The 56783-nt window shown below is 69.6% G+C and carries 51 protein-coding genes and 1 other RNA gene (1 of these 52 running past the window's edge); 43 read left to right on the forward strand and 9 right to left on the reverse strand.

The features are described 5' to 3' along the window. Positions 1-192 precede the first annotated feature (192 nt). The 3 genes from EV670_RS13190 (at position 193) to EV670_RS13200 (ending at position 5167) form a co-directional block, all read left to right on the forward strand. Entirely contained in the window at positions 193-1791 is a 1599-nt protein-coding gene (locus EV670_RS13190) for a capsule assembly Wzi family protein (protein WP_130432881.1), read from the forward strand. A 67-nt stretch (positions 1792-1858) separates the two neighbouring features. After that, positions 1859-4183, forward strand: a complete 2325-nt coding sequence (locus EV670_RS13195) for a patatin-like phospholipase family protein (protein ID WP_242616963.1) — start codon at positions 1859-1861, stop codon at positions 4181-4183. Positions 4184-4294: 111 nt separating this feature from the next. Then, entirely contained in the window at positions 4295-5167 is an 873-nt protein-coding gene (locus EV670_RS13200; protein WP_130432883.1) for a thermonuclease family protein, read from the forward strand. On the opposite strand, the gene EV670_RS13205 is transcribed toward EV670_RS13200, so the two are convergent. Both EV670_RS13205 and yihA read right to left on the reverse strand, forming a co-directional pair. After that, positions 5164-6099 (reverse strand): alpha/beta fold hydrolase, encoded by a 936-nt coding sequence (locus EV670_RS13205; RefSeq protein ID WP_242616964.1) that lies wholly within the window; start codon positions 6097-6099, stop codon positions 5164-5166. The genes EV670_RS13200 and EV670_RS13205 overlap by 4 nt on opposite strands. 10 nt (positions 6100-6109) lie before the next feature. After that, a complete protein-coding gene (gene yihA / locus EV670_RS13210) occupies positions 6110-6856 on the reverse strand; it encodes a ribosome biogenesis GTP-binding protein YihA/YsxC (protein ID WP_130432885.1) in 747 nt (248 codons plus the stop codon). Between the two features lie 84 nt (positions 6857-6940). Here yihA and EV670_RS13215 point away from each other — a divergent pair, with 84 nt between their 5' ends. From EV670_RS13215 to EV670_RS13235, 5 genes are all read left to right on the forward strand, one after another. Then, a complete protein-coding gene (locus EV670_RS13215; RefSeq protein WP_130432887.1) occupies positions 6941-7561 on the forward strand; it encodes a c-type cytochrome in 621 nt (206 codons plus the stop codon). Between the two features lie 169 nt (positions 7562-7730). After that, on the forward strand, positions 7731-9950 hold the full coding sequence (locus EV670_RS13220; RefSeq protein WP_242616965.1) for a cytochrome c biogenesis protein ResB: 2220 nt from the start codon (positions 7731-7733) through the stop codon (positions 9948-9950). Continuing rightward, on the forward strand, positions 9947-11392 hold the full coding sequence (gene ccsB, locus EV670_RS13225) for a c-type cytochrome biogenesis protein CcsB (RefSeq protein WP_242616966.1): 1446 nt from the start codon (positions 9947-9949) through the stop codon (positions 11390-11392). The genes EV670_RS13220 and ccsB overlap by 4 nt, the downstream gene beginning before the upstream one ends. An 82-nt stretch (positions 11393-11474) precedes the next feature. Continuing rightward, positions 11475-12482 carry a protein-methionine-sulfoxide reductase catalytic subunit MsrP gene (gene msrP / locus EV670_RS13230; protein WP_130432889.1) on the forward strand — a complete coding sequence of 336 codons (1008 nt, stop codon included), beginning with the start codon at positions 11475-11477 and terminating at the stop codon, positions 12480-12482. 65 nt (positions 12483-12547) lie between these two features. Then, positions 12548-13183 (forward strand): protein-methionine-sulfoxide reductase heme-binding subunit MsrQ, encoded by a 636-nt coding sequence (locus tag EV670_RS13235; protein ID WP_130432891.1) that lies wholly within the window; start codon positions 12548-12550, stop codon positions 13181-13183. A 104-nt stretch (positions 13184-13287) separates the two neighbouring features. On the opposite strand, the gene EV670_RS13240 is transcribed toward EV670_RS13235, so the two are convergent. Further along, positions 13288-13695: an acyl-CoA thioesterase gene (locus EV670_RS13240; protein WP_130432893.1), complete on the reverse strand. Its 408-nt coding sequence runs from the start codon at positions 13693-13695 to the stop codon at positions 13288-13290. Positions 13696-13743: 48 nt separating this feature from the next. Here EV670_RS13240 and EV670_RS13245 point away from each other — a divergent pair, with 48 nt between their 5' ends. The 10 genes from EV670_RS13245 (at position 13744) to EV670_RS13295 (ending at position 23614) form a co-directional block, all read left to right on the forward strand. Then, complete coding sequence (locus tag EV670_RS13245) at positions 13744-15603, forward strand: ABCB family ABC transporter ATP-binding protein/permease (protein WP_130432895.1); 1860 nt, start codon at positions 13744-13746, stop codon at positions 15601-15603. Between the two features lie 311 nt (positions 15604-15914). After that, positions 15915-16475: a YaeQ family protein gene (locus tag EV670_RS13255; protein ID WP_130432897.1), complete on the forward strand. Its 561-nt coding sequence runs from the start codon at positions 15915-15917 to the stop codon at positions 16473-16475. 36 nt (positions 16476-16511) lie between these two features. Further along, the gene (locus EV670_RS13260) at positions 16512-17429 is read left to right on the forward strand and encodes a LysR substrate-binding domain-containing protein (protein ID WP_207225073.1); all 918 of its coding nucleotides are present in this window, start codon (positions 16512-16514) and stop codon (positions 17427-17429) included. A 128-nt stretch (positions 17430-17557) separates the two neighbouring features. Next, entirely contained in the window at positions 17558-18460 is a 903-nt protein-coding gene (locus tag EV670_RS13265; RefSeq protein WP_130433755.1) for an amino acid ABC transporter substrate-binding protein, read from the forward strand. Between the two features lie 101 nt (positions 18461-18561). After that, positions 18562-19308: an amino acid ABC transporter permease gene (locus tag EV670_RS13270; RefSeq protein WP_130432901.1), complete on the forward strand. Its 747-nt coding sequence runs from the start codon at positions 18562-18564 to the stop codon at positions 19306-19308. Continuing rightward, positions 19308-19973 (forward strand): amino acid ABC transporter permease, encoded by a 666-nt coding sequence (locus EV670_RS13275; RefSeq protein WP_130432903.1) that lies wholly within the window; start codon positions 19308-19310, stop codon positions 19971-19973. Before EV670_RS13270 ends, EV670_RS13275 begins: the two co-directional genes overlap by 1 nt. A gap of 22 nt (positions 19974-19995) precedes the next feature. After that, on the forward strand, positions 19996-20730 hold the full coding sequence (locus tag EV670_RS13280; protein WP_130433757.1) for an amino acid ABC transporter ATP-binding protein: 735 nt from the start codon (positions 19996-19998) through the stop codon (positions 20728-20730). A 245-nt stretch (positions 20731-20975) separates the two neighbouring features. Then, positions 20976-21707 carry a hypothetical protein gene (locus EV670_RS13285; protein WP_130432905.1) on the forward strand — a complete coding sequence of 244 codons (732 nt, stop codon included), beginning with the start codon at positions 20976-20978 and terminating at the stop codon, positions 21705-21707. Positions 21708-21734: 27 nt separating this feature from the next. Beyond that, positions 21735-22784 carry a dihydroorotase gene (gene pyrC, locus EV670_RS13290; RefSeq protein WP_130432907.1) on the forward strand — a complete coding sequence of 350 codons (1050 nt, stop codon included), beginning with the start codon at positions 21735-21737 and terminating at the stop codon, positions 22782-22784. Positions 22785-22810: 26 nt separating this feature from the next. Next, positions 22811-23614, forward strand: coding sequence for an NYN domain-containing protein (locus tag EV670_RS13295; protein WP_130432909.1), 804 nt, complete (start codon positions 22811-22813; stop codon positions 23612-23614). A 3-nt stretch (positions 23615-23617) separates the two neighbouring features. Here the strand turns inward: EV670_RS13295 and cysK are convergent, their stop codons facing one another. Continuing rightward, entirely contained in the window at positions 23618-24535 is a 918-nt protein-coding gene (gene cysK, locus EV670_RS13300) for a cysteine synthase A (RefSeq protein ID WP_130432911.1), read from the reverse strand. A gap of 34 nt (positions 24536-24569) precedes the next feature. On the opposite strand from cysK, the gene rnpB reads away from it, so the two are divergent. Both rnpB and EV670_RS13310 read left to right on the forward strand, forming a co-directional pair. After that, positions 24570-25017: RNase P RNA component class A (rnpB, locus tag EV670_RS13305), an RNA gene on the forward strand. Between the two features lie 51 nt (positions 25018-25068). Next, a complete protein-coding gene (locus EV670_RS13310) occupies positions 25069-26316 on the forward strand; it encodes a multidrug effflux MFS transporter (protein WP_130432913.1) in 1248 nt (415 codons plus the stop codon). Between the two features lie 18 nt (positions 26317-26334). On the opposite strand, the gene EV670_RS13315 is transcribed toward EV670_RS13310, so the two are convergent. Beyond that, positions 26335-27417, reverse strand: coding sequence for an AraC family transcriptional regulator (locus EV670_RS13315; RefSeq protein ID WP_242616967.1), 1083 nt, complete (start codon positions 27415-27417; stop codon positions 26335-26337). Positions 27418-27563: 146 nt separating this feature from the next. On the opposite strand from EV670_RS13315, the gene EV670_RS13320 reads away from it, so the two are divergent. From EV670_RS13320 to EV670_RS13370, 11 genes are all read left to right on the forward strand, one after another. Further along, positions 27564-29078: a coniferyl aldehyde dehydrogenase gene (locus tag EV670_RS13320; protein ID WP_130432915.1), complete on the forward strand. Its 1515-nt coding sequence runs from the start codon at positions 27564-27566 to the stop codon at positions 29076-29078. Positions 29079-29092: 14 nt separating this feature from the next. Then, positions 29093-30763, forward strand: coding sequence for a GMC family oxidoreductase (locus EV670_RS13325; protein ID WP_130432917.1), 1671 nt, complete (start codon positions 29093-29095; stop codon positions 30761-30763). Continuing rightward, entirely contained in the window at positions 30760-32739 is a 1980-nt protein-coding gene (locus EV670_RS13330) for an alkyl/aryl-sulfatase (RefSeq protein ID WP_130432919.1), read from the forward strand. The genes EV670_RS13325 and EV670_RS13330 overlap by 4 nt, the downstream gene beginning before the upstream one ends. 45 nt (positions 32740-32784) lie before the next feature. Next, the gene (locus tag EV670_RS13335; RefSeq protein ID WP_130432921.1) at positions 32785-34425 is read left to right on the forward strand and encodes an AMP-binding protein; all 1641 of its coding nucleotides are present in this window, start codon (positions 32785-32787) and stop codon (positions 34423-34425) included. A 16-nt stretch (positions 34426-34441) separates the two neighbouring features. After that, the gene (locus tag EV670_RS13340; protein ID WP_130432923.1) at positions 34442-34921 is read left to right on the forward strand and encodes a MaoC family dehydratase; all 480 of its coding nucleotides are present in this window, start codon (positions 34442-34444) and stop codon (positions 34919-34921) included. 23 nt (positions 34922-34944) lie between these two features. Further along, a complete protein-coding gene (locus EV670_RS13345) occupies positions 34945-35304 on the forward strand; it encodes a hypothetical protein (RefSeq protein ID WP_130432925.1) in 360 nt (119 codons plus the stop codon). 23 nt (positions 35305-35327) lie between these two features. Further along, positions 35328-37121 (forward strand): alpha/beta fold hydrolase, encoded by a 1794-nt coding sequence (locus EV670_RS13350; RefSeq protein ID WP_130432927.1) that lies wholly within the window; start codon positions 35328-35330, stop codon positions 37119-37121. 9 nt (positions 37122-37130) lie between these two features. Further along, the gene (gene phaZ, locus EV670_RS13355; RefSeq protein WP_130432929.1) at positions 37131-38054 is read left to right on the forward strand and encodes a poly(3-hydroxyalkanoate) depolymerase; all 924 of its coding nucleotides are present in this window, start codon (positions 37131-37133) and stop codon (positions 38052-38054) included. Further along, a complete protein-coding gene (locus EV670_RS13360) occupies positions 38054-39193 on the forward strand; it encodes an acyl-CoA dehydrogenase family protein (protein ID WP_130433761.1) in 1140 nt (379 codons plus the stop codon). Before phaZ ends, EV670_RS13360 begins: the two co-directional genes overlap by 1 nt. A gap of 93 nt (positions 39194-39286) precedes the next feature. Then, positions 39287-39598: a hypothetical protein gene (locus tag EV670_RS13365; RefSeq protein ID WP_130432931.1), complete on the forward strand. Its 312-nt coding sequence runs from the start codon at positions 39287-39289 to the stop codon at positions 39596-39598. A gap of 27 nt (positions 39599-39625) precedes the next feature. Next, on the forward strand, positions 39626-40651 hold the full coding sequence (locus EV670_RS13370; RefSeq protein ID WP_130432933.1) for a hypothetical protein: 1026 nt from the start codon (positions 39626-39628) through the stop codon (positions 40649-40651). A 7-nt stretch (positions 40652-40658) separates the two neighbouring features. Here the strand turns inward: EV670_RS13370 and EV670_RS13375 are convergent, their stop codons facing one another. Further along, positions 40659-41162 (reverse strand): Lrp/AsnC family transcriptional regulator, encoded by a 504-nt coding sequence (locus EV670_RS13375; protein ID WP_278044426.1) that lies wholly within the window; start codon positions 41160-41162, stop codon positions 40659-40661. A 213-nt stretch (positions 41163-41375) separates the two neighbouring features. Between EV670_RS13375 and EV670_RS13380 the strand changes: the two genes are divergently transcribed. Genes EV670_RS13380 through EV670_RS13390 form a run of 3 tightly spaced genes read left to right on the forward strand, consistent with a single transcriptional unit; the run spans position 41376 to position 45035 of the window. Continuing rightward, positions 41376-42470 (forward strand): saccharopine dehydrogenase family protein, encoded by a 1095-nt coding sequence (locus EV670_RS13380; protein WP_130432937.1) that lies wholly within the window; start codon positions 41376-41378, stop codon positions 42468-42470. A 34-nt stretch (positions 42471-42504) separates the two neighbouring features. After that, positions 42505-44013: an L-piperidine-6-carboxylate dehydrogenase gene (gene amaB / locus EV670_RS13385; RefSeq protein WP_130432939.1), complete on the forward strand. Its 1509-nt coding sequence runs from the start codon at positions 42505-42507 to the stop codon at positions 44011-44013. A gap of 8 nt (positions 44014-44021) precedes the next feature. Next, positions 44022-45035: a 2-oxoadipate dioxygenase/decarboxylase family protein gene (locus EV670_RS13390; RefSeq protein ID WP_130432941.1), complete on the forward strand. Its 1014-nt coding sequence runs from the start codon at positions 44022-44024 to the stop codon at positions 45033-45035. Between the two features lie 29 nt (positions 45036-45064). Here EV670_RS13390 and EV670_RS13395 read toward each other — a convergent pair whose 3' ends face one another. The 3 genes from EV670_RS13395 to EV670_RS13405 all read right to left on the reverse strand — a co-directional run bounded on the left by EV670_RS13395 (position 45065) and on the right by EV670_RS13405 (position 47544). Then, entirely contained in the window at positions 45065-45826 is a 762-nt protein-coding gene (locus tag EV670_RS13395) for a fumarylacetoacetate hydrolase family protein (protein ID WP_130432943.1), read from the reverse strand. A gap of 34 nt (positions 45827-45860) precedes the next feature. Next, positions 45861-46658, reverse strand: coding sequence for an EAL domain-containing protein (locus tag EV670_RS13400; protein ID WP_130432945.1), 798 nt, complete (start codon positions 46656-46658; stop codon positions 45861-45863). 142 nt (positions 46659-46800) lie between these two features. Beyond that, on the reverse strand, positions 46801-47544 hold the full coding sequence (locus EV670_RS13405; RefSeq protein WP_130432947.1) for a siderophore-interacting protein: 744 nt from the start codon (positions 47542-47544) through the stop codon (positions 46801-46803). A 63-nt stretch (positions 47545-47607) separates the two neighbouring features. Between EV670_RS13405 and EV670_RS13410 the strand changes: the two genes are divergently transcribed. From EV670_RS13410 to murD, 9 genes are all read left to right on the forward strand, one after another. Further along, positions 47608-48048 (forward strand): MarR family winged helix-turn-helix transcriptional regulator, encoded by a 441-nt coding sequence (locus tag EV670_RS13410; protein WP_242616968.1) that lies wholly within the window; start codon positions 47608-47610, stop codon positions 48046-48048. Positions 48049-48326: 278 nt separating this feature from the next. Next, positions 48327-48755 (forward strand): division/cell wall cluster transcriptional repressor MraZ, encoded by a 429-nt coding sequence (locus EV670_RS13415; protein ID WP_130432949.1) that lies wholly within the window; start codon positions 48327-48329, stop codon positions 48753-48755. 7 nt (positions 48756-48762) lie between these two features. Next, entirely contained in the window at positions 48763-49722 is a 960-nt protein-coding gene (gene rsmH / locus EV670_RS13420; protein ID WP_130432951.1) for a 16S rRNA (cytosine(1402)-N(4))-methyltransferase RsmH, read from the forward strand. Then, positions 49719-50066, forward strand: coding sequence for a cell division protein FtsL (gene ftsL, locus EV670_RS13425; RefSeq protein ID WP_130432953.1), 348 nt, complete (start codon positions 49719-49721; stop codon positions 50064-50066). Before rsmH ends, ftsL begins: the two co-directional genes overlap by 4 nt. Beyond that, positions 50063-51847 (forward strand): peptidoglycan D,D-transpeptidase FtsI family protein, encoded by a 1785-nt coding sequence (locus EV670_RS13430; RefSeq protein WP_130432955.1) that lies wholly within the window; start codon positions 50063-50065, stop codon positions 51845-51847. Before ftsL ends, EV670_RS13430 begins: the two co-directional genes overlap by 4 nt. Next, positions 51847-53346, forward strand: coding sequence for a UDP-N-acetylmuramoyl-L-alanyl-D-glutamate--2,6-diaminopimelate ligase (locus EV670_RS13435; RefSeq protein ID WP_130432957.1), 1500 nt, complete (start codon positions 51847-51849; stop codon positions 53344-53346). Before EV670_RS13430 ends, EV670_RS13435 begins: the two co-directional genes overlap by 1 nt. Next, complete coding sequence (locus tag EV670_RS13440) at positions 53343-54839, forward strand: UDP-N-acetylmuramoyl-tripeptide--D-alanyl-D-alanine ligase (RefSeq protein ID WP_242616969.1); 1497 nt, start codon at positions 53343-53345, stop codon at positions 54837-54839. Before EV670_RS13435 ends, EV670_RS13440 begins: the two co-directional genes overlap by 4 nt. Before the next feature lie 12 nt (positions 54840-54851). Then, positions 54852-56033: a phospho-N-acetylmuramoyl-pentapeptide-transferase gene (mraY, locus tag EV670_RS13445; RefSeq protein ID WP_130432959.1), complete on the forward strand. Its 1182-nt coding sequence runs from the start codon at positions 54852-54854 to the stop codon at positions 56031-56033. 10 nt (positions 56034-56043) lie between these two features. Beyond that, positions 56044-56783 carry the beginning of a UDP-N-acetylmuramoyl-L-alanine--D-glutamate ligase gene (gene murD / locus EV670_RS13450; protein ID WP_130432961.1) on the forward strand. Its footprint extends 1117 nt past the window's final position, so 740 of the gene's 1857 nt are visible here — the first part of the coding sequence; it begins with the start codon at positions 56044-56046; the stop codon falls past the right edge of the window.

The raw sequence follows: 56783 nt of genomic DNA on the forward strand, positions 1-56783 counted from the left end.
CGAGCTGCAAACTCATAGGCCTATCGGGTTTGGCGCACCGACCGCGAAACCTCCGCAGTTCACAACTCAACTGCGGTCTTCGGGAAGATACAAGGCCCCCGGCACGCGCCGTCGCGTGCCGGTTATAGGGGGTGTCGTCGCGCGAGAGCATCCAGCACGATGCGTCGCATAACGTCGACCTCAGGGTGATCCATGCCAGTGTCCAGCCGCGTGGACCGATCGAGCCGCAGGGCGCGCGTGCGCGTCGTGCCTTGCGGCGGCGGCCGAGCGCGGACCCCCGGCTTGGCGCTGGCCGCGATGCTGGGCCTCGGTGGCGTTGTACCGGTGGCCGCTGCCGACGAAGTGGCACGGACGCCGCTCGGACCGGTGTTGCTCGATGCCGGCGACACCGCGCTGCGCGACGACCTGGCCTGGCTGGTCGACCGCGGCCGCCTGCCTGACCTGACGCTCGGCACCTGGCCGATGCCGGCCTCGACGGTCGAGAAGGCCTTGGCCCGGCTCGAGTTGGCCACCGACGCACCGCTGGCCGCGGCCGATGCCGACGCGCTGGCGCGGGTCCGCATCGCGCTGGCGCGCCAACGCTCGCCGGTCGTGGTCGGCATCGGCATCAACACGGCGCGCCGGCCCGCCATCGACGCCGAGTCCCCGGTGCGCTCGCGTGCCGAGCCCGAACTCACGCTGCAGTCCGGCGACGCCGGCTGGGCGCTGCGCTTGAGCGCCCGCGGCGCGATCGATCCGATCGACCGCCGCGAGAGCAGCGAACTCACGATCGACGGCAGCTTCGCGGCGGTCGAAGTCGGCCCGGTGGTCGCGGCGCTGGCGGCGGTCGACCGCTGGTGGGGGCCGTCGCCGGCCGCCAGCCCGGTGCTCGGCAACGTGGCCCAGCCGGTGCCTGGCCTGCTGCTGCGCCGCGCCGGCGAGTCGGCGCCCACCTGGGCGCCGATGGCGTGGGTCGGACCCTGGACCTGGGAGCTGTCGGCCGGTCGCCCCTACGAGGCCGTGCCCGACGGCTCCAACACGCTCGGCCTGAGGCTGGCGGCGCGGCCGCTGAAGGGGCTCGAGCTCGGCATCTCGCGCTACGTCTACTGGGGCGGCGCGGGCCGGCCCAACAGTCCGGGCTCCTTGCTGCGCGCGCTCACCGGTCGCTCCAACATCGACGACCCGACCAGCCAGGGGCCCGATCCCAGCAACGAGATTGCTGGTTTCGACCTGCGCTACGCCTTCGCGCTGCCGAGCGCGACCCTGGTCGGTTGGGCTCACGGCGTTGGCGAGGACGAGGCGGGCGGGCTGCCGAGCAAGTACTTCGGCACCGTCGGTCTGCAGGTGGGCCATGTGATGGGTGGTCAACGCCTGCAGTGGTCGCTCGAGGGTACCGACACCCGCCTGCGCGGCGGCTTCGGCCTCAACTACAGCAGCGACGGCCCGGCCTACCGCCACGGCGCCTTCGCTTCGGGCCACTACCAGCGCGGGCTGCCGCTGGGTTCGCCGATGGGCGGCGGCGGGCAGGGCGCCTCGGTCGCGCTCGACTGGATCCGGCTCGACGATCCCGACGCGCTGCGGGCCCAGTTGCGCATCTGGAACGCCCAGCTCGCGCGCGACGGCGCGGAGGCCATCAACGCGGCCCACCCGGTGCCGGGCCACTGGCGCGGCGCGCAGTTGCGGCTGCAGGGCGAGCGCCCTTCGTTGCGCTGGCGCGGCGACCTGGTCTGGCAACGCGAGCAGGGGCGCGAGGACCTGCGGTCGTGGGGCGTCGTGCTGCGGCTCGAGTGGCGGCTGGGCGAGCCGCGCTGAGCCTTGCCACGAAAGCTGAGGCGGTGCTGCAACAGGGCGTTGGCGAGGGCGCCGCGACAATCGGCGCATGTCCCGTCCGTTCTTTCGCCAGGCGCTCTGGCTCGGCGCGGCGATTGCCGGCCTGATGCTGGCCGCCAGCGCTCCTGCACAGACACGCGTGCCGACCGTGCCGCCCGAGGCCGCCGCGTCGGCCGCGATTCAGCCCCCGGCGCCCGCTCCGACCACCTCGCGCCCGCGCATCGGTCTCGTGCTGTCGGGCGGCGGCGCGCGTGGCATGGCGCACGTCGGCGTGCTCAAGGTGCTCGAGCGCGAGCGGGTGCCGGTCGACGTGATCGCGGGCACCTCGATGGGCGCGATCATTGGCGGTCTCTACGCGAGCGGCATGAGTGCCGAGCAGATCGAGACCGAGCTCGGCAAGGTGGACTGGGATGCGCTGTTCACGAACCGGGTCGAACGTTCGGCGCTGTCGCAGCGGCGCAAGTCCGAAGACTTCGTCGTCGCCCCGGCGATCGAGGTCGGCATGCGCGACGGTGAAGTGCGACTGCCGACCAGCACCGTCTCGAGCCGTGGCCTGGAGTTGCTGCTGCGCCGCTACACGCTGCCGGTGCGATCGATCACCGACTTCGACAAGCTGCCAACGCCGTTTCGCGCGGTCGCCACCGACATGGAGAACGGCCAGGCGCTGATCCTCAAGCAGGGCGACCTGGCGCTGGCGATGCGCTCGAGCATGAGCGTGCCGGGTGTCTTTGCGCCGACCGAGATCGAAGGCCGCATCCTCGGTGACGGCGGCCTCGTCAACAACGTGCCGATCGACGTCGCACGCGCGATGGGCGCCGACATCGTGATCGTCGTCAACATCGGCACCCCACTCTCCGGGCGCGAGACGCTCGGCTCGATCGTCGGCGTGACGGTGCAGATGATCAGCATCCTCACCGAGCAGAACGTGCAGCGCAGCCTGGCGACGCTGGGCCCGAAGGACCTGCTGATCGCGCCCGAGCTGGGCGAGCTCACGGCGGGCGACTTCCCGCGCCTGCGCGACTTCGTCAAGCTCGGCGAATTGCAGGCCAATGCCCAGGTGGTCCAGCTGGCGGGGCTCGCGCTCGAGCCAGCCAGCTACGACCAGTGGTTGCTGGCGCGCAGCCGCACCGCGGATCCGACGCCCGAGCTGGGTTTCATTCGCTTTGCCGGCGCCGAGATCACGCATCCTCAACGCCTGGCGCCGCAGCTCGAGTCGAAGCCCGGCCAGGTCTTCGACGAGCCGGCCGCCGCGCGCGATGCGGTACGACTCGCGGCCGGCGGCGACTATTCGCGGGTCGATTTCCAGCTCGCCCGCGACGAGCTGGGCAACGATGGCCTGGTCTTCGTGCTCGACGAGAAGGACTGGGGGCCGAACTACTTCCGCATCGGCCTCGACCTCAGCACCGACTTCAGCGGCGTCAGCGAGTTCAACATCAAGCTCTCGCACGATCGCCACTGGCTCGACGAGCGCGGCACCGAGTGGCGCAACATCCTGCAGATCGGCACCTCGCCGTATTGGTTCACCGAGCTCTACCGGCCGCTGAACTGGAGCCCGCTGCCCGGCTGGGACTGGTTCGTCGCGCCGGCAATGCTCTTCGGGCGCGAACAGTACGTGCTCTACAGCGGCCCCGAAGGTCCCGAGTCCGGTCGTCTGCGGCGCACCGCGGGCCGCGTCGGCGTGGACCTGGGCAAGCCCTGGGGCAATCTGGGTGAACTGCGCGTCGGTCCCTACTGGCAACGCTGGACCGACAAGCCGGTCCTGCTGAGCGAAGACTATGTCGGTCCGCGCGAGTCGACCACGCGCAGCGAAATCGGCCTGCGCACGCGGGTGACCTTCGACCAGCTCGACTACGCCTACTTCCCGAGTCGGGGCTACCGGGTCGTTGCCGATCTGGCGGGAGGTGGCGTTCACACGAGCGGTGCGGCCGCCAGCGATGACGACCGCTTCGCGCGCTTCGAGGCCGACGCGACGCTCGCGTTGACGCCGGCCAAGCGCCACACCATCGTGTTCTACGGTCGCACCGGCTTGGCCGGTGGCGCCGCCGACGCCGGCCAGGGCTTCTACAACCTTGGCGGCTTCCAGATGCTCTCGGGTTACCAGCCGGGCCAGGTCGAAGGCAACTACATGGTCTTCGGGCGCGCGGTGTACCGCTACCAGCTCACGCCGCCCAAGATGACACGCGGCCTGGTGGCGGGCTTCTCGCTGGAGGCCGGCAACGGCTGGAACGATCGCTCGGCGATGAGCCTGGGCAGCCTGCGTGCCGGCTACAGCGCCTACATCGCGGCCGATACCGGCATCGGCCCGCTCTACCTGGGCCTGACCTACGCGCCGCGCGGCTCGGCCGGCATCTACCTGTTCCTGGGCCGGCCCTGAGCGAGGCGGCACGGGTCGGCCGGGCGCCGGCGGTGGCGTAGGGATGGTGCCGCGGGCCGCTGGTCGGCGACGCTGCGCCCTGCGGCCCGGGTGCGGGCCGGGGGGAATTGCATGCCCGGTCCCGCGATCGTCGTTCCCAGGTTCGGCTTTGCGCGCACCACGCGCGCGGCCGCGCCGCGCAAGCTGCTGCGCGCTTCCGACGGTGACACGCCGGTCATCGAGCAGCCGATCCGGATGCTCAGTTGCGACACGCCCGAGAAGAGCGGCTACGCCGGCGGACCGGTGGCCGCCCAGCTGCGGCTCGATCGCTGCCGCGAGCGGCTGGCGGGCGACTTCTATGCCAGCCTGCTGCCCAAGGAACTGCGGCGCTACCTGCTGGCGCGGCTCGGGCCGGAGGCGGCGGCGCAGCACATCGCGGCTGGCCAGATGGCGAGTGCCGCCTTCGATGCCCTGCTCGAGCGGCGCCTGACGCGTGACGACGGCAGCCGGCGCGCGCTGGCGATCGTTCCGGCCGGGCAGCTGATCGACAGCTATGGCCGGTTGCTGGCCTACTTTGCGCCGTACTTCGTGCCCGACGAGTTGCCGCCGCGCGGCGATCCGCGCCGGCGCACCTTCAACCTCGACATGGTGGCGCAGGGCTACGCGGCCTGCTTTCCGATATACCCGAGCCTGCCGTCGAACACCGACTGGGCGCTGCTGATCGAGGAGGCCGAGCGTGCCTGGCTGCGCAAGCGTGGCGTCTGGGACGCCTACGGCCGGCGGCTGCTGCTGGGCTACGAGTACCGCGCCTGCATCAAGCTGGCCGAGGTCGAGAGCGGCGCCGACGGCGCGCGCGCGGCCTTCCAGCGCAGTTGCGTCGACCTGCGCACGATGGCCGATGTCGGTCCCTTCGGCTTCTGGGACGTGCCGCCGCCGTACCGGCTCTGGTACTGGCTGACCGACACCCGCCAGGCGCGCGTCGATCTGGGCCTGGCGGCGCCCTAGGGCGCGCGCGCCAGCGCGCGCTCGATGCCGGCGATCACCGGCGTTGCGTCTTCCTGCAGGATCCAGTGGCTGGCACCCGGAACGCGCTGCAGATCCAGATCGGGCACCCAGCGCTCGAGGCCGGCGAGCAGGCCGGTCGGCAGCGCGATGTCGGCCTCGCCCCAGACCACCGTGGTCGGCACCCGCACCGTGAGCTGCTCGTCACCGAGCTGGATCCTGGCGGCGCCGGCATCCTGCGCGGTCGGTGGTCGCAGCGGCGAGGCGGCGTAGTAGTTCACCGGGCCGAGCAGGCCGCGGCCGGGCTCGGTGGAACCGTCCCCGCGCCACAGCGCGCGGTAGGTCTGGCGCAGCGCCGGGCTCAGCCAGCGCTCGCCGCCCATGTTGAGGAAGAAGGGCCACATGCGCCTGAAGTCGTCCTCGGCCAGCAGCGCTGCGGCATCGGGTCGGGCCAGGAAGTTCATGTAGGCGCTCGCCGCCTGCTGAAACGGGTTGTGCTGCAACTCCCGCAGGAAGGTGCCCGGGTGCGGCGAGTTGATCATCACCAGGCGCTGCAGCAGCGCGGGCCGGGCCACCGCCAGGTTCCAGGCCAGCGCGCCGCCCCAGTCGTGAGCGACCAGGGCCGCCAGCGGGCCGGCGCCGCTGGCCTCGATCAGTGCCGCGATGTCGGCCACCAGGTGACGCGGCTTGTAGGCCTCGACCTCCGCCGGCGCCGAGGAATGCTCGTAGCCGCGCAGATTGGGCGCGATGCACAGGAAGCGCGGCGCGAAATGCAGCAGCAGTTCGTCCCAGATGAAGGCGGCCTGCGGAAAGCCGTGCAGGAACACCAGCCGCGGCGCGTCGGGCGCGCCAGCGACGCGGCATGACAGCCGGATGCCATGCGGCAGATCGAAGTTCTGGCCGCGGATGCCGGCGGGCAGGGCGGGGACGCTCAACCTGCCGGCCTCAGTCCAGCGCAAGGTCCGCGGCAGGTGCCAGCACCGCCGGACGCGGCGGCGCCCAGCCGCGCAGCGTCAGCGCGAGGTCGCCCAGTCCCTGGCGCTGCGGCGCCGAGAACAGCAGCACGCCGATGTCGGAATGCTCGGTGGCGATCTCGGCAAAGGCCTGCTGCGCCTGCGCCACGGCGCGCGTGGCCTCGTTGCGATTGAGCTTGTCGGCCTTGGTCAGCAGCGCGAGCAGCTTGACCTCGCCGGTGGCCACGCGCGGGCCGACGAACTCGAGCAGGCGCTGGTCGAGCGGCGTCAGGCCGTGGCGCGAATCGACCAGCAGCACCACGCCAGCGAGCATGCGCCGGCTCTCCAGGTAGTCGGCCATCACCTTCTGCCAGCGATGCTTGGCGGCGCGTTCGACCGCCGCGTAGCCGTAGCCGGGCAGGTCGGCGAGCAGCGCGTCGGGCGCGTCCTTGGGGCCGAGTTCGAAGAGGTTGATGTGCTGGGTGCGGCCCGGCGTCTTGGACGCGAAGGCCAGCCGCCGGCGCTGGGTCAGCGCGTTGATCGCGGTCGACTTGCCGGCGTTGGAGCGGCCGACGAAGGCGATCTCCGGCAGGTCGGTCGAGGGCAGGTGAACCAGTTGCGCCGCGGTGGTGAGAAAGCGCGCGCCATGGGCCCAGGCCAACGCTGCGGCCTCGGGCGTGCGGGGGGTGGCGCCAGCGGTCGGATTCGGGCTCTGCGGTGTCGATTCGGGGGCGCTCATGGGACATTGTAAAATCATGCGTTGTGCTCGGTGCCGCGGCCCTGCGCATCGCAGCAACTCCACGCGGAACAAACCATATCCATCATGAAGTCAGCCCTGACGACGCTTCTGCTTGCCGCCGCTCTGGTGGCGCCGGCTCACGCCGAAACGGCCAAGGCCGCGACCAAGCCCGACCTGAAGAAGGGCGAGGCGACCGCGACCCAGGTCTGCGCCGCCTGCCACACCGCCGATGGCACCCGCGGCAGCCCGGCCAACCCGATCCTGCAGAACCAGCATCCGGAGTACCTGGTCAAGCAACTGGCCGACTTCAAGGCCGGCAAGCGCGCCAACGCCGTCATGCAGGGCATGGCCGCGACGCTGAGCGAGGAAGACATGCGCAACGTCGCCGCCTTCTACGCTTCCAAGCAGGCCAAGCCGGGCTTTGCCAAGGACAAGGAACTGGTCGCGCTCGGCGAGCGCATCTGGCGCGGCGGCCTGCCCGACCGCCAGATCCCGGCCTGTGCCGGCTGCCACAACCCGACCGGAGCCGGCATCCCGTCGCAGTTCCCGCGCCTGGCCGGCCAGCACGCCGACTACACGCAGGCCCAGATGCTGGCCTTCCGCGATGGCGTGCGCAAGAACAGCATCCAGATGAGCGGCGTCGCGGCCAGGCTCAATGACCGTGAGATCAAGGCCGTTGCCGACTACAGCGCCGGCCTGCAGTGACGCGGGCCAGCGCCGGATCGCAGTGATCCGGCCGCGCGGCGAACGCCGACAGAGAGCAATGAGGCCGGCATTTGCCGGCCTTGTTGCTTGTTCCAGAACTTTGGTGGGCAGAACGTGTCTGTAGATGTTCTCCCATCGCGGCGCCACCGGGCGCCGATCATTTGAATCCATGGCTGTCTCAGGCACCACCGCCAGCACCGCACCCCGTCTCGACGAGGCGCAACAGCCCAGCACCGAGGGCATCCAGCTGCGTTCCGGCTCGCGCCTTGCGCGCGAGTCGATCGAATTGCTGTCGTCGATGCGCTTTGCGATCACGCTGCTGAGCGTGATCTGCATCGCCTCGGTGATCGGCACCGTCGTCAAGCAGCACGAGCCGGCGGTCAACTATGTCAACCAGTTCGGGCCGTTCTGGGCCCGCTTCTTCGTCGCGCTCGGCCTCGATGCGATCTACAGCGCCTGGTGGTTCCTGCTGATCCTCGCGTTCCTGGTGCTGTCGACCAGCCTGTGCATCGCGCGCAACCTGCCCAAGATCCTGGTCGACCTGCGCACCTACAAGGAACACCTGCGCGCCAGCAGCCTGCGCTCCTTCCACCACCGCGCCGAGGGCCGCCTCGAGCTGCCGCGCGAAGCGGCGCTGGCGCATGTCTCGGCGCTGCTCGCCGCCAGCGGCTGGCGCGCCAGGGCGCAGCAGCGCAGCGGCGGTGTGCCGGGCGGCGAGTCCGCCGGGGTGATGATCGCGGCCCGCAAGGGTGCGGTGAACAAGTTGGGCTACCTCAGCGCCCATGGCGCGATCGTGCTGGTCTGCATCGGCGGCCTGTTCGACGGCGACCTGGTGGTGCGCGCGCAGATGGCGCTGCAGGGCAAGAGCGCCTTCGGCGGCGGCTCGATCCCGGCGACGGTGCCGGCCGAGCATGTGCTGAGCGAGGCCAACCCGACCTATCGCGGCAACCTCTTCGTCGCCGAGCGCGACCGTTCCGGCACCGCGGTGATCAACCTGCGCGACGGCGTCGTCCTGCAGCCGCTGCCCTTCGAGGTCGAGCTGCGCAAGTTCATCGTCGAGTACTACGAGACTGGCATGCCCAAGCTGTTCGCCAGCGAGGTGCTGATCCACGATCGCGACACTGGCGCGGTGACGCCGGCGACGATCCGCGTCAACCAGCCGGCGATCCATCGCGGCGTGGCGATCTACCAGTCGAGCTTCGACGATGGCGGCTCGGCCTTGCAGATCAAGGCCTGGCCGCTGGCCGGCAGCGGCCGCCAGCCCTTCGAGCTCGAGGGCAAGGTCGGCTCGAGCCAGTCGCTCTCGGCGCCCGGCAGCGGCGAGCCACTCAAGCTGGAGCTGACCGGGCTGCGCGCGATCAACGTCGAGAACCTCGCGCCCTCCGAGTCCGCCGGCGCCACCGACGTGCGCGCGGTCGACCTGCGCCAGAGCCTGGACAAGCATCTCGGCTCCGGTGCTGCCAATGGCAAGGACAAGAAGCTCAGCAACATCGGCCCCTCGTTCAGCTACAAGCTGCGCGACGCCTCGGGCCAGGCGCGCGAGTACAGCAACTACATGCTGCCGGTCATGCTCGACGGCCAGAGCGTGTTCCTGGCCGGCGTGCGCGAGAACCCGAGCGACGCCTTCCGCTACCTGCGCATCCCGGCCGACGAGAACGGCAGCCTCGAGGGCTTCATGCGCCTGCGCGGCGCGCTCGCAGACCCGGCGCTGCGGGCGCAGGCGGTGCACCGCTACGTGCAGCTCGCAGTGCCGGCCGACAAGCCCGAGCTCGCGCAGCAGCTCGAGGTCTCGGCCCGGCGCGCGCTCGGCCTGTTCAGCGGCGCCGAGCCGGCCGTCGAGGGCAAGCCGGCCAGCGCGGGGCTGCAGGCCCTGTCCGACTTCCTCGAGGCCAATGTGCCGGCCGCCGAGCGCGAACGCACCTCGGGCGTGCTGGTGCGCATCCTGGGCGGCACGCTGTTCGAGCTGATGAACCTGGCGCGCGAGCGCGACGGGCTCAAGCCCCTGGCCGCCGGCGACACCACGCAGGCCTTCATGACGCAGGCGCTGATGTCGCTGTCCGACAGCGTCCACTACCCGGCGCCGGCGCTGCTGATGCTCGGCGGCTTCGAGCAGCGCCAGGCCAGCGTGTTCCAGGTGACGCGCGCACCCGGCAAGACGCTGGTCTACCTCGGCTGCGCGCTGCTGATCATCGGCGTGTTCTCGATGCTCTACGTGCGCGAGCGCCGCCTCTGGGTCTGGCTCGAGGCCGACGACCAGGGCGGCACCCACGTCCGCACCGCGCTGTCGAGCACGCGCCAGACCATGGATACCGACCGCGAGTTCGAGCAGTGGCGCGATGCGCTGCTGCCGGGCCCCACGCCACAACCCGCAGGAGTTTCAAGCAGATGAGCGCGAGCACGACCACCGCCCCCGGCGCGGCCACGCCGCCCACCACCACCGAGCTTCACATCGGCCGCTCGGCCCTGATCGGCCGCCTGGGCGCCTATGACTGGCTGTTCGCGCTGCTGGTCGTCGCCGCGGCCGGCTTTGCCTTCGTGCGCTACAGCGGCGCGATGGATGTCTACGAGACGGCGATCCTGGTCGGCGCGGTACCGCTGATGATCGGCCTCGGCTGGTTCTGGGGCGCGCTGCGCACGCTGACGATCGCGGTTGGCGCCACCGCGCTGCTGGCGATCGGCCTCTATGCGCAGACGCCGGATGCCTTCGGCGCCGACCTCGCGGCCGGCCAGCAGCGCTTCCTGCTCAAGTACCTGTTCGCCAGCCAGACCGCGATCCTGTGGATGAGCCTGCTGGTGTTTCTCTCCACGCTGTTCTACTGGATCGGGCTGCTCGGCCGTGGCCGGGTCCAGGGCGCGGCCCAGATCGGTGAGGTGTTTGCCTGGGGCGCGGTCTACATGGCGCTGGTCGGCACGCTGGTGCGCTGGTACGAAAGCCACCAGATCGCGCCCGACGTCGGCCATATTCCGGTCAGCAACCTCTACGAGGTCTTTGTGCTGTTCGTCTGGCTGACGACGCTGTTCAACCTGTTCTTCAGCTCGCGCTACCGGCAGCTCGCGGCCGGCGGCAGCGCCGGTGCCCGCGCCGGCCTGGCCGGCGAGGCCTCGATGCATGCCGTGAGCGCCTTCGTGATGCTGGTGGTCAGCAGCGCGGTCGGCTTCCTGCTCTGGTACACGCTGGCCCGCGAGGCGCACGAGATCCAGCCGCTGGTGCCGGCGCTGCAGAGCTGGTGGATGAAGATCCACGTGCCTGCCAACTTCGTCGGCTACGGCACCTTCGCACTGTCGGCGATGGTGGCTTGGGCCTACCTGCTCAAGAGCGCGCCGCTGCGCTCGCTGCTGGTGGCCTTCGTCGGCATCCCGCTGGCGCTGCTGGCGGTGCTGGGTGCCTTCATCGGCTTCGGCGGCGTGACGCCCGATACCGCCGGCGCGCTTGCCAAGACCATGCGCATGGTCGGCGGAGTGCTGCTGTTCTGCAGCTTCACGCTGCTGCTGCGGCGGCCGATTGCCGCCCGCCTGCCCTCGCTCGAACTGCTCGACGACCTGATGTACAAGGCGATCGCGGTCGGCTTCGCCTTCTTCACGATTGCCACCGTGCTCGGCGCGCTGTGGGCGGCCGAGGCCTGGGGTGGCTACTGGAGTTGGGATCCGAAGGAGACTTGGGCCTTGATCGTCTGGCTCAACTACGCGGCCTGGCTGCACATGCGGCTGATGAAGGGCTTGCGCGGTGCGCTCGCGGCGTGGTGGGCACTGATCGGCCTGCTGGTCACGACCTTTGCCTTCCTCGGTGTCAACATGTTCCTTTCCGGACTGCACTCCTACGGCACGCTCTAAGCCCCCTGGCCTGTAAGGATCGGCGTCGCGGGAACGACTGAACTGCAGAACGGGATTACCGTATCGACTGCGAGAGCCTTCCATGCTGATCCTCAAGCGCCACGCCAACGGTTTCGAACACGCCACGCCATCGGAGATCACGCCGCGCGCGGTCTACGAGCAGCGGCGCGCCTTCGTCAAGGCGCTCGCCGCCGGCACCGCCGGCAGTGCGATGGCGCTGTGGGCCCAGCGCGAGGCGCGCGCGCAGGACGGGACGGTTGCCAGGCCGGGCCAGCTCGCGCCGCTGGCCGCCCAGCGCAGCGCGGTGCCCGGCGCGCTGACGATGGAGAAGCTCAGCGCCTATAAGGACATTGCCAGCTACAACAACTTCTACGAGTTCGGCACAGACAAGAGCGACCCGGTGCGCAACGCCCACACGCTGCAGACCCGGCCGTGGACGGTGGCGATCGAGGGCGCGGTCAAGAAGCCGCAGACGCTCGCCATCGAGGACATCCTCAAGCTCGCCCCGCTCGAGGAGCGCATCTACAGGCTGCGCTGCGTCGAGGGCTGGTCGATGGTGATCCCGTGGGTCGGCTTCTCGCTGTCGGAGCTGATCAAGCGCGTCGAGCCGACCGGCAACGCCAGGTACGTGGAGTTCCACACCCTGGCCGATCCCAAGCAGATGCCCTACGTGCGCAGCAGCGTGCTCGACTGGCCCTACGTCGAGGGCCTGCGCATCGACGAGGCGATGCATCCGCTGGCGCTGCTCGCGGTCGGCCTCTACGGCGAGGTGCTGCCCAACCAGAACGGCGCGCCGGTGCGGCTGGTGGTGCCGTGGAAGTACGGCTTCAAGAGCGCCAAGTCGATCGTCAAGATCCGCTTCGTCGAGAAGGAGCCGAAGACGGCCTGGGTCAAGGCGGCGGTGCAGGAATACGGTTTCTATTCGAACGTGAACCCGAAGGTCGACCACCCGCGCTGGAGCCAGGCCACCGAACGCCGCATCGGCGAGGACGGGCTGTTCCAGAAGAAGCGCCCGACCCAGATGTTCAACGGCTACGAGGCCCAGGTCGGCCAGCTCTACGCCGGCATGGACCTGGTCAAGTACTACTGAAGCGCAGGCGCGCCGTGGCCGAGGCCTCGTCTTCGCTCGCCGCCCGCGGCGGCAACGTGCGGCCCTTGCACCCAAGCCCGCGCCCGCGGCCGGCCGGCGTCAACGGCTGGCTGCTGCGTCCGCTGGCCAAGCCGCTGCTGTTTGCGCTGTGCCTGCTGCCCTTCGTCTGGCTGCTGTACGGCGCATTCACGGAGACGCTCGGCGCCAACCCGGCCGAGGCGCTGATCCGCGCCACCGGCGACTGGACCTTGCGCTTCCTGTGCCTCACGCTGGCGGTCACGCCGCTGCGCCACTGGACCGGCTGGCACGCGCTGGCCCGGCTGCGCCGCATGCTGGGCCTGTTCACCTACTTCTACGTGCTGCTGCACCTGCTGTGCTTTGCCTGGCTCGACATGGGCTTCGACGTCGCTGAGATCGCCAAGGACATCGGCAAGCGGCCCTTCATCCTGGTCGGCTTCAGCGCCTTCGTGCTGCTGACGCCGCTGGCGCTCACCTCCTTCAACCGAGCCGTCAAGGTGCTCGGCGCGGCGCGCTGGCAGGCGCTGCACCGGCTGGTCTACGCGGTGGCCGGGCTGGCGATCCTGCACTTCTTCTGGATGCGTTCGGCCAAGCACAACTACGAAGAGGTCGCGGTGTACGCGAGCATCCTCGCGGTGCTGCTCGGCGCGCGCGTCTGGCGCTGGGCGCGCCAGCGCCGATAGGTTGTGAGCCCCTACGCTTGCGGCTTCGCCGCTGCGCTGCCCCCCGCGGGGGCGCCGGCCGGCTTGGGGCGGCCCGGCGCCGGCCGAGACCGCCCTCTGCTTTCCTAGACCGCGGCGCGCGGAATCTCGCGCGGGTTGCCCTCGCGATCGATCGCGACGAAGGTCAGGTTGGCCTCGGTCACCTTGACCACCACCAGATCGGCCGGGTTGCGTTCGGCATAGACGGCCACGTGCACCGTGATCGAGGTGCGGCCAACGCGCTCGACCCGGGCATAGAAGCTCAGCAGGTCGCCCACCGAGACCGGCTGCTTGAAAATGAACTCGTTGACCGCCACCGTGGTGATGCGGCCCTTGGCCACGCGCGCCGGCAGCACCGAGCCGGCGAGGTCGACCTGGGCCATGATCCAGCCACCGAAGATGTCGCCGTTGCCGTTGGCATCGGCCGGCATCGGCATCACCCGCATCACCAGGTCCATGTCGGTCGGCAGTTGGGTGGTGATATCGGGTGGCATGGGAGATCTTTGTCTTGAAGCAGGAACAACGAAACGGGATTGTCGGCGATGCGCGGGCATGAGGCCGCGGGTGCAGCGCCGAGCGCGGTGACGACCGCCGCGCCGGCGCGCGCGCGCAGCGACTGGGCCACGCTGGGCCGGCTGCTGCCGTATTTCTGGGATTACCGCTGGCGGGTCGGCTTCGCGCTGAGCTTCCTGATCGCCGCCAAGGTCGCCAATGTCGGCGTGCCCTTGCTGCTCAAGCGCCTGGTCGACTCGCTCAACGTGCAGGCCGGCGATCCGGCGGCGATGCTGGTGGTGCCGATCGGCCTGCTGCTGGCCTACGGCCTGCTGCGGCTGTCGACCTCGCTGTTCACCGAGTTGCGTGAGCTGGTCTTTGCCAAGGCCACCGAGGGTGCGGCGCGCCATATCGCACTCGAGGTCTTCGACCACCTGCATGCCCTGAGCCTGCGCTTCCATCTCGAGCGCCAGACGGGCGGCATGACGCGCGACATCGAGCGCGGCACGCGCGGCGTGCAGTCGCTGATCTCGTACTCGCTCTACAGCATCCTGCCGACGCTGGTCGAGGTGACGCTGGTGCTGACCATCCTGGCCGTCAAGTTCGACACCGGCTTTGCCTGGATCACCGGTGCGGCGCTGGTGATCTACATCGGCTTCACCGTCAGCGTGACCGAATGGCGCACCCAGTTCCGCAAGAAGATGAACGAGCTCGACTCGAGCTCGCACAGCCGCGCCATCGACTCGCTGCTGAACTACGAGACCGTCAAGTACTTCAACAACGAGGGCTTCGAGGCCCGGCGCTACGACGAGAGCCTCGAGCAACTGCGGCGCGCGCGGCTGAAATCGCAGACCACGCTGTCGATGCTCAACACCGGCCAGCAGCTGATCATCGCGACCGCGCTGATCACGATGCTGTGGCGCGCGACCGAGGGCGTGGTCGCCGGGACGATGACGCTCGGCGACCTGGTGATGGTCAACGCCTTCATGATCCAGCTCTACATCCCGCTCAACTTCCTGGGCGTGATCTACCGCGAGATCAAGCAGTCGCTGACCGACCTCGACAAGATGTTCCAGCTGCTCGAGCGCGAGCGCGAGGTGCAGGACGCGCCGGACGCGCGCGAGCTGCAACTCGCCGGTCCGCCGACGCTGCGCTTCGAGAACGTCAGCTTCGCCTACGAGCGCGGCCAGGCCGGCGCCGAACCGGGCCGGCCGATCCTGCGCAACCTGAGCTTCGAGATCCCGGCCGGCCACACGGTGGCGGTGGTCGGGCCCTCGGGCGCCGGCAAGAGCACGCTGGCGCGGCTGCTGTACCGCTTCTACGACGTCGGCGACGGCGCGATCACGCTGGACGGAACCGACATTCGCAGCGTCACCCAGGCCAGCCTGCGCCGGGCGATCGGCATCGTGCCGCAGGACACGGTGCTGTTCAACGACACCGTGGCCTACAACATCGGCTACGGCCGTCCGGACGCGAGCCAGGCCGAGATCGAGGCCGCCGCTCAGGCCGCGCGCATCCACGAGTTCATCGCCTCGACGCCGCTCGGCTACGCGACGATGGTCGGCGAGCGCGGGCTCAAGCTCAGCGGCGGCGAGAAGCAGCGGGTGGCGATCGCGCGCACGCTGCTGAAGAACCCGCCGATCGTGATCTTCGACGAGGCGACCTCGGCGCTCGATTCGGCCAACGAGCGCGCGATCCAGGCCGAGCTGAGGCGCGCGGCCAGCGGCAAGACCGCGCTGGTCATCGCGCACCGGCTGTCGACCGTGGTCGACGCCGATCAGATCCTGGTGCTGGAGGCGGGCCGCATCGTCGAGCGCGGCACGCACGGGCAACTGCTGGCGCAACAGGGGCGCTACGCGAGCATGTGGGCGCTGCAACAGAGCGGCGCCGAGGCGGCGACGACCGCCTGAGGCGGGTCAGCCGACGTTGGCCGGCGGGGTATCGCCGGGAGCCTCGGTCGCGGCCTGATCGTCGGCGTCGGCCGGCGCGTCGCCGTCGTCGCCCGGCTTGCCGCTGGCCTTGCGCTGAAGCTTTTCTTCCTTCTTGCGCTTCTTGGCCAGTTCGCGTTGGCGTTTCTCGTAGGAGTAGTTCGGGGTGGCCAGCTTGCGCTCCTCAGGATGCGTTGAGTGCCGAATTTAACCGACCCGGGCCCGGTAGGGGTCGCCATCGGCAGCTTGGCGTCAGCCTGTGACAGACTCGCCGACTACCCGAAAAGAAGCCCATGGCCCTGAAGTCCACCATCTACAAGGCCGATCTGCAGATCGCCGACATGGATCGCCCGCACTACGGCGACCACGCCCTGACCCTGGCCCAGCACCCCTCCGAGAACGAGGAGCGCCTGATGATGCGCCTTCTAGCCTACGCGCTGCATGCCAGCGAGGCCGAGCAGCGGCCGCTGCAGTTTGCGCGCGGCATGACCGAGATGGACGAGCCCGATCTCTGGCGGCGCAGCTACACCGACGAGATCGAGCTCTGGATCGACGTCGGCCAGCCGGAGGAGAAGTGGCTGCGCAAGGCCAGCCACCGCGCGCAGGAGCAGCTGCTCTACGTCTACGGCCGCACCGGCGGCCTGTGGTGGCAGCAGAACCGGGCCACGCTCGAGAAGCTGCCCGGCCTGCGCGTGCGCCGCATCGACGCCGATGCCAGCGCCGCGCTGGTGGGGCTGGCCGAACGCAGCATGCGACTGAACTGCACGGTGCAGGACGGCCACGTCTGGATTGGCAACGATCGCCAGACGGTCGACTTCGTGCCCGAGGACCTCAAGCTGGCGCAACCGCGCTGAGTCCGGTTCGTCACGCCGCTGGCTACACTGCGGCGCGTGGAAACCAAGTGGCTGGAAGACTTCGTGAGCCTGGCCGAGACGCGCAGCTTCTCGCGCTCGGCCCAATTGCGCCACGTGACGCAGCCGGCCTTCTCGCGTCGCATCCAGGCGCTCGAGGCCTGGGCCGGCACCGACCTGGTCGACCGCTCTTCGTACCCGACCCGGCTCACGCCGGCCGGCGAGACGCTGCACGCGCAGGCGCTCGAGGTGCTCGGCGGGCTGCAGGTGGCGCGCAACCTGATGCGCGGCCACCGGGCGGTGGGGCAGGACATGATCGAGTTCGCGGTGCCGCACAACTTGGCGTTCGCCTTCTTTCCGCATTGGGTGACCAGCCTCAAGCGCAGCTTCGGCCCGGTCAAGAGCCGGCTGATCGCGCTCAACGTGCATGACGCGGTGCTGCGGCTGGCCGAGGGCGGCTGCGACCTGCTGATCTCCTACCACCACCCGGCGCAGCCGCTGCAGCTGTCGAGCGACCGCTACGAATGGCTCAGCCTGGGCGAGGAGCGCATCGCCGCCTACGCCAAGGCAGGGCCGGACGGCGAGCCGCTGTTCCGGCTGCCGGGGCGCAGCTCCGAGCGTCTGCCCTTCCTCGGCTACGCCGCCGGTGCCTACCTCGGCCAGATGGTCGACCTGATCATCAAGCAGGCCGACACGCCGCTGCAGCTCGACCCGATCTACGAGACCGACATGGCCGAGGGCCTGAAGGCGATGGCGCTCGAGGGCCATGGCCTGGCCTTCCTGCCGGCCAGTGCGGTGCGCAAGGAACTCAAGGCGCGCCAGCTGGTGCCGGCCGCGCCCTCGGGCGGGCTGGAGCTCACCATCGAGGTGCGGATCTACCGCGAGCGCACGGAATTTGCTCGTCATGCAAAGCCGGGCGCGCTGGCGCTCTGGGACCACCTGCGCGGGCCTGGCTGAAGCGGTGCCGGCGCCCGGTCCGCAGCCGCCGATCTGCGTGTTTCCCGGCATCGTCAGTGGCAGTCTGTCAGGTACATTGCGCCGATCGAACTCGAACCCTTGAAGGAGTTTCCATGTCCTTGCCGATGATGAAGAAATCGATCCTCGTGCTGGCCGCCACGCTGGTGGCTGCCGGTGCCGCCCAGGCCCAGGCCTCCGACACGCTGGCCAAGATCAAGTCCAGCGGCAAGGTGACGATGGGCGTGCGCGAGTCGTCCTCGCCGCTGTCGTACACGCTCGGCGGCGGCAAGTTCGCCGGCTACCACATCGACGTCTGCGAGCATGTGCTCGGCGACGTGCGCAAGGCGCTCGGCCTGTCGGGCCTGACCATCGAGTACACGCCGGTGACCTCGCAGAACCGCATCCCGCTGGTGCAGAACGGCACCGTCGACCTCGAGTGCGGCTCGACCACCAACAATACCGCGCGCCAGCAGCAGGTCGCCTTCGGCCTGACGACCTACGTGACCGAGGTGCGCACCGCGGTCAACGCCAAGTCGGGCATCAACTCGATCAACCAGCTCAACGGCAAGACGCTGGTCACCACCACCGGCACGACCTCGGTGCAGACGCTGCGCAAGCACGAGCGCGCCACCGGCATCAACTTCAACGAGGTGTTCGGCAAGGACCACGCCGACAGCTTCCTGATCCTCGAGTCGGGCCGCGCCGATGCCTTCGTGATGGACGACAACATCCTGGCCGGCAACATCGCCAACGCCAAGACCCCGGCAGACTTCAAGATCGTCGGCGAGGTGCTGGCGGTGGAGCCGATCGCGGTGATGTTCCGCAAGGACGATCCGGCCTTCAAGAAGGCGGTCGACGACTCGATCCGCAAGCTGATCACCAGCGGCGAGATCCAGAAGATGTACGCCAAGTGGTTCCAGTCGCCGATCCCGCCGCGCAACATCAACGTCAACCTGCCGGCCGGCGAGAACACCAAGGCGGCCTGGGCCAACCCGAACGACAACCCGGCCGAGGCCTGGGTCAAGAAGTGACGGCAATGGCCTGAAGCCTTGCAGCCCACCCGCGCGCGGGTGGGCTTTTCGTTTGAGACGAGGCACGGCCCGGCCGGCCCCGACACCCACCAGAGACCGCCATGGCATACCAATGGGACTGGCAGGTGTTCTGCAAGGACACCATCGACGGCGAGATCGTCCGCGGCTGCTTCGGCGGCGCTGACGCCCGCACCTATCTCGACTGGATGCTCTCGGCCTGGGGCTGGACGCTCTCGGTCGCGGCCTGCGCCTGGGTCGTTGCGCTGCTGCTGGGTTCGTTGATGGGCACCTTGCGTACTGTGCCGAGCAAGCCGCTGCAGTGGCTCGGCAATGCCTGGGTCGAGTTGTTCCGCAACATCCCGCTGCTGGTGCAGCTGTTCCTCTGGTACCACGTGATCCCGGCGCTGCTGCCGGTGATGAAGGGCGTCTCGCCTTTCGTGCTGGTGGTCTTCGGGCTCGGTTTCTTCACCTCGGCGCGGGTCGCCGAGCAGGTGCGGGCCGGCATCCAGAGCCTGCCGCGCGGCCAGATGATGGCGGGCTCGGCGATGGGCCTGACGCTGCCGCAGACCTATCGCTTCGTGGTGCTGCCGATGGCCTTTCGCATCGTGCTGCCGCCGCTGACCAGCGAGGCGATGAACATCATCAAGAACTCCTCGGTGGCCTTCGCGGTGAGCATCGCCGAGCTCACGCAGTTCGCGATGCAGGCGCAGGAGGAAACCTCGCGCGGCATCGAGGTCTACCTCGGCGTCACCGCGCTCTACATCGTCTCGGCTCTCGCGGTGAATCGCGTAATGGCCTTCATCGAGAAGCGCGTGCGCGTCCCCGGCTACGTGGGGGGCGGCAAATGATGAATCTCGACTGGAGCTTCTACAACTGGACGCTGATCCAGGACTTCGTGCTGAAGGGCTTGGTCTTCAGCATCCAGCTCACCCTGGTGGCGATGATCGGCGGCATCCTGCTCGGCACCGTTCTGGCGCTGATGCGGCTGTCGGGCAACAAGTTTCTCGAGGTGCCGGCCACGATCTACGTCAACGGCCTGCGCTCGATCCCGCTGGTGATGGTGATCCTGTGGTTCTACCTGCTGATCCCGACCATCATCGGCCGGCCGATCGGCAAGGAGATCTCGGCGATGATCACCTTCACGATCTTCGAGGCGGCGTACTACTCGGAGATCATGCGCGCCGGCATCCAGAGCATCCCGCGCGGCCAGGTCTTCGCGGGCCAGGCGGTGGGCCTGAGCTACGGCCAGAACATGCGCTACGTGGTGCTGCCGCAGGCCTTTCGCAACATGCTGCCGGTGCTGCTGACGCAGACCATCATCCTGTTCCAGGACACCTCGCTGGTCTATGCAATCGGCGCCTACGATCTGCTCAAGGGCTTCGAGGTCGCCGGCAAGAACAACGGCCGTCCGGTCGAGGCCTACCTGGCCGCCGCGGTCGTCTACTTCGTGATCTGCTTTGCGCTGTCGACACTGGTCAAGCGGCTGCAGAAGAAGATCGCCATCATCCGTTGAGGAGCCTCGCAACATGTCAGCCATGATCGAGATCAAGAACGTCAGCAAGTGGTACGGCAGCTTCCAGGTGCTGACCGATTGCACGACCAGCGTCAGCAAGGGCGACGTGGTGGTGGTCTGCGGGCCCTCGGGCTCCGGCAAGAGCACGCTGATCAAGACCGTCAACGCGCTCGAGCCCTTCCAGAAGGGCGACATCACCGTCAACGGCGTCAGCGTCGGCGACGCCAAGACCGACCTGCCCAAGCTGCGCTCCAAGGTCGGCATGGTGTTCCAGCACTTCGAGCTGTTCCCGCACCTGTCGGTGACCGAGAACCTGACGCTGGCCCAGATCAAGGTGCTCGGCCGCAGTACCGACGAGGCCAAGACGCGTGGCCTGAAGATGCTCGACCGGGTCGGCCTCAACGCCCACAAGGACAAGTTCCCCGGCCAGCTCTCCGGCGGCCAGCAGCAGCGGGTGGCGATCGCGCGCGCGCTCAGCATGGACCCGAACGTGATGCTGTTCGACGAGCCGACCTCGGCGCTCGACCCCGAGATGGTGGGCGAGGTGCTCGACGTCATGGTCCAGCTGGCCCACGAGGGCATGACGATGATGTGCGTGACCCACGAGATGGGTTTCGCCAAGAAGGTCAGCCATCGCGTGATCTTCATGGACCAGGGCAAGATCATCGAGGACTGCAAGAAGGAAGACTTCTTCGGCGACCCGGAGGCGCGCTCGCCGCGCGCCAAGGACTTCCTCTCGAAGATCCTCGCGCACTGAGTCCCGCGGCTCCAAGTCGCCCTGCGGCGACTTGGACGGGACGAAGGACGCGAGCTCTGCGAGCGGCATGAGCCCGCAGCTCCAGGGCCGATGGTTCGACCTTGGACGGCCCGAAGACCCGGAGCTCTGCGACCGGCATGAGCCTGCAACAGCAGGCAGCAATCGCGCAGACGCTGCATTCCGTCACGGCCGGCCGCTGCGCCCGCCGCTAGCATCCGCGCTCCCTCAGTCCGGAGCCGTATTTCTTGAACCCCGTTTTCCGTCGCGGCGCCCTTGCCTCCGCGCTGGCGCTTGCTGCGCCGCTGGCCGTCCAGGCCGCCAATCTCAACTCGCTGCAACTGCTCGACCAGGGCGAGTTCCACCGCCTCGCCGAAGACCTTGGCGCGGTCGCCTCCCACAAGCCGCTGTCGCCCTCCGATCCGCTGGGCTGGGTCGGCTTCGACCTCGGCGTTGCCGTCAGCGGCACCGAGCTGCAGAACCGCGATGTCTGGCGCAAGGCCAGCCTGGGCGCGAGCGTGCCGTCGACGCTGCCGGTGCCGAGCCTGCGCGCGATCAAGGGCCTGCCGTTCAGCATCGACGTTGGTGTTTCCTACAGCGGCCTGCCCGATGTCAGCGGCTCGCTGCTCGGTGCCGAGCTGCGCTGGGCCTTCATCGAGGGCGGCGTCGCGACGCCCGCGGTGGCGCTGCGGCTGGCCGGCACGCGCAGCAACGGCATCGACCAGCTCGATTTCAGCAGCGCCTCGGTCGATGTCTCGATCTCCAAGGGCTTTGCCTTCGCCACGCCCTATGCCGGCATCGGCAGCGTGCGCAGCTCGGTCAAGCCCAGGGACCTGCCGACGCTGGCCAGCGAGACGATCACGCAGGCGAAATTCTTTGCCGGCGTGAACTTCAACCTGCTGATCGGCGACATCCTGCTCGAGGCCGATCGCACCGGAGACGCGACCACCTTCTCGGCCAAGCTGGGCTATCGCTTCTAGGCGGGCCGCTGGCGGACAATCCGGGGCATGAGCGCTCCGGATACCCTGACCATCACCCGCCCCGACGACTGGCACCTGCACCTGCGCGATGCCGACGCGCTGGCTGCGGTGCTGCCCGATACCGCGCGCCAGTTCGCGCGCGCGATCGTCATGCCGAACCTGCGCCCGCCGGTGACGACCACCGCGCAGGCGCTGGCCTATCGCGAGCGCATCCTGGCCGCACGGCCGCGCGATGGAGCGGGCAGCGACTTCGAGCCGCTGATGACGCTCTACCTGACCGACAACACGCCGCCCGACGAGATCCGCCGCGCACGCGAGGCTGGCATCGTCGCCCTCAAGCTCTACCCGGCCGGCGCCACCACCAACAGCGACGCCGGCGTCACCGATCTGCGCCAGTGCGCGAAGACGCTGGAAGCGATGCAGCGCGAGGGCATCCTGTTGCTCGCGCATGGCGAGGTGACCGACGGCGACATCGACATCTTCGACCGCGAGGCGGTGTTCATCGACCGCGTGCTGACGCCGCTGCAGCGCGACTTTCCCGCGCTCAAGGTCGTGCTCGAGCACATCACGACGAAGGAGGCGGCGCAGTACGTGGCGGGGGCCAGCGCGCAGACCGCGGCCACCATCACCGCCCACCACCTGCTCTACAACCGCAACGCCATCTTCACCGGCGGCCTGCGCCCGCACTTCTACTGCCTGCCGGTGCTCAAGCGCGAGCAGCACCGCATCGCGCTGGTCGAGGCCGCGACCTCGGGCAGCCACAAGTTCTTCCTCGGCACCGACAGCGCGCCGCACGCGACAAACATGAAGGAGCAGTCGGTCTGCGCGGCCGGCTGCTACACCGCGCTGTCGGCGCTCGAGCTCTACGCAGAGGCCTTTGAGGCGGCTGGCGCGCTCGACAAGTTCGAGGCCTTCGCCAGCTTCAACGGCGCCGACTTCTACGGCCTGCCGCGCAACAGCGGCACGGTGACACTCAAGCGCGAAAGCTGGGCGCTGCCCGAGGTGCTGCCCTTTGGCGCGACCGGCCTGAAGCCGCTGCGGGGTGGGCAGGAGCTCGGCTGGAAGTTGGCGGCCTGAGCTTCTTCCATCGAGAGCCGCTCACCATGATTCGCACCGCGCTGCTGATCGACGCCGACAACGTCAAGGTCGAACTGGTCGCCGAGGTTCTGGCGATCCTCGGCCGCGAGCCGCGCCTGCTGCAGCATCGCCGCGCCTACGGCAGCGTGCAGAAGGCGGTGGAGTTTGCCGAGCTGGCGCGCGACCACGCGATCCGTTTCCTGCCGAGCACCTTTGCCGGGCCCAACTCGACCGATCTTGCGCTGGCGATCGACGCCGTCGAACTGCTGCTGCGCCAGCCGATGGACGAGGTGGTGCTGGTGTCCTCCGACACCGACTTCGCGCCGCTGGTGGTGCGGCTGCGCGAACTCGGCGCGCGCGTGATCGGCTTTGGCCAGCAAGGCAAGTCGGCCAGCGACGTCGGACGCGACTACCTGCGCGTCTACGACGAGTTCACGGTGCTCGGTGCCGTCGCCAAGCCGCGCGAGCCGGTCAAGGCGCGTCGCCGCGAGCCGGCTGCGGCGCCCGCCGAGCCGGTGGCTCCGATGCCGGTGGCCGCCCCGGCTCGCAAGCCGACCGCGAAGGCAGCCGCCAAGCGCAGCGCCAGGCTCAAGGCCCCACCGCCAAAGCCGCCGTTGCCCGAGGCCGTGCAACAGGTGCTCGATGCCTGCCCCGAACTGCGCGGCGGCGCTCCGGTGCGCCTGAACGGCGTCGCCAAGGCGCTGCACGATCTCGGCGTGCTCAAGAAGAACGCCAAGACCACGGCGCTGTTCAAGAAGCAGGGCGCGCACTTCGAGTTGCTGCCCGACAGCGACAAGCCCGAGAGCGTGCGCTTCCTCGGCAGTGCCTGAACCTCACTCCACCGGCAGAAAGCCCTCGATCGAGAGGTAGCGCTCGCCGGTGTCGTAGTTGAAGCCGAGCACGCGGGCACCGGCGGGGAGTTCAGGCAGCTTCTGCGCGATCGCCGCCAGCGTCGCGCCGCTGGAGATGCCGATCAGCAGGCCTTCCTCGCGCGCGCAGCGGCGCGCCATCTCGCGGGCGGCCTCGGCCTCCACCGTGATCACGCCGTCGAGCACGCTCACGTCGAGGTTGTTCGGAATGAAGCCGGCGCCGATGCCCTGGATCGGGTGCGGCGAGGGTGCGCCGCCGCTGATCACCGGGCTCGCACTCGGCTCGACCGCGAAGACCTTGAGATTCGGCCATGTGGCCTTGAGCACCCGCGCGCAGCCGGTGATGTGGCCGCCGGTGCCGACGCCGGTGATCAGCACGTCCAGCCCCTCGGGAAAGTCGGCGGCGATCTCGCGCGCGGTGGTCCGCACATGGACCTCGACATTGGCCGGGTTGTCGAACTGCTGCGGCATCCAGCTGCCGGGCGTTGCGGCGATCAGTTCCTCGGCCTTGGCGATCGACCCCTTCATGCCCTTCTCGCGCGGCGTCAGCACGAAGCTGGCGCCGTAGGCCAGCATCAGCCGGCGGCGCTCGACGCTCATGCTGTCGGGCATCACCAGCACCAGCTTGTAGCCCTTGACCGCGGCCACCATCGCCAGGCCGACGCCGGTGTTGCCGGAAGTCGGCTCGATGATCGTGCCGCCCGGCCTGAGCCGGCCGTCGCGCTCGGCCGCCTCGACCATCGACAGCGCGATGCGGTCCTTGATCGATCCGCCCGGGTTGGCGCGCTCGGACTTGATCCAGACCTCGCTGGCGCCGAACAGGCGGTTGACGCGGATGTGCGGCGTGTTGCCGATGGTGTCGAGAACGCTGAGGGCCTTCATGGCGGGAGCTCTCCTGCGGGGATAATCGAGTTGTGAAGCGAGCCAGACCGCCGCTGGTGCAATCGCCGAAAGGCCGCACTGGAGGAAGGTCCGGACTGCAAAGAGCAGCGTAGCAGCTAACGGCTGTCCACCGCGAGGTGAGGATCAGAGCAACAGAGACGAGTCGGTCGTCCGGCACTGGAAGCGCGGCGCAAGCCGGGCTTTCAAGGTTCCTTCGAAAGAGGGCAGACCCTTCGGGGTTGGGGGCGGGCAGGGCGCAAGCCCTGCGGGACCCGGGGCGCAGCCTCGGGGGCCGGGTGAAACGGGCAATCTCTACGCGCAGCAACACCAAATAGGCCAGCATCGAGGCGGCTCGCGGAGCTGGCGGGTAGGTGGCATCGAGCCGTTCCCGCGAGGGGCGGCCCAGAGGAATGGCGGTCACGCTCGCGCCGGCGCAAGTCGGCGCGAACGCACAGAATCCGGCCTATCGGTTCGCTTCACACTTTTTCTTTCCTGTCCCGCGTGTCACGCGCGGGCGACCTGACACCCTGTTGATGAACCCCGACGCCCACACTCTCTGGCGCGCCCCGCGCTGGGCCCTGTCGATCCTGCTCGCCTGCCTGGGCATGCTCGGGCCCTTCGCGGTCGACACCTACCTGCCGGCCTTCACCGGTATTGCCACCACCATCAACGCGACCCCGCTGCAGATGCAGCAGACGCTGTCGGTGTACCTGATCGGCTTCGCGGTGATGAGCCTGTTCCACGGCGCGCTGTCCGACAGCTTCGGCCGCCGCCCGGTGGTGCTGTGGGGGGTGGCGGTGTTCACGCTGGCCTCGGTCGGCTGCGCGCTGTCGCAGACCATCGGGCAGCTCGTCTTCTTCCGCCTGCTGCAGGGCCTGTCGACCGGCGCCGGCATCGTGGTCTCGCGCGCGGTGATCCGCGACATGTTCCCGCCGGCCGATGCGCAGCGCGTGATGTCGCAGGTGACGCTGTTCTTCGGCATCGCGCCGGCGATCGCGCCGATCATCGGCGGCTTTCTCTACGTGCACGTGGGCTGGCACTCGATCTTCTGGTTCCTCGCCGTCGTCGGCGTCGCGCTCTGGATCGCGAACTACCAGCTGTTGCCCGAGACGCTGCACGATGACATGCGCCAGCCCTTCCACCCGAAGCACCTGCTGGCCGGCTACTGGCAGCTCGGCTCGAGCGCCAAGTTCATCACCCTGGCGCTGGCCAGCGGCATCCCGTTCAACGGCATGTTCCTCTACGTGCTGTCGGCGCCGGTCTTCGTCGGCGAGCACCTGGGCTTCGGGCCCTCGCAGTTCTTCTGGTTCTTCTTCAGCACCATCGGCGGCATCATGGCCGGCGCCTGGTGGAGCGGTCGCCTGGCCGGCAAGCTGCCGCCGCAGCGCCAGATCCGGCGCGGCTTTCGCATCATGATCGCGGTGTCGATCGTCAACGTCGCGGCCAACGCGCTGTTCCCGGTGCAAGCTTGGTGGGCGCTGCCGCTGATCGCGCTGTTCGCCTTCGGCTGGGCGCTGATGGTGCCGGTCGTCACGCTGATGGTGCTCGACCTCTACCCCGAGCGGCGCGGCATGTCCTCGTCGATGCAGAGCTTCATCGCCGCCGCCGCCAACGCACTGGTGGCCGGCGCGATCGCACCGGCGGTGATGCACTCGACGCTGGCGCTGGCAATCGCCTCGGCAGCGATGATGTGCATCGGGCTGGTGGCGTGGGTGTGGGTCAAGCCGCGGATGGGGTTCGGGCCCCAGGTCGGCGCCGCGGAGGCGGCGATCGCCAAGTGACGAGGCGGGCGCCTGCGCTCAGATCCTGCGCTCGCGGTAGTGGTTCGGGGATTGGCCGGTCCACTTCTTGAACGCCTTGCGGAAGCTCGACACGTCGGAATAGCCGCTGCGCTCGGCGATCTCGTCGACAGACAGCTCGGTGCGCTCCAGGAACTCGATGGACAGGCGCTTGCGGATGCCGTCGATGATGTCCTGGTAGCTGGTGCCGGCCTCGACCAGGCGCCGGTGCAGCGTGCGCGGGGAGAGATGCAGGCGCTCGGCCATCTGCTCGGCGCGCGGCAGGCCCCCCACGCTGTTGAGGCAGGCCTCCTTGATGGTCTTCACCAGCGCGGGTTCACCGCCGATGGTCTCGAGCATGCGGCCGCAGAAGCTGGCACAGACGCCGGCCATGACCGGGTTCGCGTTGGGCAGCGGTAGCGGCAGCAGCGCGGCGTCGAACTCCCACTCCATGACCGGCGCGTCGAACTCCACCGGGCAGCGCAGAACCTCCTCGTAGCGCGGCGCATGCGGCGGCGCCGCATACGGCAGCCGCAACCGCCGCGCCTCGAAGGGCCGCTCCAGCGTGCGGCTGATCAGCGCCTGGATCGAGCTGAACCAGAACTCGGTCGCCAGCGGCAGCAGGGCGCCGAGTTCGTCGAAACCGTGGCCTTCGAAGATCGCCAGATCGCCCTCGACGCGGAAGCTCTTCTCGAGCACCGGTCCGGCGAGCCGCACATGCTTGATGCCGAAGCCGATCGCCTCGCCGAAGGTCGCGCTGGTCACGACCGCATAGCCGAAGACGCCGAAATCCGAGATGCGCTGGCGCTGGCCCGCGAGCAGGCCGATGGCGGGTTCGGGCGTCAGCCGCTGCACGTTGGCGAACAGCGCGATCTTCTGCCGGTGCGAGATCCGGGCGTCGTGGTCGGCGAGCGAGGCGGGTGCGATGCCGGTGCCGGCGAACAGGCTCTCGGCAGCCACGCCGACGGCGGCCAGCGCGTCGGTCAGGGCGGTCAGGCCTTGCATGCCGTGCAGCGGCGCGTCGAGGTCGCTGCCATAGCGACCGACGATGCGTGGCGTGGCGGCGATGGCCGGATTCACTTCCTTGAGCACGGAGATCGACAACAGACGGGGGGGGGTGAAAACAGGTTGGCAGGATTTCACCCGAATGTGTCGAAGTTGAACCTTGGCGCGAACCCCATGCCGCCCTAGATTCGCGGTTGCACCAACGCGGCGCCAAGTCCGCGCAGGCCCTGCACCAGGAGACAAGCATGAACGACACCACGGACGCGTTGCCTTCGGCAACGGCCAGCGCCGCGATCGACCGCGTCGCGCGCCTCTTCGCCGCCCAGCAGGCGGCCTTCAACGCGGCGCCGGCACCCAGTGCCGACGAACGCCGCGGCCGGCTCAAGGCGCTCAAGCGCCAGGTCCAGCGCTACCAGGACCTGCTCGCCGACGCGATGAGCCGCGACTTCGGCTATCGCTCGCCGGCCGAGTCGAAGATGCTCGACCTGCTCGGCTCGATGCTGGAGATGAACCACGCGATCTCGCATCTGCGGCGCTGGATGAAGCCGAGCCGGCGCTCGACCGAGCTGCTGTTCCTCAGCAACAGCGTCAAGGTGCTCTACCAGCCCAAGGGCGTGGTCGGCGTGATCGTGCCGTGGAACTTTCCGATCTACCTGGCGCTGGGCCCGCTGGTCGCGGCGCTGGCGGCGGGCAACCGCGTGATGATCAAGATGCCCGAGGTCACGCCTGCCACCAACGCGCTGCTCAGGACGATGCTCGGCGAGGTGTTCGCCGAGGACATGGTGGCGGTGGTCGGCGAGGAGCTGGCCGATCCCAACGTCTTCACCTCGCTGCCCTTCAACCACATCGTCTTCACCGGCTCGCCGGCGGTCGGCAAGATCGTGATGCGCACCGCCGCGCAGAACCTGACGCCGGTGACGCTCGAGCTCGGCGGCAAGTCGCCGGCGCTGGTGACCCGCAACTATTCCGTCGCCGATGCTGCCAAGCGCATCACGCACGGCAAGTCGACCAACTGCGGCCAGATCTGCGTCTCGCCCGACTACGCCCTGGTGCCGCGCGAGCACGTCAGCCAGTTCGTCGCCGGCGTGCGCCAGACCTTCGCGCGCTTCTACGACAACAAGACGGCCGGCAACGCCGACTACACCGCGGTCGTCAACGAGCGCCAGTTCGAGCGCGTGCAGGCGCTGCTCGACGATGCGCGTGCCAAGGGCGCCAGCGTCGAGGCCTGCGCCCCCGCGCCCACCGGCGACGGCCGCCAGCTGCCGCTGCACATCGTCACCGGTCTCAAGCCCGACATGCGCGTCGTCAACGAAGAGCTGTTCGGCCCGATCCTGCCGGTCGTGCCCTACGACACGATGGACGAGGCCATCGCCTACATCAACGCGCGTCCGCGCCCGCTGGCCCTGTACTGCTTCAGCCACGACGGCGCCGAGCGCGACGACCTGCTGCGCCGCACGCACTCGGGCGGCGTCGCCATCAACGACTGGGGCTGGCAGGTCGTGAACCACGACGCGCCCTTCGGCGGCATCGGCAACTCGGGCATGGGCACCTACCACGGCGAGGAAGGCTTTCGCGAGCTCTCGCATGCCAAGACGGTGTTCAAGCGCCAGCGCTTCTTCCCGATCGACCTGTTCTACCCGCCCTACGGCAACTTCGTGCAGCACCTGGCGCTGAAGTTCTTTCTCGGCAAGGCCGATCCCAGCCTGGCCGCGCCGGGTGCCAGCCATGCAGCGCGTGCCGCAGTTCCCGCAAAACCATGAACCACGAGACATCCATGAGCTTTGAAGAATTCGACTATGTCGTGATCGGCGGCGGCTCCGGTGGCTGCGTCGTCGCATCGCGGCTGAGCGAGGATCGCAACGTCTCGGTCTGCCTGCTCGAAGCCGGCGGCGACGACCGCAGCGTCTTCGTCCAGGCGCCGGCCGGCGTGGTGGCGATGCTGCCGATCCCGTTCAAGAACTGGGCCTTCAAGACCGTGCCGCAGAAGGGGCTGAACGGGCGCCAGGGCTACCAGCCGCGCGGCAAGGTGCTGGGCGGGTCGAGCTCGACCAACGCCATGCTCTACGTGCGCGGCAACCGTTGGGACTACGACCACTGGGCTGCGCTCGGCAACCCGGGCTGGTCCTATGAGGACGTGCTGCCCTACTTCAAGCGCGCGGAGAACAACGAGACCCATCGCGCCGATCCGTTCCACGGCACCGGCGGCCCGCTCAACGTCGCCGAGCTGCGCAGCCCGAGCGCGCTGAACAAGGCCTTCCTGGCCGCCGCCGCGATGAACGGCGTGCCCAACGTCGCCGACTACAACGGCGCCGAGCAGTTCGGCTCCTTCATGTACCAGGTGACGCAGAAGAACGGCGAGCGTTGCAGCGCGGCCAAGGGCTACATCACGCCCCATCTGGCGCGTCCGAACCTCGCGCTGCGGACCAACGCGCTGAGCTCGCGCATCGTGTTCGAGGGCAAGCGTGCGGTCGGCGTCGTCTACACGGTGGGTGGCGTCGAGAAGCAGGTGCGGGCGCGGCGCGAGGTGATCCTCGCGTCCGGCGCCTTCGGTTCGCCGCAGCTGCTGATGCTCTCGGGCATCGGTCCGGGCGAGCAACTGCAACGCCTGGGTGTCCCGGTGCTGCACGACCTGCCCGGCGTCGGCGAGAACCTGCACGACCACATCGACCATGTGCAGACCTGGCGTGCCGGCAGCGACTCGCCGACCTTCGGCGTGTCGCTGCGCGGCGGCCTGAAGATGGCGCGCGCGATTCCGGAGTGGAAGCAGCACCGCACCGGCCTGATCACCAGCAACTTCGCCGAGTCCGGCGCCTTCCTGCGCTCCTCGCCCGATGTCGCGGTGCCCGATCTGCAGATGGTTTTCGTGGTCGGCGTGGTCGATGACCACAGCCGCAAGTTCCACCTCGGCCACGGCTACTCGTGCCACATCGAGGTGCTCCGCCCGCACAGCCGCGGCACGGTCAAGCTGGCCGGACGCGACCCGCGCGCCGCGCCGCTGATCGACCCCAAGTTCCTCGACGACGAGCGCGACCTCGCGCTGCTGGTCAAGGGCGTGCAGATGCAGATGGACATCCTGAACGCCAGCCCCTTCGCACCCTGGCGCGGCAAGATGCTCTACCCGGTGGACCGCAACGACACGGCCGCGATCGCGCAGGACATCCGCAACCGCGCCGACACCCAGTACCACCCTGTGGGCACCTGCAAGATGGGCGCCGACAGCGACCCGCTGGCGGTGGTCGATGCCCGCCTGCGTGTACGCGGCGTGCAGGGCCTGCGCGTGGTCGACGCGTCGATCATGCCGCAGCTTTGCAGTGGCAACACCAACGCGCCGACCATCATGATCGGCGAGAAGGCGGTGGACATGATCCGGACCGACCAGCGCGGCTCGATGCCCGCTTCGCAACTGACATCCTCGAACAATCTTCCGACGGAGACCTTCGCATGAAGTACCCCATCCCCGCCCTCGTTGCCGCGCTCGTCGCGTCCGCGCTGACCGCCAGCGCCTTCGCGCAGCAGGCGGCCGCTCCGGCCACCGCGCCGAAGCCCGCCACGCCGAGCACGGTGCGCGCCAACCAGGCGGTGGCACAGAAGCTCGCGCTCGACGACAAGCGCGACTTCGACGACGCCACCCGCGGCCTGATCGCGACGATGCCCGACCCGGTGGTCAAGACGGCCGAGGGCAAGCTGGTGTGGGATGCCGACCGCTACGACTTCATCAAGGGCGACGCGCCGGCCACGGTCAACCCCAGCCTGTGGCGCCAGGAGAAGCTCAACAACGCGCGCGGCCTGTTCAAGGTCACCGACGGCATCTACCAGATCCGCGGCTACGACCTCGCCAACATGACGCTGGTCGAGGGCAAGACCGGCTGGATCGTCATCGACACGATGCTGACCGCCGAGATTGCCAAGGCCACCATGGCATTCGCGATGGAGAAGCTCGGCAGCAAAAAGCCGGTGGTCGCGGTGATCTACACCCACAGCCACGCCGATCACTACGGCGGCGCGCGCGGCGTGATCAACGAGGCCGACGTGCAGGCCGGCAAGGTCAAGGTCATCGCGCCCGAGGCCTTCATGGAACACGCGATCGCCGAGAACGTGATGGCGGGCACCGCGATGACGCGCCGGGCCACCTACCAGTTCGGCGCCGGCCTCGACACCAACGAGCGCCAGGGCGTGGGCAGCGGCCTGGGCAAGGCGCTCAGCAGCGGCACCATGGGCCTGATCCCGCCCACCGACACCGTCAGCAAGACCGGGCAGGAAATGACGGTCGACGGCGTTCGCATCGTCTTCCAGATGGCGCAGGGCTCCGAGGCGCCGTCGGAGATGATGTTCTATTTCCCCGAGAAGAAGGCGCTGTGCCTGTCGGAGGTGCTGACCAAGCACATGCACAACGTCTACACCATCCGCGGCGCCAAGATGCGCGACGCGCTGGCCTGGAGCAAGTACGCCAACGAGACGATCGACCTGTTCCCCGAGGTCGAGGTCGCCTTCGCCAGCCATCACTGGCCGACCTGGGGCGGCAACAACATCCGCCAGTACATGGCGAACCAGCGCGACACCTATCGCTTCCTGCACGACCAGGCGGTCAACCTGGCCAACAAGGGCCAGGTGATGGACGAGATCGGCAACGTCGACTTCTTCCCCAAGGGCCTGGCGACCGATGCCAGCTCGCGCGGCTACTACGGCACGCTGAGCCACAACCTGCGCGGCGTCTACAACTTCTACCTCGGCTACTACGACGCCAACCCGGCCAGCCTGCACAAGCTGCCGCCGACCGAGACCGCCAAGCGCTACGTGGCGGCGATGGGCGGCGAGGCGGCGGTGCTGGCCACCGCGCGCAAGGGCTTCGAGGCGGGCGACTACCGCTGGGTGGCCGAGCTGGTGAACCACGTGGTCTTCGCCAACCCGGACAACGCCGCGGCGCGCGCGCTGCAGGCCGACACGCTCGAGCAGCTCGGCTACCAGGCCGAGGCCGGCACCTGGCGCAATGCCTATCTCGTGGGCGCCAAGGAGCTGCGCGACGGCGTGCTGAAGCCGCCGACCCAGACCCAGGGGCCGGACGTGGTGCGCGGCATGAACCAGGAACTGCTGTTCGACTTCATCGCGATGCGGCTGAACCACGAGAAGGTCGACGGCATGACGGCCAACATCAGCATGGTGTTCACCGACCTCAAGGAAACCTGGGCGCTCGAACTCTCGAACTCGGTGCTCAACAACACCAAGGGCCGGGTGCTGAAGAACCCCGACGTCACGCTGACGTTGACGCGCCCGGCCTTCTTGGCGATGCTGTTGCAGGGCAAAAAGCTGCCCGAGCTGGTGCAGGCCGGCATGGTCAAGCTCGAGGGCGACCCGAAAGCCTTCGGCGCGGTGTTCGCCAACGTCGAGAGCTTCGACCCCTTCTTCAACATCATCACGCCCTGATCTGAACAGCGCGCGCAGACCTGACGCGCCACGAGGAGACACCCGATGAACCCGCAACCCTGGCTCGCCACCTACCGCGCCAACGGCATCCCGGCGCAGATCAACCCCGACGCTCACGCCTCGGTCGTGCACATGCTCGAGGCGGCGATGGCGCGCTTTGCCGACCGCCCGGCGTTCCGCTCCTTCGGCCAGACGCTGAGCTACGCCGACGTCGATCGGCAATCCGCCGCCTTCGCCGCCTGGCTGCAGCACAAGCTCGGCGTCAAGAAGGGCGATCGCATCGCGGTGATGTCGCCCAACTTCCTGGCCTTTCCGATCGCCTTCCTCGGCATCGCGCGGGCCGGAGCGGTGCAGGTCAACGTCAATCCGCTCTACACGCCGCGTGAGCTCGAGCACCAGCTCAACGACTCGGGTAGCGAGATCATCGTCATCTTCAGCGGCTCGACGCCGACGCTGGCCGAGGCCATCGGCAAGACGCGCGTCAAGACCGTGATCACCGTCACCCCCGGCGACGGCAGCGGCGTCGTGCTGCCGTCGCCGCCGGTCGATGCGCGGCTGGTCGGCGCCGTCGCCTTCGCCGACGCGCTGGTCGAGGGTGCGAAGCTCAAGCGCACGCCGGTCGAGCTGAGCGGCGACGACCCGCTGTTCCTGCAGTACACCGGCGGCACCACCGGGCTGTCCAAGGGCGCGTGCCTCTCGCACCGCAACCTGGTCGCCAACACCGAGCAGTTCAAGGCCGTGATGCCCGCTTCGCTGCGGCCCGGCGAGGAGGTGATCGTCACCGCGATCCCCCTGTATCACATCTTCGCGCTGATGGTGAATTTCATCACCTACTTCTCGGTCGGCGCCGACAACTGGCTGGTCGCCAATCCGCGCGACATGGACGGCTTCGTCGACATCATGAAGAAGGCCAGGCCCAGCGTCTTCATGGGCGTCAACACGCTCTACGCCGGGCTGACGATGCACCCGAAGCTGGCCGAGGTCGACTGGTCTCGACTGCGCCTGTCGGGTGGCGGTGGCGCGGCCGTGGTCGGCGCCACCTCGGCCAAGTGGAAGTCCATCACCGGCAACTTCATCCGCGAGGGCTACGGCCTGTCGGAGACCAGCCCGGTGCTGTCCTTCAACCCGGCCAGCATCCAGGAATTCAGCGGCACCACCGGCCTGCCGATGCCCGGCACCGACATCAAGCTCATCGGAGACGACGGCAAAGAGGTCGCGCTCGGCGAGTCCGGCGAGGTCTGCGCCAAGGGCCCGCAGGTGATGAGCGGCTACTGGAACCAGCCCGCGGCAAATGCCGCGGCCTTCACCGCCGACGGCTACTTCCGCACCGGCGACGTCGGCCTGTTCACCCCCGAGGGCTTCCTGAAGATCGTCGATCGCAAGAAGGACATGGTGATCGTCTCGGGCTTCAACGTCTTCCCCAACGAGATCGAGGCGGTCGCCAGCGCCTGCCCGGGGGTGGCCGAATGCGCCTGCGTCGGCGTGGCCGACGAGAAGACCGGCGAGGCGGTGAAGCTCTTCGTCGTCCGGGCGCCGGGCGCGACGCTGAGCGAGGACGAACTGATCGCGTTCTGCCGCAAGGAGATGACGGCCTACAAGGTGCCCAAGCTCGTGCGCTTCGTCGATGCCTTGCCCAAGTCGACGGTCGGCAAGATCCTGCGCCGCGAGCTGCGCGACGTGGCCTGAACCGAAGAGGCCTCCGATGAACGCAGCAGCAGCAACAGCACTCACGGTCGCCACGCTGTCCGACTGGATCGGCAAGGAGATCGGGACCTCGCACTGGGTCGACGTCGACCAGCAGCGCATCAACGAGTTCGCGCACTGCACCGGCGACCACCAGTGGATCCACGTCGACGTGGAGCGGGCCAGGAAGGAAAGCCCCTTCGGAGGCCCGGTGGCGCATGGCTACCTGACGCTGGCGCTGCTGGCCGAGATGGCCATGGACATCGGCGTGGTGCCCAAAGACGCCGTGGCGGCCTTCAACTACGGCCTCGACAAGGTGCGCTTCCTGGCGCCGGTCAAGGCCGGCGCGCGGGTGCGCGCACGGGTCACGCTGGCCGAGGTGACGGATCAGGGTCAGGGGCGCAAGCTGGTCAAGCTGATCAACACCGTCGAGATCGAGGGCGAGGCCAAGCCCGCCCTCGTGGCCGAGACGCTGGCCATGCTGGTCGGCCCGGCCTGAGCCTCAAGCATGGAGTGAACGCCATGGTCAGGAAAACGGAGACGCCGGCCAGGCAGGCCAAGCCGGCCGCACGCAAGCGCGCCGCCGCTGCGGCCCCCACCCCCGCGCGGCGCAAGAAGGCCGCGCCGCGCGCTGCGGCGGCAGCGAACGATCGGATCGGTGAAGCCGCGGCGCGCAACACGCTCGCGGTGAACCCGCTGATCGGCATCCGTGCCAGCGACTTCGGCGAGGCGGCGCAGGCCCTGATCGGCGCGGCGGTGACGCAACCGGTGCAGGCCGCGCGCCACCTGGGCGCCTACGCCAGGAAGCTCGGCGCGGCGGCGCTCGGCAACACCGCGCACGAGCTCGACCCGCGCGACCGGCGCTTCGCCGACCCGGCCTGAGCCTCAAGCATGGAGTGAACGCCATGGTCAGGAAAACGGAGACGCCGGCCAGGCAGGCCAAGCCGGCCGCACGCAAGCGCGCCGCCGCTGCGGCCCCCACCCCCGCGCGGCGCAAGAAGGCCGCGCCGCGCGCTGCGGCGGCAGCGAACGATCGGATCGGTGAAGCCGCGGCGCGCAACACGCTCGCGGTGAACCCGCTGATCGGCATCCGTGCCAGCGACTTCGGCGAGGCGGCGCAGGCCCTGATCGGCGCGGCGGTGACGCAACCGGTGCAGGCCGCGCGCCACCTGGGCGCCTACGCCAGGAAGCTCGGCGCGGCGGCGCTCGGCAACACCGCGCACGAGCTCGACCCGCGCGACCGGCGCTTCGCCGACCCGGCCTGGCAGAGCAGCCCGCTGCTCAAGCGCCTGCTGCAGGCCCACGCGACGACTGCGCAGGAACTGACCCGCTACATCGACGCCACCTCGCTGAACGCGCGCGACAAGGCGCGCGCGCATCTGGTGGCGTCGATCTTCGTCGACACCATCTCGCCCAGCAACACGCTGCTCAACCCGAGCGCGCTCAAGCGCGCGGTCGATACCGGCGGCGCCAGCCTGCTCGAGGGCGTCAAGAACCTGACGCACGACCTGCGCCACAACAAGGGGCTGCCCTCGTCGGTCGACAAGTCGGCCTTCGAGGTCGGCCGCAACGTGGCCACGACGCCCGGCAGCGTGGTGTTCCGCAACGAGGTGCTGGAGCTGATCCAGTACCAGCCGGCCACCGCGCAGGTCTACGCGCGGCCGCTGGTGATCTGCCCGCCGCAGGTCAACAAGTTCTACGCGATGGACCTGACGCCGGACAAGAGCCTGATCCGCTTTGCGCTGAGCCAGGGCCTGCAGGTCTTCGCGATCAGCTGGTTCAACCCGACCAAGGACCAGCGCGGCTGGAACATGTCGACCTACGTGCAGGCGCTCGACGAGGCGGTCGACGCGGCGCGCCAGATCACGCGCAGCCCGGACGTCAACCTCTGGGGCGCCTGCTCCGGCGGCATGACGGCGGCGGCCTACCTGGGTTGGCTGGCCGCGACCGGGCAGCCCAAGGTCGCCAGCGTGATCTCGCCGGTGTGCGTGCTCGACCCGTCCCGGACCATGGACACGACCATGGGGCTGCTGGCCAGCGAGAAGGGCCTGAAGACCCTGAAGGCCGCGATCAAGCGCAAGGGTGTGGTCGACGGCTCCGAGCTGGCGCGCGTCTTCGCCTGGCTGCGGCCGAACGACCTGATCTGGAACTACTGGGTCAACAACTACCTGCTGGGCAACAAGCCGCCGGCCTTCGACATCCTGTTCTGGAATGCCGACACGACCCGCTTGCCGGCCGCCTTCCATGCCGACCTGATCGGCGTCTTCGAGAACAACCCCTTCGTCAACGCCGGCCGGATGGAGGTGCTGGGCCTGCCGCTCGACCTGAGCCAGGTCGAGGTCGAGGCCTACATCGTCGCCGGCACCACCGACCACATCACGCCCTGGCGTGCCTGCTACGAGACCGCGCGCCTCTACGGCAAGAAGAGCGAGTTCGTGCTGGCCAACGCCGGCCACTTGCAGAGCCTGCTGAACCCGCCCGGGACCGCGAAGTCCTTCTTCCTTTCCGGCGTGGCCGGCAGCCACGACCCCGATGCCTGGGCCGCCAAGGCCGAGCGCAGCGAGGGCAGCTGGTGGCCGCACTGGATGGCCTGGATGCAGCAGCGCTCGGGCACACTGGGGTCCGCGCCGAAGAAGCCGGGCAGCCGCAAGCATCCGGCTGCGCTGCCGGCACCGGGCGAGTACGTGATGGCAGGCTGAAGGAGGCCGATGAGCAGCGCCAAGGCAGCAGTACAGGGCAAGAAGGCGCCGGTCGACCGGTTGCAGGAGTTGCGGGTCGATCCAGCCTCGGGGCTGCGGATCGGCACGATCCGGATCGGCCGCCAGCAACTGCGGGTCGGCATCCGGCCGCTGCCGGACGGCATGGAGGCCGCAGGCCCGCCGCTGCTGATGTTCAACGGCATCGGCGCCAATCTCGAACTGGCCGGTCCGCTGCTGTCCAGGCTTGGCGCGGTCGAGGCCCTGATCTTCGACCTGCCGGGTGCCGGCCAGTCGCCGCCGCCGCGCCTGCCGTACCGCCTGTTCTCGATGGCGCGGCTGGCCTGCCGGCTGCTCGACGCGCTCGGCTACGAAGGCCGGGTCGACGTTATGGGCGTGTCCTGGGGTGGGGCGCTGGCGCAGCAGTTCGCGATCCAGTACCCGCAGCGGCTGCGCCGCCTGGTGCTGGCCGCCACCGCGATCGGCCCGCCGGCGATGATCCCGGGGCGGCCGCGGGTGCTGCTGAAGATGGTCAACCCGCAGCGCTACCGCGACAAGGGCTACATGAAGCGCATCGCGCCCGAGCTCTACGGCGGCGATCTGCGCAGCCGGCCCGAGGCGATCAAGCTCTTCACCGACCACGCGCGTGCCGGCCACCCGACCGGCTACAGGTACCAGATGCTGGCGATGCTGGGCTGGACCAGCCTGCCGTGGCTGTGGCGCATTCGCCATCCGACGCTGGTGCTGGCCGGCAACGACGATCCGCTGGTGCCGCTGATCAACGCCCGCCTGCACGCCTGGCTGCTGCACGATGCGCGCCTGCACGTGCTTGACGACGGCCACCTGTTCCTGCTGACCCGGGCCCAGCAGACCGCAGACCTCATCAGCGGCTTCCTGGCCGAGCCGCAGCGCCCCCGGGCGAGGACCGCAGCATGATGAAGATCGAAAGAACGCTCTTTTCCGAGGAGCACCGGCAGTTCCGCGACACCGTGCGCCGCTTCATGGAGCAGGACGTGGTGCCGCACCACGAGGCCTGGGAGGAGCAGGGCTACGTGGATCGCGCGGTCTGGCTGAAGGCCGGCGAGAACGGCTTCCTGTGCCCGACGATGCCGGAAGAGGTCGGCGGTGCCGGCGTCGACCGGCTGTTCAGCGTGGTGCTCTTCGAGGAGCAGTTCCGCGTCAACGCCACCGGCCTCGGCTTCGGCCTGCACTCCGAGATCGTCGCACCCTACCTGCTGCACTACGGCAGCGAGGATCTCAAGCAGCGCTACCTGCCGCGCATGGCCAGCGGCGAGATGATCGGCGCGATCGCGATGTCGGAGCCGGCGGCCGGCTCCGACCTGCAGGGGGTGCGCGCCACCGCGGTGCGGCACGGCGACCACTACCTGCTCAACGGCTCGAAGACCTTCATCACCAACGGCTGGTTGTGCGACCTGGTGATCGTCGTCGCCAAGACCGACCCGGCGCTCGGCGCCAAGGGCATCAGCCTGTTCGTCGTCGACACCACGATGCCCGGCTTCAGCAAGGGCAAGCGATTGAAGAAGGTCGGCATGAAGGCGCAGGACACCTCGGAGCTGTTCTTCGACAACGTCAGGGTGCCGGTCGAGAACCTGCTTGGCGCCGAGGGCTCGGGCTTCGCCAGCCTGATGCAGGAGCTGCCGTGGGAGCGTATGCAGATCGCGATCACCTCGATGGCCTCGGCCGAGGCAGCGCTCGAATGGACGCTGGCCTACACGCGCGAGCGCAAGGCCTTCGGCCAGGAGGTCTTCAAGTTCCAGAACACCCGCTTCACGCTGGCCGAGTTGGCGACCGAGGTCCAGATCGGCCGGGTGTTCGTCGATCGCTGCATCGAGCTGGTGCTGAAGAACCAGCTCGACACCGCCACCGCCTCGATGGCCAAGAGCTGGTGCACCGACCTGCAGTTCAAGGTGCTCGACGCCTGCGTGCAACTGCACGGCGGCTACGGCTACATGTGGGAGTACCCGATCGCCCGCGCCTGGGCCGACGCGCGCGTGCAGCGCATCTACGGCGGCACCAACGAGATCATGAAGGAAGTGATCTCGCGCTCGCTCTGAGGCTCGCCCGGCGGACTCACCCCGACGGGGGAGTCGTCGTCGCCGGCCCACAGTGCGCGCGTCGCGCGCGGCGTGAGCACCTAGCATCGGGCGATGGATCGATCGTCCGCTTCGCGTCGCGGCCCCTGGGTTGGCGCCGGCGCGCTGGTGCTGTCGCTGCTGGCCGTGGCCTGGCTGGCGGCCGATGGCTTGGGCGAAGTCGGTGCCACGCCGGTCGTGGCGGCGACGCCCGCACCGGCCCCACCGATCACGGCAATGCCGGCCGAGCGGACCGTGCGGCCGCCGCGGGCAAGCGCCGTCGATGCCGCGCCCTCGGCCGCCGGCGCTCGATCTCACAGGCTGCAGGTCTGCGACGCCACTGCCGTTGTCATCGAAGCCGACGGCGCGCCGCCGGCCGTGATGTAGCAGGCCACCGAGGACGCGATCGGCAAGGTGGCGGCGCATCTGGCTGCTCGCGGCGACGACCGCTCGCGGGCCTACGCGGCCTTGCTGGCCTCGGTCTACGACCCGGATGCGGAGCGGCGCTTCGCCGAACTCCTGGAGCGGTGCAAGAGCAAGCCCGGACAGCCTTGCAATCTGCACGACATGGCACCGGGCGACGAGAGCCGGCGGGTGGTCGCCCGCGAGACGCTGGCCCGGCTGGCCGTGACCACGAGCGATCCCGAGGTTTATGCCCGCGCCTGGCAGGCCTGCCTGCCGATCACCGAACGAAGGCCGCGCGCCGAGGCGTCGGGTGGCGCCGGCAGCCAGTGCACGCAGCTGTCGCTGCAGCGCTGGGCGGCGCTGGACGCCGGCAATGCGGTGCCGTGGCTGCATGTGCTGGCGCAGCCGGGGCTGACGCCGGCGCAGATGGCAGAGGTGCTGCATCAGATCGCGCAGTCGCAGCGCGTCGAACACAGCTGGGGTCGGTTGCCCGCGGCGGTGGTCGAGGCCGAGGGCAGCGGCGTGCCGCGTGGCTGGCTGATGAACGCGGCCTTGGCGGCGCTCGGCATCGATGCCCAGATGACGCCGCCATACTCCTCACTGAAGAAGCAGTGCGATACCGCAGCAGTCACCGACGCGAACCGCCGCCAGACCTGCGAGGCGATTGCCGATCTGTTGGGCTTTCGCTCGAACGCCTTGCTTGACCAATCGATCGGTCAAGCCATCGGTCGCAAGATCGGCTGGCCGGCCGACAAGCAGCGCCAGCTCGACGATGAGCGGGATGCAATGCTGGCCGTGTCCATCTCGCCTCAGATCGACGGGCAGCCGCTGAGCTGTGCGTCCTACGACAGGATGCGCCGCTACTGGAGCACGGCCGCGAAGGACGGCGAGCTCGGCCTCGTGCGCGCCGCGCTGGCGGCCAGCGGCGAACCACTGGGCGTGCTGGCCGAACGTGGCCGCCGCGAGCAGCGCGAGTTCTCGGAGCGGATTCGCGCCGCCGCCGCGCCGGCCTCGGCCGCCAGCGCCGCGCGCTGATTCGCGCTCAGCCCGCCACGCGGTCGATGCGCCGCGCCAGCACCACCGAGGTGTGCGTGCGCACGACGCCGTCGAAGGTGCCGATCTCGTCGAGCAGCGCATCGAGCCGCACTGCCGAGTCGGCGTGCAACAGCGCGAGGTAGTCGAACTCGCCGCTGACCGTGCTGAGCTGGCGCAGCTCGGGCATGCGCGCCAGGTGGCGCTCGACCTCGCGCCCGCTCTTGGGTTGCACCGTGATGCCGACCCAGGCCTGCAGGCCGCGGTCGTCGGCGTCGCGTCCCAGGCGCACCGTGTAGCCGACGATCACGCCCTCGCGCTCGAGCCGCGCCACGCGCGCCAGCACGGTGGTGCGCGCCACGCCCAGGCGGCGCGCGAGGTTGGCGGCGCTGTCGCGGGCGTTGGCCTGCAGCAGCGTCAGCAGCGCGCGGTCGAGCTCGTCGCGGGTGCCGCCGGCGGCCGCGGGGGCCGCTGGCGCGGAGGCGCGTGCGGGCGCGCGCGGCGTGCTGCGCACCGGGGAGCGTGGCGCGGCCGTCCTTGCTTTGGACGAGGTGGAAGCGGCGGGGCGGCGAGTGGCCATGCGATCGAACCGGTGGTTTGCGACAAATCGTCAGAGATCGTAGTCGATCTGTCGTCCAAAGCTGTATTTCTGTCGCAGATGACACGCTGTTTCGACAGCAGCCGCTTCTAGACTCGTCTCGATCGATTCACCTCTCGGAGACAGCTCATGAAAGTCGTTCTGCTCGGCGCCGGCCATATCGGACAAACCATCGCCAGCCTGCTGCAGGGCAGCGGCGACTACCAGGTGACTGTGGTCGACAAGAGTGCCGCCGCGCTGGCCAAGCTGGCCGGCCTCGGCGTGCAGACCAAGGTGGTCGACACCGAACAGGCCGGCCCGCTGCTGGCGGCACTGCGTGGCAACGAGGCGGTGATCAACGCGCTGCCCTACCACCTGGCCACGCTGGCCGCGACGCAGGCGCGCGAGGCCGGCTGCCACTACTTCGACCTCACCGAGGATGTGGCCGCCACCCGCGCGATCATGGAGCTGGCCGAGGGCGCCAACACCGCCTTCATGCCGCAATGCGGCCTGGCGCCGGGCTTCATCGGCATCGTCGCGCACCACTTCGCGCAGCAATTCGACACCCTCTACGACGTGAAGATGCGCGTCGGCGCGCTGCCGGCCTTCCCGACCAACTCGCTGAAGTACAACCTCACGTGGAGCGTCGACGGGCTCATCAACGAGTACTGCCACCCCTGCGAGGCGATCCGCGACGGCCACAAGATCGAGGTGCTGCCGCTCGAAGGGCTCGAGCACTTCTCGCTCGACGGCACCGAGTACGAGGCCTTCAACACCTCGGGCGGCCTCGGCACCCTGTGCGAGACGCTGGCCGGCAAGGCCCGCATGCTCGACTACAAGACCGTGCGCTACCCCGGCCACAACGCGCTGATGAAGGTGCTGCTCGAAGAGCTGCAGCTCAAGCACGACCAGGAGCTACTGAAGAACATCATGCGCAAGTCGGTGCCGATGACGATGCAGGACGTGGTGCTGGTCTTCGTCACCGTCAGCGGCCTCAAGGGCGGCCAGTACGTCGAGGAAGTCTTCGCGCGCAAGATCTTTGCCGATCGCACCGAGGGCGCGCCGCTGTCGGCGATCCAGATCACCACCGCCGCCGGCATCTGCGCGGCGGTCGACCTGTTCCGCGAGGGCAAGCTGCCGCAGAAGGGCTTCATCCGCCAGGAGCAGGTCGAGCTGCCGGCCTTCCTCGCCAACCGCTTTGGCAGTGCGTACCAGCAGTCGCGCCAGGTCGAGTCGATCGGTTGAACGGACAATCGCTGACCGGACGCAAGGAACGACGATGAACGCTCAAGAACTTCTCGCCACGCTCGGCGTGGCCGATGCCAAGCCCTTCGACGGCCGCCTGCTGTCGCGCTCGCCGATCGATGGCGGCGTGCTCGGCGGCGTGGCGCCGACCAGCCTCGACGAAGGCCGCGCCGCGCTGGCCCGCGCGCAGGCCGCCTTCCTGCGCTGGCGGAACGTGCCGGCACCCAGGCGCGGCGAACTGGTGCGCCTGCTCGGCGAGGAACTGCGCGTCAACAAGGTGGCGCTGGGTGAACTGGTCTCGCTCGAGGCCGGCAAGATCCGCAGCGAAGGCGCCGGCGAGGTGCAGGAGATGATCGACATCTGCGAGTTCGCGGTCGGTCTCTCGCGCCAGTTGCACGGCCTGACCATCGCCTCCGAGCGACCCGGCCATCGCATGATGGAACAGTGGCATCCGCTCGGCGTGGTCGGCGTGATCAGCGCCTTCAACTTTCCGGTCGCGGTGTGGTCGTGGAACGCGGCGCTGGCGCTGGTCTGCGGCGACAGCGTGCTGTGGAAGCCGTCCGAGAAGACGCCGCTGACCGCGCTCGCCACCCAGGCGCTGTTCGAGCGCGCGGTGCAGCGCTTCGGTGATGCCGAGCTGGCGCGCGATCTGTCGCAGCTGCTGATCGGCGGCGCCGAGCTCGGCGAACTGCTCAGCGACGACCCGCGCGTCGCGCTGCTCTCGGCCACCGGCAGCACCCGCATGGGTCGCGCGGTCGCGCCAAAGGTTGCCGCGCGCTTTGGGCGCAGCCTGCTCGAGCTCGGCGGCAACAACGCGATCATCGTCACGCCCAGCGCCGACCTCGACATGGCGGTGCGCGCGATCGTCTTCGGCGCGGTCGGCACCGCCGGCCAGCGCTGCACCAGCACGCGCCGGCTGATCGTCCACAAGGACGTGCACGACGAACTGCTCGCGCGGCTGGAGAAGGCCTATGGCTCGGTGCGCATCGGCGACCCGCTGGCCGAGGGCACGCTGATGGGCCCGCTGATCGACCGCGGCGCCTTCGAGCAGATGCAGGCGGCCCTCGCCCAGGCGCGCGAGCAGGGCGGCCGCGTGCTGAGCGGCGGCGAGCGCGTGCTGGCCGATCAGCTCCCGAACGCCTACTACGTGCGCCCGGCGCTGGTCGCGATGCCGGCGCAGAGCGAGGTGGTGCGGCACGAGACCTTCGCGCCGATCCTCTACGTGCTCAGCTACGAAGCCTTCGATGACGCGATCGCGCTGCAGAACGAGGTACCACAGGGCCTGTCCTCGGCGATCTTCAGCAACGACGTGCGCGAGGCCGAGGCCTTCATGGCCGCGGCCGGCTCCGACTGCGGCATCGCCAACGTCAACATCGGCACCTCGGGCGCCGAGATCGGCGGCGCCTTCGGCGGCGAGAAGGAAACCGGCGGCGGCCGCGAGAGCGGCTCCGATGCCTGGAAGGCCTACATGCGCCGCGCCACCAACACGGTGAACTACTCGCGCGCGCTGCCGCTGGCGCAGGGCATCAAGTTCGATCTCTGATGCCGCCGATGCAACAGCCCACCACGCTGCACGCGCTGCTTGGCGCCGTACTCGACGCGCAAGAGTCCGCGCGCCTGTTCGACCAGTTGCAGATCGCCCCGGCGCTGCTGCGCCCGCTGGCGGCCGAGGCTAGCCGCGCCGAGCTCGCGCAGGCGCTCAACATGCTGCTGTTCCGCGGCCTGCTCGAACGCGTGCCGCTGGCCGTGGCCTGCGTCGCCGAGCGGCGCGCGAGCGGCCAGAAGGTCTGCTTCGACCACGGCGCGCTGCGCACCGTGGCCTGGCCGAGCGGCGCGCTGCCGGCGGGCCAGGCGGCGATCACGCGCGTGCTCGTGCCGCTCGGCTTCGAGCAGGCCGAGACCTATCCGCTGCCGCGGCTGAAGATGACCGGCCGCGCCTGGCGCCACCGCGACCTGCCGCAGGACATCGCGCAGTTCTTCGTCTCCGAGCTGCATCCCGAAGCCTTCTCGCCGGCCTTCCAGGCCACGGTGAGCCGCGTGATCGGCGACTCGCGCGATCCCCTGTCGGCGCAGGATCTGGCCGAGCTGGCGCAGCTGGAGCGCGACCGTGCACTGCCACTGGCCAGCGCGCAGCGTCTGCTGCCGCGCCTGGCGGGATGCTTCGAACGCCAGCATGGGCTGTTCGCCTGGGACGACTACGAGTCGCTGCGCGCCGAGTCGGCCGAGATGGCGTGGATCGCTACCGAGGGCAACGCCTTCAACCACGCCACCGATCGCGTCGACGACATCGACGCGGTGGTCGAACTGCAGCGGCGCGCCGGCCGGCCGGTGAAGAGCAGCGTCGAGGTCTCGGCCTCGGGCCGCGTGCGCCAGACCGCGCTTGCCGCTGCGCCGGTGCTGCGCGAGTTTCGCCAGGGCCAGGGCGTCATCGCACGCGAGGTCCCCGGCTCGTTCTACGAGTTCATCGCGCGCGCGCCGCTGCCGGACGAGGCCATCCTCGACCTCGGCTTCGATGCCGCCAATGCAACCGGCATCTTTGGCATGACCGCGGCCGGCGCCAGGTAGCGCCGCCGCCGCGTCGAGCCCGGATCGGCCTACAGGCGCACGCTCGCTGCGCCGATGCCCTCGAAGGCGACCTCGACCTCGTCGCCGGGCTGCGCCTGCAACAGGCCGCACCAGGTGCCGGTCGTCACCACGCTGCCGGCCGCCAGCACGGCGCCGTTGCGGGTGGCGTGGCGCAACCAGGCAGGCAGCACGAAGGCCGGATCCGCCATCGCGTGCGTTCCCCGGAAAGCCAGCGCCGGCTGCGAGCCGATGCGAACCTGGCCGGCCTGCGTCGACCAGTCGCGCCCGGCATCGAAGTCCACCCACGGGCCGAGAACAAGCGCGCCATGGCACAGCAGGTCGGCGAGCTTGGCCAGCGGCGGTGCCTGCAGGCTCTCGGTCCAGCGCGAGTCGACGATCTCGATCGACACGCACATCGCGTCGACCAGTGCACGCGCGCCGGCCAGATCGAGCGCGGCCGCGCGTGCGCCGTCGACCGGCTCGCGCAGGCGCAGCGCCACTTCGGCCTCGATGCCGCGCAGCGTGAAGAATGGCCAGTCGGCGGCGCGTGCCGGGCTTGGCCACACGCCGGCCGGCGGCAAGGGGGCATGCGAGATCTCCGCCTCGCGCGAGGGCCCGCCCGACTTCCAGTGGCGCGGTGTGGTGCCGCCAAAGCAGCCGAGCGCGCGCGCCACCCGATCCTGAACTTCGTAGCCCGCCGCCACGTCGGCCAGCGCCGGTGCGGGTTGTGGCTGACGGTCGTGGCGGGCCTGCAGCAGGCGCGCGGCGGCAAGGTCGGCGGCGTTCGTCATGCGTGAAGTTTCCTGCCGCAATGACCCGGCCCGGCTACCACACCGCGAAGCGCTCGCGGTGCAGGTCGATCAGCGTGTCGGCCGCCACCGGCCTGGAGTACAGGAAGCCCTGGCCGAGCCGGATGCCGGCCTCGCGCAGGGTGCGCGCCTGCAGCGGCGTCTCGATGCCCTCGGCAATGACCTGCAGGCCGCCGGCGCGCATCAGGCTTTCGAGCGCGGGCAGCCAGTCGGGTCGCGGCGTCTGCTCGCTGATCTCGGCGATCAGGCCGCGACTGAGCTTGATGTAGTCGAGCCGGCAGCGCGTCAGGATCGCGAGGTTCGCGCCATTCAGCACCACGTCGTCGAGCGCGACCGCGCAGCCGGTGTAGGCGGCTGAGTTCAGCGCGTCCATGCCGAGCTGGTCGGGGATGCCGCGCTCGGTGACCTCGAGGATGAATCGATCGGCCAGAGCGATCAGGTCGTTGCGGAAGAAGGCGTAGGCGATGCCGGCGCGGCCGAAGACGAACGGCGGCACGTTGATGCCGATCCTCAGCTCGGGCGTGGCAATCAGCCAGTCGCGCAGATCCTCGTTGACGCGGTCGATCGTGCGGTAGGTGAGCAGCGCGGCCATCGGCGTGCGGTAGAGCACCTCGATGAATCGCTCGGGCTGCCAGACCTCCGTGCCGCGGCGCCAGCGCGACAGCGCCTCGGCTCCGACCATCCGGCCGTCGGCCAGCGAGATGGTCGGCAGGTACTCGACGAAGAAGGCCCCGGACAGCAGGTCGGCATGCACCTGCTGCAGGTCGAAGCCATCGAGGGCGTCATCGGACTGGGGTTGCGACAGGTCGGTCATGGGCGATGGCCTCGGTCGTCGGGCGCGCCTGCACACCAACGCGCCCGGGGCCAATCCTATGCCCGCGGGCGATCTGCCCGCATCGCGGGCACGCTGTCGCTACTAGGGCTTGCCGGCGGGCCGGGTCATCGTGAAGGCGGTCTCAGGCGTCCAGGCGCTCGTGGAAGTCCGAGGCGCCGCGCTTCCAGTAGGCAGCGATGCGCGCAGCTTCGCGCGGATGCCGCTTGTCGACCAGCAGCACCTCGCGCAGCCGCGCCATCGTGGCGGCTTCGCCGGCGCACCAGGCAAAGCCTTCGCCTTGCGGCAACACCAGCTCGCGCACGGCCTCGACCAGTTCGTCGGCAGTCGACACCCAGCGCAGCTCCAGCCGGGCCGCGCTGGCCAGCGCGCGGCGGTCGGCAAGGTCCGCGACCTGCGCGATCACGATCGCGCGCGTGGCGGCCGGCAGCTCCTCGAGGCGGCGGTGGATCGCGGGCAGCGCCGTCGCATCGCCCGCGAGCAGGTGCCAGTGGTAGTCCGCGGGCACGATCATCGAGCCGCGCGGGCCGCCGATCGTCGCGCGCTGGCCGATCGCGGCCTGGCGGGCCCAGTCCGAGGCCAGCCCGTGGCCGTGCAGCGCGAACTCGATCGTCAGCGTGCGGCCGGCACGGTCGAAGCGCCGCGGCGTGTAGTCGCGCATCACGGTCTCGCCGGCCGGGCTCTCGAAGATGAACTTGAGGTGGTCGTCGAAGGCCTCGGACACGAAGTCGACCAGCGAAGGGTGGGCGAAGGTGATCGCGGCGAAGTTGGCGCCGACGGGCTCGACCTCGACGACCTCGACCTCGCGCCGGCGGACCTCGTGGCGGACCCGCTGCACGCGGCGCTCCGAAGAAGGGAGTGATCTCATGGATGGTCTTATTGGTTGATAATGTCATCCATCATGCGCAAATCACTTGACCATGTCAACCAAATGGCCGATGAGCCTGCCGAACAGGTCTTCGACGCGATCCATTCGCTCATGCACCTCTACCGCGCGCAGCGCCACAACGATCTGCGCGACGGGCCGCGGGACCTGAGTCACATGGAGCACAAGGTGCTCGGCTTCTTTGCCCGGCACCCGGGCTCGACGCAGAGCGACCTGGCCGTCCACTCGGGGCGCGACAAGGGACAACTGGCGCGGCTGGTCGCGAGCCTCAAGGCGCGCGGGCTGCTCGAGGCGCGGGTCGACGAGCTCGATCGACGCAATGTCCGGCTCCATCTCACGACCGAGGCCCAGGCCGTGCACCAAGCGCTGCAGCGCCACGAGCGGCGGATGGTCAACGCGGCGGTCGCGGGCCTGAGCGAGGAGGAGCGTGGTCAGTTGCTGGAGTTGCTGGGCCGGATCCGGCTGAACCTCGAGTCCCAGCCCTGAGCGAGCGCCAAGCGAGCCGCCGAGCCCGGCGCCCGGCGGCTTCGAGCCCCGTCACCCCCGCGAGCGGGGGCCGCCACGGCCCGTTGCACTTCATGCGTCACATCCAGAGCCCGCTGCAAGTGCTTATTTTTACAAGACTTTCATGCCGGACTCACCTGCAAAGTCGGCTCTAAGTCATTGATTTCATTGAAAAAACGGCGCCACCACGCTTGACCCTGCCGAAGCGGCCCGCTACAGTGGGAGAAAGTGCACTTTAGTGGGTTTGAGTGGCCAATTTCATGTTCCAAGGGGCTTCGCGCCTCGCGCTGGATGCCAAGGGGCGGCTGACCGTCCCGGCGCGCCATCGCGAGTTGCTGGCGGCCACCGCGAACAGCCAGCTGACGCTGACCAAGCATCCCTCGGGCTGCCTGCTGGTCTTTCCGCGTCCGGTCTGGGAGGGCTTTCGCGAGCGCGTCGCCGCGCTGCCGATGTCGGCCGAGGGCTGGAAGCGCGTGTTCCTCGGCAACGCGATGGACGTCGAGATCGACGGCGCCTCGCGCGTGCTGGTCTCGCCCGAGCTGCGCGCTGCCGCCGGCATGAGCAAGGACGTGACGCTACTCGGCATGGGCAGCCACCTCGAACTCTGGGACAGCGAGCGCTACGCCGCCCACGAGGCCGCGGTGCTGGCCCAGGGTCTGCCCGAAGCGCTGCAGGACTTCAGCTTCTGAAGCCACGATGTCATCGCCGGCCAACCAGGTTTTGCAGCACCGCACCGTCCTGCTGCACGAGGCGGTGGATGCGCTCGTGCAGGCGCCCGACGGCATCTATGTGGACGCCACCTACGGCCGCGGCGGCCATTCGCGGCTGATCCTCGAACGGCTGTCGCCACAGGGGAGATTGATCGCGATCGATCGCGACCCAGACGCGGTAGCCCACGCAACCCAAGGCGAAGCGCGGGTCACGGACCCGCGTTTTTCCATCGAGCACGCCGCCTTTGCCGAAATGGCGACGGTCTTCGCGCGGCTGGGCGTGGCGCAGGTCGACGGCGTGCTGATGGACATCGGCGTCAGCTCGCCGCAGATCGACAACCCGGCGCGCGGCTTCAGCTTCCGCTTCGACGGTCCGCTGGACATGCGCATGGACCCCACGCGCGGCGAGAGCGCGGCCGAGTTCCTGGCCCGCGCCGAGGAGCGCGAAATCGCCGAGGTGATCCGCGAGTTCGGCGAGGAGCGCTTCGCCAATGCCATTGCCAAGGCGGTCGTCGCGCGCCGCGAGGCTGGCGAGCCGCTGCGAACCACCAGTGAGCTGGCGCAACTGGTGGCGCGCTGCGTGCGCACCCGCGAAGCCGGCCAGGATCCGGCGACGCGCACCTTCCAGGCGCTGCGGATCCGGGTCAATGCCGAACTCGAGGAACTCGAGCAGGGCCTGGACGCCGCACTGGCGCATCTCAAGCCGGGCGGCCGGCTGGCGGTGATCAGCTTTCATTCGCTCGAGGACCGCATCGCCAAGACCTTCATCGCCGGCCACAGCAAGGCGGTGTTCGATCGGCGCGCGCCCTTTGCCGCGCCGCCGCAGCTCAAGCTCAGGGCCATCGCGCGCATCAAGGCCAGCGCCGACGAGGTGGCGGCCAATCCGCGCTCGCGCTCGGCGATCCTGCGCGTGGCCGAGCGCACCGGCGAGGGCGTTGCGGTATGACGCGCCTGAACGCCGTCCTGCTCGTCGCGCTGATCGTCAGCAGCCTGCTGCTGGTGCGCGAGTCCTACGAGGCGCGGCGCCTGTTCGCCGCGCTCGACCGGGCGCAGGCTCAGGCACTGCAGATCGAGTCCGATCACGAGCGTCTCTCGCTCGAGAAGCGCACCCAGGCCACGCCGCTGCGCGTCGAGCGCCTGGCGCGCGAAAAGCTGGCGATGCGCACCGCGACGCCGGCGGTCACCCAGTACGTGGCGCTGGGCGCCTCGGCGCCGGTCGCGGCCTGGCCGCCGGTGGCGGTCGACACGCCGGGCGCCGCCGAGCGCGCGGCGGCGGGGGCGCGCGAATGAGCTGGTTCAGGAGCGATCCGGCCGGTCGTGGCGCGATCCCGGTGCGCAGCGTGCGCTACTCGACCAGCCCGCTGCTGGCCTCGAAGACGCCGCCGTGGCGCAGCAAGTTCCTGGTGGCGGCGATCGGCCTCGGCTTCGTGGTGCTGATCGGCCGCGCGGTCTACGTGCAGGTGATCGGCACCGACTTCTACCAGCAGCAGGGCGCCAACCGCTACGCGCGCACGCTCGAGCTGCCGGCCAACCGCGGCCGCATCATCGACCGCGGCGGGCTGCTGCTCGCCTCCAGCGTGCCGGCGCCGACGATCTGGGCGATCCCGAAGGACGTCGAGGCCAGCGGCGCGCAGAAGCGCGAACTCGCCAAGCTGCTCGGCTATACGCCGGCCGAGCTGGAGAAGAAGCTGGCCGACAGCCCCAACTTCGTCTACCTGCGGCGTCAGGTCGACGAGGCGGTGGCGCTCAAGGTCAAGGCGCTCGGCCTCAAGGGCGTGCACCAGCTGCAGGAATACAAGCGCAAGTACCCCGAGGGCGAGGCCGCCGCGCATGTGGTGGGCTTCACCAACATCGAGGACCGTGGCCAGGAGGGCATCGAACTGGCCTTCCAGAGCCAGCTGGCCGGCCGCGACGGCACCCGCCGTGTCATCAAGGACCGCCTCGGTCGCGTGGTCGAGGATCTCGGCGAGAGCGTGCCGCCGCTCGACGGCCGCGACATCGAGCTCTCGCTCGACACCAAGGTGCAGTTCTTCGCCTACCAGCGCATCCGCGACGCGGTGGCCGAGCACAAGGCCAAGGCCGGCAGCGTGGTGGTGCTCGACGTCAAGACCGGCGAGGTGCTGGCGCTGGCCAACTACCCGAGCTACACGCCGGGCGAGCGCAAGAACCTCAACCCGGCGCAGATGCGCAACCGCGCGCTGACCGACACCTTCGAGCCCGGCTCGACGATGAAGCCCTTCACCGTCGGCCTTGCGCTCGAGACAGGGCGCGTCAAGCCGGGCACGGTGATCGACACCGCGCCCGGCCGCGTCACGATCACCGGCAGCACGATCACGGATGCTCACCCGCACGGCCTGCTGACGGTGGAGCAGGTGATCCAGAAGTCGAGCAACGTCGGCACCACCAAGATCGCGATGCAGATGCCGGCGCGCGAGATGTGGGAGATGTTCACCGCGATCGGCCTCGGCCAGAAGCCGCAGCTCGCCTTCCCCGGCGCGGTCAGCGGCCGGTTGCGGCCCTACAAGAGCTGGCGCCCGATCGAGCAGGCCACGATGAGCTATGGCTACGGCCTGTCGGCCAGCCTGTTCCAGCTGGCCCAGGCCTACACCGTGTTCGCGCGCGACGGAGAGCTGATCCCGGTGACGATCACGCGCGCCGAGCAGCCCGTGGGCGGCGGCGTGCGCGTGTTCTCGCCCGAGACCGCGCGCGAGATGCGCCACATGCTGCAGATGGCCGCCGGCGAGGGCGGCACCGGTCCGCTGGCGCAGACCATCGGCTACTCGGTGGGCGGCAAGTCGGGCACCGCGCACAAGCAGGAAGGCAAGGGCTACGCCGAGAAGAAGTACCGCTCGTGGTTTGTAGGCCTCGCGCCGATCAACGATCCTCGGATCGTGGTGGCGGTGATGGTCGACGAACCGAGCAACGGCAAGTATTACGGCGGCGCGGTCGCGGCGCCGGTGTTCAGCCAGGTCGTGCAGCAGAGCCTGCGCACGCTGGGCGTGGCACCCGACATCGAAGTGAAGCCGCAGATCGTCGCGCGCCAGGTCACCGCGGTGGAAGAGAGCTTCTGATGCTTACGAGGCTCAAATCCCCCGAAGCCGCCGCCCGCTGGCTCGACGAGTGGGTCACCGGCACGCTGCGCACCGACAGCCGGGCGGTGCAGCCGGGCGACGCCTTCATCGCCTGGCCCGGCTACGCCAACGACGGCCGCCAGTACGTGGCGCAGGCGCTGGCCGCGGGTGCGACCACCTGCGTGGTCGAGGCCGAGGGCGTCGAGGCCTTCGGCTTCACCGACGCCCGCGTCGCCGCGCTGCCGCGCCTGAAGGCGGCCACCGGCGCGATCGCCAACGCCTTCTACGGCCGGTCGGGCGAGCGGCTGCGGATGGTCGCGACCACCGGCACCAACGGCAAGACTTCGACCGCCTGGTGGACCGCGCAGGCGCTGACGCTGCTCGGCCAGCGCTGCGGCGTGATCGGCACCTTGGGCGTGGGTCAACCGCCGCTAGGCGCCAACGAGGCGCAGATCGAGTTCACCGGCCTGACCACGCCCGACCCGGTGACGCTGCACGCCGCGCTGCGCCGCTTCGCCGACGAGGGCTACGCCGCCTGCGCGATGGAGGCCTCGTCGATCGGCATCGTCGAGCACCGGCTCGACGCGACGCAGGTCGAGGTCGCGCTGTTCACCAACTTCACGCGCGACCATCTCGACTATCACGGCACGATGGAGGCCTACTGGGCCGCCAAGCGCCAGCTCTTCGCCTGGCCCGGCCTGAAGGCGGCGGTCGTCAATCTCGACGACGGGCAAGGCGCGCAGCTCGCCAAGGAACTCGCCGGCGCGCTGGAGCTGTGGACTTATGCCGTCGGCGGCGCTGCGGCGCGGCTGTCGGCGCACGATGTGGGCTACACCTCCGAAGGCCTGAAGTTCACGCTGCGCGAGCGTGATGGCGGTGAAGCCGTGGTCCGGACGACCCTGATCGGCGACTACAACGTCAGCAACCTGCTGGCGGTGATCGGTGGGCTGCGCGCGCTCGGCGTGCCGCTGGCCGATGCTGCCGCGCTGTGCCCGCAACTGACGGCTGTGCCCGGCCGCATGCAACGCGTCGGTGGCGGCCAGGGCGAGCCGCTGGCGGTGGTCGACTACGCCCACACGCCCGACGCCCTGGAGAAGGTGCTCGCGGCGCTGCGTTCGCTCAGCCACGCGCGCGGCGGCCGCCTGCTGTGCGTGTTCGGCTGCGGCGGCAATCGCGACGCGAGCAAGCGTCCGCTGATGGGCGCGATCGCCGAGCGCCTGGCCGATGCGGTGATCGTCACCAGCGACAACCCGCGCCGCGAGGCGCCGGGCGCGATCCTCGAGCAAATCGCCGCCGGCCTGCAGAAGCCGCAGTCGGCGCAGATCGTCGAAGACCGCCGCGACGCGATCGCCCGGACCCTGGCCGGTGCAGACGCGCGCGACGTGGTGCTGATCGCCGGCAAGGGCCACGAGGACTACCAGGAGATCGAGGGCGTCAAGCACCCCTTCTCCGACGTGGCCGAGGCGCTGACCGCACTCGCAAGGAGGCGCACCGCATGAGCACGACGATGATGACGCTGGCCGACGCGCACGCGATGCTGCCCGGCAGCACCCTTGTCGGTGACGACGCAACTGCGGGCGCAACCGCCATTGCCCGCGTCCACAGCGACACCCGTTCGCTGCAGCCCGGCGATCTGTTCGTCGCGCTCAGGGGCGAACGCTTCGATGCGCATGACTTCCTGGCCCAGGCCCGGGCCGCCGGCGCGGTGGCGGCACTGGTGCAGCGCGCCGATGCGCTGCCGGCGGCGATGCCGGGGCTGGTGGTGGCCGACAGCAAGCGCGCGCTGGGCCAGCTCGCCGCCGCGTGGCGCCAGAAGATGGAACTGCCGCTGATCGCCGTGACCGGCAGCAACGGCAAGACCACGGTGACGCAGATGATCGCCTCGATCCTGCGCGCCTGGCATGGCAGCGATGCCTTCGCCACCGAGGGCAACCTCAACAACGACATCGGCGTGCCGCTGACGCTGTTGCGTCTGCGGCCGCACCATCGCGCCGGCGTGGTCGAGCTCGGCATGAACCATCCGGGCGAGATCGCCGAGCTGGCGGTGATCACGCGGCCGACCGTGGCGCTGGTCAACAACGCCCAGCGCGAGCACCAGGAGTTCATGGCCACGGTGGAAGCGGTGGCGCGCGAGAACGGCAGCGTGTTCGCCGCGCTGCCGCCGCATGGAGTGGCGGTGTTCCCGGCCGACGACGCCGCGCACACGCCGATCTGGCAGGCGCTGGCGGCCGGTCGGCCGACGCTGAGCTTCGCGCTCCAAGCTGAGGGTGGTGCCGCGCCGATCAGCGTGGCGCACGCCGACATCCGCGGCGAGGCGACCTGGCACGTGGGCCGGCCCGATGGCGGCATCACCGCACCCGGCCCCGGCGACCGTCGCGGCCACTGGGCCCTGCTGCTGCGCACGCCGGCCGGCGAGGCGCCGATCGCGCTGCGCGTGCCGGGCCGCCACAACGTGCTCAACGCGATGGCCGCGGCCTCGTGCGCATTGGCGGCCGGCGCGCCCTGGGCCGCGGTGATGCGCGGGCTCGAAAGCTTCCAGGCCGTCAAGGGCCGTTCGCAGCTCAAGGTGGCGACGCTGCACGGCCAGTCGATCACGCTGATCGACGACAGCTACAACGCCAATCCCGACTCGGTGCGCGCCGCGATCGACGTGCTGGCCGGGCTGCCTGGCCCGCGCTGGTTATTGCTCGGCGACATGGGCGAGGTCGGCAACCAGGGCCCGGCCTTCCATGCCGAGGTCGGCGTGCATGCACGCGAGCGCGGCATCGAGAACTTCTGGTGCGCCGGTGCTGCCTGCGCGCATGCCGCCGATGCCTTCGGCCGCGGTGCGCGCCGCTTTGCGGATGCCGCGGCGCTGGTGGCCGCGCTCGGCCAGCTCAATGCCGACGCCCCGCGCGCGGCCTCGGTGCTGGTCAAGGGCTCGCGCTTCATGAAGATGGAACAGGTGGTCGCGGCGCTGGCGTTGGCGCCGGCGACGCCGACCATCCACTGAAGGGACAAACAGGTGCTCGTTACCCTCGCCGCCTGGCTGCAGGCCCTCGATCCCGAGCTGTGGGGTTTCCTGCGCGTCATCCAGTACCTCACCTTCCGCGCGGTGGCGGCGGCGATGACCGCGCTGCTGATCGGCCTGGTGCTCGGCCCGATCGTCATCAAGCGCCTGACCGAACTCAAGATCGGCCAGCCGATCCGCGAGTACGGCGTGCAGGAACACCTGGCCAAGCGCGGCACGCCGACCATGGGCGGCGCGCTGATCCTGCTCGCGATCGCGGTCTCGACGCTGCTCTGGTTCGACTGGAGCAACCGTTTCGTCTGGATCGTGATGATCGTGACCTTCGGCTTCGGCGCGATCGGCTGGGTCGACGACTGGCGCAAGGTGGTCGACAAGAACCCCGAGGGCATGCGCTCGCGCGAGAAGTACTTCTGGCAGTCGCTGATCGGCCTGGTGGCCGCGCTCTACCTGGCGTTCAGCGTGTCGGAGACCAGCAACCTGCGCGTGCTCGAACTCTTCATGCGCTGGGTGCAGAGCGGCTTCTCCAACGACCTGCCGCCCAAGGCCGACCTGATCGTGCCCTTCTTCAAGACGGTGAGCTACCCGCTCGGCGTGTTCGGCTTCATCGCGCTGACCTACATCGTGATCGTGGGCAGCAGCAACGCGGTCAACCTCACCGACGGCCTCGACGGCCTGGCGATCATGCCGGTGGTGATGGTCGGCTCGGCGCTCGGTCTCTTTGCCTACGTCACCGGCAACGCGGTCTACAGCAACTACCTGCTGCTGCCGCACATCCCGGGCGCCGGCGAACTGCTGATCTTCTGCGCGGCGATGGCCGGGGCGGGCCTGGCCTTTCTCTGGTTCAACGCCTACCCGGCCGAGGTCTTCATGGGCGACGTCGGCGCGCTCGCGCTCGGCGGCGCGCTCGGCACCATCGCCGTCATCGTGCGCCAGGAGATCGTGCTGGCGATCATGGGCGGCATCTTCGTGCTCGAGGCGGTGTCGGTGATGGTGCAGGTGAGCTGGTTCAAGTGGACCAAGCGCCGCACCGGCATCGGCCAGCGCGTGCTGCTGATGGCGCCGCTGCACCACCACTTCGAAAAGACCGGCTGGAAGGAAACGCAGGTCGTGGTGCGTTTCTGGATCATCACGATGCTGCTGTGCCTGATCGGCCTGTCCAGCCTCAAGCTGCGCTGAAGCGGGGACGATGAAGCAACTCCTCGATCAACGCGTGCTGGTGCTGGGCCTCGGTGAATCCGGCCTGGCGATGGCGCGCTGGGCCGCGCGCTGCGGCGCGGCGAGCATCGTCGTGGCCGACAGCCGGGCGCAGCCACCCAAGCTGGAGGCGCTGCGCGCCGAACTGCCGCAGGCAGCCTTCGTGCACGGCTTCGACGCGCAGGCGCTGCTCGGGCCGGAGGATGCGCGCGCGATCGACCGCGTGCTCAAGAGCCCCGGCCTGTCGCCGCTGGACGCCGCGATCGCGCCACTGCTGGCGGCGGCCGAGGAGCGCGTGATCCCGATCTACGGCGAGCTCGATCTCTTCGCGCAGGCCTTGGCCGAGCTGAAGGCCGGGCGCGGCTACGCGCCCAAGGTCCTCGCGATCACCGGCACCAACGGCAAGACGACGACGACGATGCTGTGCGGAACGCTCGTCGAACGCAGCGGCGCGCGCGTCGCGATCGCCGGCAATGTCGGCCCGACGATGCTCGACACGCTGGGTGCGGCGCTCGACCTCGAGCCGGCGCCGGGCGAGGTCGCTGCACCCGCCGGGCGTGACGAGTCCGAATCCGCCTTGACGGAGGCTGCGCCAGCGAGCGCGGTGGTCGAGCCGGCGGCTGCGGGCGAGGTCGCGCTCGTCGAGGGCGAGGATCCCACCGCCCCCGTCGAGGCCGATGACGCCGCCGACGCCGACGAGCGTCTCGAAGACGCGCCCGCCGACGACCTCTC

It is taken from the genome of Rivibacter subsaxonicus, assembly GCF_004217215.1.
Classification (GTDB): domain Bacteria; phylum Pseudomonadota; class Gammaproteobacteria; order Burkholderiales; family Burkholderiaceae_C; genus Rivibacter; species Rivibacter subsaxonicus.

Coding starts and splice junctions, on each gene's coding strand:
- EV670_RS13320 (WP_130432915.1), top strand. CDS start 27,564: ATGAACGACACCACGGACGCGTTGCCTTCGGCAACGGCCAGCGCCGCG.
- ccsB (WP_242616966.1), top strand. CDS start 9,947: ATGAGCGCGAGCACGACCACCGCCCCCGGCGCGGCCACGCCGCCCACC.
- cysK (WP_130432911.1), bottom strand. CDS start 24,535: ATGAAGGCCCTCAGCGTTCTCGACACCATCGGCAACACGCCGCACATC.
- EV670_RS13440 (WP_242616969.1), top strand. CDS start 53,343: ATGAGCACGACGATGATGACGCTGGCCGACGCGCACGCGATGCTGCCC.
- EV670_RS13395 (WP_130432943.1), bottom strand. CDS start 45,826: ATGACGAACGCCGCCGACCTTGCCGCCGCGCGCCTGCTGCAGGCCCGC.
- EV670_RS13360 (WP_130433761.1), top strand. CDS start 38,054: ATGAAGATCGAAAGAACGCTCTTTTCCGAGGAGCACCGGCAGTTCCGC.
- msrP (WP_130432889.1), top strand. CDS start 11,475: ATGCTGATCCTCAAGCGCCACGCCAACGGTTTCGAACACGCCACGCCA.
- EV670_RS13220 (WP_242616965.1), top strand. CDS start 7,731: ATGGCTGTCTCAGGCACCACCGCCAGCACCGCACCCCGTCTCGACGAG.
- EV670_RS13405 (WP_130432947.1), bottom strand. CDS start 47,544: ATGAGATCACTCCCTTCTTCGGAGCGCCGCGTGCAGCGGGTCCGCCAC.
- EV670_RS13325 (WP_130432917.1), top strand. CDS start 29,093: ATGAGCTTTGAAGAATTCGACTATGTCGTGATCGGCGGCGGCTCCGGT.
- EV670_RS13340 (WP_130432923.1), top strand. CDS start 34,442: ATGAACGCAGCAGCAGCAACAGCACTCACGGTCGCCACGCTGTCCGAC.
- ftsL (WP_130432953.1), top strand. CDS start 49,719: ATGACGCGCCTGAACGCCGTCCTGCTCGTCGCGCTGATCGTCAGCAGC.
- phaZ (WP_130432929.1), top strand. CDS start 37,131: ATGAGCAGCGCCAAGGCAGCAGTACAGGGCAAGAAGGCGCCGGTCGAC.
- EV670_RS13435 (WP_130432957.1), top strand. CDS start 51,847: ATGCTTACGAGGCTCAAATCCCCCGAAGCCGCCGCCCGCTGGCTCGAC.
- amaB (WP_130432939.1), top strand. CDS start 42,505: ATGAACGCTCAAGAACTTCTCGCCACGCTCGGCGTGGCCGATGCCAAG.
- EV670_RS13275 (WP_130432903.1), top strand. CDS start 19,308: ATGAATCTCGACTGGAGCTTCTACAACTGGACGCTGATCCAGGACTTC.
- pyrC (WP_130432907.1), top strand. CDS start 21,735: ATGAGCGCTCCGGATACCCTGACCATCACCCGCCCCGACGACTGGCAC.
- EV670_RS13430 (WP_130432955.1), top strand. CDS start 50,063: ATGAGCTGGTTCAGGAGCGATCCGGCCGGTCGTGGCGCGATCCCGGTG.
- EV670_RS13215 (WP_130432887.1), top strand. CDS start 6,941: ATGAAGTCAGCCCTGACGACGCTTCTGCTTGCCGCCGCTCTGGTGGCG.
- EV670_RS13365 (WP_130432931.1), top strand. CDS start 39,287: ATGGATCGATCGTCCGCTTCGCGTCGCGGCCCCTGGGTTGGCGCCGGC.
- EV670_RS13190 (WP_130432881.1), top strand. CDS start 193: ATGCCAGTGTCCAGCCGCGTGGACCGATCGAGCCGCAGGGCGCGCGTG.
- EV670_RS13280 (WP_130433757.1), top strand. CDS start 19,996: ATGATCGAGATCAAGAACGTCAGCAAGTGGTACGGCAGCTTCCAGGTG.
- EV670_RS13380 (WP_130432937.1), top strand. CDS start 41,376: ATGAAAGTCGTTCTGCTCGGCGCCGGCCATATCGGACAAACCATCGCC.
- EV670_RS13345 (WP_130432925.1), top strand. CDS start 34,945: ATGGTCAGGAAAACGGAGACGCCGGCCAGGCAGGCCAAGCCGGCCGCA.
- EV670_RS13295 (WP_130432909.1), top strand. CDS start 22,811: ATGATTCGCACCGCGCTGCTGATCGACGCCGACAACGTCAAGGTCGAA.
- EV670_RS13270 (WP_130432901.1), top strand. CDS start 18,562: ATGGCATACCAATGGGACTGGCAGGTGTTCTGCAAGGACACCATCGAC.
- EV670_RS13390 (WP_130432941.1), top strand. CDS start 44,022: ATGCAACAGCCCACCACGCTGCACGCGCTGCTTGGCGCCGTACTCGAC.
- EV670_RS13200 (WP_130432883.1), top strand. CDS start 4,295: ATGCCCGGTCCCGCGATCGTCGTTCCCAGGTTCGGCTTTGCGCGCACC.
- EV670_RS13400 (WP_130432945.1), bottom strand. CDS start 46,658: ATGACCGACCTGTCGCAACCCCAGTCCGATGACGCCCTCGATGGCTTC.
- EV670_RS13245 (WP_130432895.1), top strand. CDS start 13,744: ATGCGCGGGCATGAGGCCGCGGGTGCAGCGCCGAGCGCGGTGACGACC.
- EV670_RS13350 (WP_130432927.1), top strand. CDS start 35,328: ATGGTCAGGAAAACGGAGACGCCGGCCAGGCAGGCCAAGCCGGCCGCA.
- rsmH (WP_130432951.1), top strand. CDS start 48,763: ATGTCATCGCCGGCCAACCAGGTTTTGCAGCACCGCACCGTCCTGCTG.
- EV670_RS13265 (WP_130433755.1), top strand. CDS start 17,558: ATGAAGAAATCGATCCTCGTGCTGGCCGCCACGCTGGTGGCTGCCGGT.
- yihA (WP_130432885.1), bottom strand. CDS start 6,856: ATGAGCGCCCCCGAATCGACACCGCAGAGCCCGAATCCGACCGCTGGC.
- EV670_RS13410 (WP_242616968.1), top strand. CDS start 47,608: ATGGCCGATGAGCCTGCCGAACAGGTCTTCGACGCGATCCATTCGCTC.
- EV670_RS13255 (WP_130432897.1), top strand. CDS start 15,915: ATGGCCCTGAAGTCCACCATCTACAAGGCCGATCTGCAGATCGCCGAC.
- EV670_RS13310 (WP_130432913.1), top strand. CDS start 25,069: ATGAACCCCGACGCCCACACTCTCTGGCGCGCCCCGCGCTGGGCCCTG.
- EV670_RS13330 (WP_130432919.1), top strand. CDS start 30,760: ATGAAGTACCCCATCCCCGCCCTCGTTGCCGCGCTCGTCGCGTCCGCG.
- EV670_RS13335 (WP_130432921.1), top strand. CDS start 32,785: ATGAACCCGCAACCCTGGCTCGCCACCTACCGCGCCAACGGCATCCCG.
- EV670_RS13415 (WP_130432949.1), top strand. CDS start 48,327: ATGTTCCAAGGGGCTTCGCGCCTCGCGCTGGATGCCAAGGGGCGGCTG.
- EV670_RS13195 (WP_242616963.1), top strand. CDS start 1,859: ATGTCCCGTCCGTTCTTTCGCCAGGCGCTCTGGCTCGGCGCGGCGATT.
- EV670_RS13240 (WP_130432893.1), bottom strand. CDS start 13,695: ATGCCACCCGATATCACCACCCAACTGCCGACCGACATGGACCTGGTG.